General features: G+C 64.0%; 52 protein-coding genes (2 of these 52 running past the window's edge). 29 read left to right on the top strand and 23 right to left on the bottom strand.

Annotated elements, in window-relative coordinates; genetic code table 11:
- Together proC and ACIPW4_RS09620 are read right to left on the bottom strand one after the other, a co-directional pair.
- Nucleotides 1-488: the 5' portion of a pyrroline-5-carboxylate reductase gene (gene proC, locus ACIPW4_RS09625; RefSeq protein WP_400657051.1), read on the bottom strand. Its footprint begins 331 nt before the window's first position; 488 of the gene's 819 nt are visible here — the first part of the coding sequence; it begins with the start codon at nt 486-488; the stop codon falls past the left edge of the window.
- A 38-nt stretch (nt 489-526) separates the two neighbouring features.
- Nucleotides 527-1,213: a YggS family pyridoxal phosphate-dependent enzyme gene (locus ACIPW4_RS09620; protein WP_400657049.1), complete on the bottom strand. Its 687-nt coding sequence runs from the start codon at nt 1,211-1,213 to the stop codon at nt 527-529.
- A 66-nt stretch (nt 1,214-1,279) separates the two neighbouring features.
- On the opposite strand from ACIPW4_RS09620, the gene ACIPW4_RS09615 reads away from it, so the two are divergent.
- On the top strand, nt 1,280-2,278 hold the full coding sequence (locus ACIPW4_RS09615) for a type IV pilus twitching motility protein PilT (protein WP_400657048.1): 999 nt from the start codon (nt 1,280-1,282) through the stop codon (nt 2,276-2,278).
- A gap of 113 nt (nt 2,279-2,391) precedes the next feature.
- Here the strand turns inward: ACIPW4_RS09615 and ACIPW4_RS09610 are convergent, their stop codons facing one another.
- Nucleotides 2,392-3,021, bottom strand: a complete 630-nt coding sequence (locus ACIPW4_RS09610; RefSeq protein ID WP_400657046.1) for a C40 family peptidase — start codon at nt 3,019-3,021, stop codon at nt 2,392-2,394.
- 177 nt (nt 3,022-3,198) lie between these two features.
- Between ACIPW4_RS09610 and ACIPW4_RS09605 the strand changes: the two genes are divergently transcribed.
- Complete coding sequence (locus tag ACIPW4_RS09605) at nt 3,199-3,618, top strand: NINE protein (RefSeq protein WP_400657045.1); 420 nt, start codon at nt 3,199-3,201, stop codon at nt 3,616-3,618.
- Between the two features lie 56 nt (nt 3,619-3,674).
- Here the strand turns inward: ACIPW4_RS09605 and ACIPW4_RS09600 are convergent, their stop codons facing one another.
- From ACIPW4_RS09600 to ACIPW4_RS09590, 3 genes are all read right to left on the bottom strand, one after another.
- Complete coding sequence (locus ACIPW4_RS09600) at nt 3,675-4,376, bottom strand: SPOR domain-containing protein (RefSeq protein ID WP_400657043.1); 702 nt, start codon at nt 4,374-4,376, stop codon at nt 3,675-3,677.
- 1 nt (nt 4,377) lies between these two features.
- Entirely contained in the window at nt 4,378-6,114 is a 1,737-nt protein-coding gene (gene argS / locus ACIPW4_RS09595; protein ID WP_400657041.1) for an arginine--tRNA ligase, read from the bottom strand.
- 109 nt (nt 6,115-6,223) lie between these two features.
- Entirely contained in the window at nt 6,224-8,443 is a 2,220-nt protein-coding gene (locus ACIPW4_RS09590; RefSeq protein ID WP_400657039.1) for a primosomal protein N', read from the bottom strand.
- 167 nt (nt 8,444-8,610) lie between these two features.
- On the opposite strand from ACIPW4_RS09590, the gene rpmE reads away from it, so the two are divergent.
- The 3 genes from rpmE (at nt 8,611) to ACIPW4_RS09575 (ending at nt 11,098) form a co-directional block, all read left to right on the top strand.
- Complete coding sequence (gene rpmE / locus ACIPW4_RS09585; RefSeq protein WP_400657038.1) at nt 8,611-8,826, top strand: 50S ribosomal protein L31; 216 nt, start codon at nt 8,611-8,613, stop codon at nt 8,824-8,826.
- A 2-nt stretch (nt 8,827-8,828) separates the two neighbouring features.
- Nucleotides 8,829-9,650 carry a thermonuclease family protein gene (locus ACIPW4_RS09580; protein ID WP_400657036.1) on the top strand — a complete coding sequence of 274 codons (822 nt, stop codon included), beginning with the start codon at nt 8,829-8,831 and terminating at the stop codon, nt 9,648-9,650.
- A 179-nt stretch (nt 9,651-9,829) separates the two neighbouring features.
- Nucleotides 9,830-11,098, top strand: coding sequence for a malic enzyme-like NAD(P)-binding protein (locus ACIPW4_RS09575; protein ID WP_400657034.1), 1,269 nt, complete (start codon nt 9,830-9,832; stop codon nt 11,096-11,098).
- A gap of 221 nt (nt 11,099-11,319) precedes the next feature.
- On the opposite strand, the gene ACIPW4_RS09570 is transcribed toward ACIPW4_RS09575, so the two are convergent.
- Entirely contained in the window at nt 11,320-13,773 is a 2,454-nt protein-coding gene (locus ACIPW4_RS09570; protein ID WP_400657031.1) for a penicillin-binding protein 1A, read from the bottom strand.
- Between the two features lie 176 nt (nt 13,774-13,949).
- On the opposite strand from ACIPW4_RS09570, the gene pilM reads away from it, so the two are divergent.
- The 23 genes from pilM to ACIPW4_RS09455 all read left to right on the top strand — a co-directional run bounded on the left by pilM (nt 13,950) and on the right by ACIPW4_RS09455 (nt 40,052).
- Nucleotides 13,950-14,810, top strand: coding sequence for a type IV pilus biogenesis protein PilM (gene pilM / locus ACIPW4_RS09565; protein WP_400657028.1), 861 nt, complete (start codon nt 13,950-13,952; stop codon nt 14,808-14,810).
- Entirely contained in the window at nt 14,810-15,346 is a 537-nt protein-coding gene (locus ACIPW4_RS09560) for a PilN domain-containing protein (RefSeq protein WP_400657026.1), read from the top strand. The genes pilM and ACIPW4_RS09560 overlap by 1 nt, the downstream gene beginning before the upstream one ends.
- Nucleotides 15,343-16,359, top strand: coding sequence for a pilus assembly protein PilP (locus ACIPW4_RS09555; protein ID WP_400657023.1), 1,017 nt, complete (start codon nt 15,343-15,345; stop codon nt 16,357-16,359). The genes ACIPW4_RS09560 and ACIPW4_RS09555 overlap by 4 nt, the downstream gene beginning before the upstream one ends.
- Nucleotides 16,283-17,551 (top strand): type IV pilus secretin PilQ, encoded by a 1,269-nt coding sequence (locus ACIPW4_RS09550; protein WP_400657021.1) that lies wholly within the window; start codon nt 16,283-16,285, stop codon nt 17,549-17,551. Before ACIPW4_RS09555 ends, ACIPW4_RS09550 begins: the two co-directional genes overlap by 77 nt.
- Before the next feature lie 4 nt (nt 17,552-17,555).
- On the top strand, nt 17,556-18,074 hold the full coding sequence (gene aroK, locus ACIPW4_RS09545; protein ID WP_027920998.1) for a shikimate kinase AroK: 519 nt from the start codon (nt 17,556-17,558) through the stop codon (nt 18,072-18,074).
- Nucleotides 18,075-18,168: 94 nt separating this feature from the next.
- On the top strand, nt 18,169-19,266 hold the full coding sequence (gene aroB, locus ACIPW4_RS09540) for a 3-dehydroquinate synthase (RefSeq protein ID WP_400657019.1): 1,098 nt from the start codon (nt 18,169-18,171) through the stop codon (nt 19,264-19,266).
- 15 nt (nt 19,267-19,281) lie between these two features.
- Complete coding sequence (locus ACIPW4_RS09535) at nt 19,282-20,895, top strand: AAA family ATPase (RefSeq protein WP_400657017.1); 1,614 nt, start codon at nt 19,282-19,284, stop codon at nt 20,893-20,895.
- A 375-nt stretch (nt 20,896-21,270) separates the two neighbouring features.
- On the top strand, nt 21,271-25,716 hold the full coding sequence (gene gltB, locus ACIPW4_RS09530) for a glutamate synthase large subunit (protein WP_400657015.1): 4,446 nt from the start codon (nt 21,271-21,273) through the stop codon (nt 25,714-25,716).
- A gap of 123 nt (nt 25,717-25,839) precedes the next feature.
- The gene (locus ACIPW4_RS09525; RefSeq protein WP_400657013.1) at nt 25,840-27,258 is read left to right on the top strand and encodes an FAD-dependent oxidoreductase; all 1,419 of its coding nucleotides are present in this window, start codon (nt 25,840-25,842) and stop codon (nt 27,256-27,258) included.
- Between the two features lie 193 nt (nt 27,259-27,451).
- The gene (gene hemE, locus ACIPW4_RS09520) at nt 27,452-28,516 is read left to right on the top strand and encodes a uroporphyrinogen decarboxylase (RefSeq protein ID WP_400657010.1); all 1,065 of its coding nucleotides are present in this window, start codon (nt 27,452-27,454) and stop codon (nt 28,514-28,516) included.
- Nucleotides 28,517-28,718: 202 nt separating this feature from the next.
- A complete protein-coding gene (gene gbpA / locus ACIPW4_RS09515; protein WP_400657008.1) occupies nt 28,719-30,182 on the top strand; it encodes an N-acetylglucosamine-binding protein GbpA in 1,464 nt (487 codons plus the stop codon).
- 179 nt (nt 30,183-30,361) lie between these two features.
- Complete coding sequence (locus ACIPW4_RS09510) at nt 30,362-30,859, top strand: protein XcpP (RefSeq protein WP_400657006.1); 498 nt, start codon at nt 30,362-30,364, stop codon at nt 30,857-30,859.
- Nucleotides 30,856-32,697, top strand: coding sequence for a type II secretion system secretin GspD (gene gspD / locus ACIPW4_RS09505; protein ID WP_400657004.1), 1,842 nt, complete (start codon nt 30,856-30,858; stop codon nt 32,695-32,697). The genes ACIPW4_RS09510 and gspD overlap by 4 nt, the downstream gene beginning before the upstream one ends.
- The gene (gspE, locus tag ACIPW4_RS09500) at nt 32,694-34,157 is read left to right on the top strand and encodes a type II secretion system ATPase GspE (protein ID WP_400657002.1); all 1,464 of its coding nucleotides are present in this window, start codon (nt 32,694-32,696) and stop codon (nt 34,155-34,157) included. The genes gspD and gspE overlap by 4 nt, the downstream gene beginning before the upstream one ends.
- 1 nt (nt 34,158) lies before the next feature.
- Nucleotides 34,159-35,364 (top strand): type II secretion system inner membrane protein GspF, encoded by a 1,206-nt coding sequence (gene gspF / locus ACIPW4_RS09495; protein ID WP_400657001.1) that lies wholly within the window; start codon nt 34,159-34,161, stop codon nt 35,362-35,364.
- 1 nt (nt 35,365) lies between these two features.
- Nucleotides 35,366-35,812, top strand: a complete 447-nt coding sequence (gene gspG, locus ACIPW4_RS09490) for a type II secretion system major pseudopilin GspG (RefSeq protein WP_400656999.1) — start codon at nt 35,366-35,368, stop codon at nt 35,810-35,812.
- Complete coding sequence (gspH, locus tag ACIPW4_RS09485) at nt 35,809-36,273, top strand: type II secretion system minor pseudopilin GspH (protein WP_400656997.1); 465 nt, start codon at nt 35,809-35,811, stop codon at nt 36,271-36,273. Before gspG ends, gspH begins: the two co-directional genes overlap by 4 nt.
- Nucleotides 36,251-36,634 carry a type II secretion system minor pseudopilin GspI gene (gene gspI / locus ACIPW4_RS09480; RefSeq protein ID WP_400656995.1) on the top strand — a complete coding sequence of 128 codons (384 nt, stop codon included), beginning with the start codon at nt 36,251-36,253 and terminating at the stop codon, nt 36,632-36,634. The genes gspH and gspI overlap by 23 nt, the downstream gene beginning before the upstream one ends.
- Complete coding sequence (locus tag ACIPW4_RS09475; RefSeq protein WP_400656992.1) at nt 36,621-37,211, top strand: type II secretion system protein GspJ; 591 nt, start codon at nt 36,621-36,623, stop codon at nt 37,209-37,211. Before gspI ends, ACIPW4_RS09475 begins: the two co-directional genes overlap by 14 nt.
- Nucleotides 37,208-38,065 carry a general secretion pathway protein GspK gene (locus ACIPW4_RS09470; RefSeq protein WP_400656990.1) on the top strand — a complete coding sequence of 286 codons (858 nt, stop codon included), beginning with the start codon at nt 37,208-37,210 and terminating at the stop codon, nt 38,063-38,065. The genes ACIPW4_RS09475 and ACIPW4_RS09470 overlap by 4 nt, the downstream gene beginning before the upstream one ends.
- Entirely contained in the window at nt 38,058-39,167 is a 1,110-nt protein-coding gene (gene gspL / locus ACIPW4_RS09465; protein ID WP_400656988.1) for a type II secretion system protein GspL, read from the top strand. Before ACIPW4_RS09470 ends, gspL begins: the two co-directional genes overlap by 8 nt.
- Complete coding sequence (gene gspM / locus ACIPW4_RS09460) at nt 39,164-39,643, top strand: type II secretion system protein GspM (RefSeq protein ID WP_400656986.1); 480 nt, start codon at nt 39,164-39,166, stop codon at nt 39,641-39,643. Before gspL ends, gspM begins: the two co-directional genes overlap by 4 nt.
- A 61-nt stretch (nt 39,644-39,704) precedes the next feature.
- Nucleotides 39,705-40,052, top strand: coding sequence for a YgiW/YdeI family stress tolerance OB fold protein (locus ACIPW4_RS09455; protein ID WP_012274626.1), 348 nt, complete (start codon nt 39,705-39,707; stop codon nt 40,050-40,052).
- An 81-nt stretch (nt 40,053-40,133) separates the two neighbouring features.
- Here the strand turns inward: ACIPW4_RS09455 and ACIPW4_RS09450 are convergent, their stop codons facing one another.
- Nucleotides 40,134-41,321, bottom strand: coding sequence for an MFS transporter (locus ACIPW4_RS09450; RefSeq protein ID WP_400657251.1), 1,188 nt, complete (start codon nt 41,319-41,321; stop codon nt 40,134-40,136).
- Between the two features lie 164 nt (nt 41,322-41,485).
- Between ACIPW4_RS09450 and ACIPW4_RS09445 the strand changes: the two genes are divergently transcribed.
- Nucleotides 41,486-42,400 (top strand): LysR substrate-binding domain-containing protein, encoded by a 915-nt coding sequence (locus ACIPW4_RS09445; RefSeq protein WP_400656985.1) that lies wholly within the window; start codon nt 41,486-41,488, stop codon nt 42,398-42,400.
- Here ACIPW4_RS09445 and ACIPW4_RS09440 read toward each other — a convergent pair.
- From ACIPW4_RS09440 to ACIPW4_RS09370, 15 genes are all read right to left on the bottom strand, one after another.
- A complete protein-coding gene (locus ACIPW4_RS09440) occupies nt 42,372-42,818 on the bottom strand; it encodes an excinuclease (protein ID WP_400656982.1) in 447 nt (148 codons plus the stop codon). The genes ACIPW4_RS09445 and ACIPW4_RS09440 overlap by 29 nt on opposite strands.
- Before the next feature lie 32 nt (nt 42,819-42,850).
- Nucleotides 42,851-44,077, bottom strand: coding sequence for a beta-ketoacyl-ACP synthase (locus ACIPW4_RS09435; RefSeq protein WP_400656980.1), 1,227 nt, complete (start codon nt 44,075-44,077; stop codon nt 42,851-42,853).
- Nucleotides 44,077-44,805 (bottom strand): 3-oxoacyl-ACP reductase FabG, encoded by a 729-nt coding sequence (gene fabG, locus ACIPW4_RS09430; RefSeq protein WP_400656977.1) that lies wholly within the window; start codon nt 44,803-44,805, stop codon nt 44,077-44,079. The genes ACIPW4_RS09435 and fabG overlap by 1 nt, the downstream gene beginning before the upstream one ends.
- Entirely contained in the window at nt 44,798-45,268 is a 471-nt protein-coding gene (locus ACIPW4_RS09425; RefSeq protein ID WP_400656976.1) for a hotdog family protein, read from the bottom strand. The genes fabG and ACIPW4_RS09425 overlap by 8 nt, the downstream gene beginning before the upstream one ends.
- Nucleotides 45,265-46,458, bottom strand: a complete 1,194-nt coding sequence (locus ACIPW4_RS09420) for a beta-ketoacyl-[acyl-carrier-protein] synthase family protein (protein WP_400656973.1) — start codon at nt 46,456-46,458, stop codon at nt 45,265-45,267. The genes ACIPW4_RS09425 and ACIPW4_RS09420 overlap by 4 nt, the downstream gene beginning before the upstream one ends.
- The gene (locus ACIPW4_RS09415; protein ID WP_400656972.1) at nt 46,455-46,940 is read right to left on the bottom strand and encodes a hypothetical protein; all 486 of its coding nucleotides are present in this window, start codon (nt 46,938-46,940) and stop codon (nt 46,455-46,457) included. The genes ACIPW4_RS09420 and ACIPW4_RS09415 overlap by 4 nt, the downstream gene beginning before the upstream one ends.
- Nucleotides 46,937-47,668: a class I SAM-dependent methyltransferase gene (locus tag ACIPW4_RS09410; protein WP_400656970.1), complete on the bottom strand. Its 732-nt coding sequence runs from the start codon at nt 47,666-47,668 to the stop codon at nt 46,937-46,939. The genes ACIPW4_RS09415 and ACIPW4_RS09410 overlap by 4 nt, the downstream gene beginning before the upstream one ends.
- Nucleotides 47,665-48,912, bottom strand: coding sequence for an NAD(P)/FAD-dependent oxidoreductase (locus ACIPW4_RS09405; RefSeq protein WP_400656967.1), 1,248 nt, complete (start codon nt 48,910-48,912; stop codon nt 47,665-47,667). Before ACIPW4_RS09405 ends, ACIPW4_RS09410 begins: the two co-directional genes overlap by 4 nt.
- Before the next feature lie 102 nt (nt 48,913-49,014).
- Nucleotides 49,015-51,336, bottom strand: a complete 2,322-nt coding sequence (locus ACIPW4_RS09400; RefSeq protein WP_400657249.1) for an MMPL family transporter — start codon at nt 51,334-51,336, stop codon at nt 49,015-49,017.
- Nucleotides 51,326-51,919 carry an outer membrane lipoprotein carrier protein LolA gene (locus ACIPW4_RS09395; protein WP_400656965.1) on the bottom strand — a complete coding sequence of 198 codons (594 nt, stop codon included), beginning with the start codon at nt 51,917-51,919 and terminating at the stop codon, nt 51,326-51,328. The genes ACIPW4_RS09400 and ACIPW4_RS09395 overlap by 11 nt, the downstream gene beginning before the upstream one ends.
- The gene (locus tag ACIPW4_RS09390; protein WP_400656963.1) at nt 51,916-52,341 is read right to left on the bottom strand and encodes an acyl-CoA thioesterase; all 426 of its coding nucleotides are present in this window, start codon (nt 52,339-52,341) and stop codon (nt 51,916-51,918) included. Before ACIPW4_RS09390 ends, ACIPW4_RS09395 begins: the two co-directional genes overlap by 4 nt.
- Nucleotides 52,334-53,878 (bottom strand): histidine ammonia-lyase, encoded by a 1,545-nt coding sequence (hutH, locus tag ACIPW4_RS09385; RefSeq protein ID WP_400656961.1) that lies wholly within the window; start codon nt 53,876-53,878, stop codon nt 52,334-52,336. The genes ACIPW4_RS09390 and hutH overlap by 8 nt, the downstream gene beginning before the upstream one ends.
- Nucleotides 53,859-54,797 carry a glycosyl transferase gene (locus ACIPW4_RS09380; RefSeq protein ID WP_400656959.1) on the bottom strand — a complete coding sequence of 313 codons (939 nt, stop codon included), beginning with the start codon at nt 54,795-54,797 and terminating at the stop codon, nt 53,859-53,861. The genes hutH and ACIPW4_RS09380 overlap by 20 nt, the downstream gene beginning before the upstream one ends.
- Nucleotides 54,794-55,528, bottom strand: coding sequence for a glycosyltransferase family 2 protein (locus ACIPW4_RS09375; RefSeq protein WP_400656958.1), 735 nt, complete (start codon nt 55,526-55,528; stop codon nt 54,794-54,796). The genes ACIPW4_RS09380 and ACIPW4_RS09375 overlap by 4 nt, the downstream gene beginning before the upstream one ends.
- Nucleotides 55,521-56,478: the 3' portion of an AMP-binding protein gene (locus ACIPW4_RS09370; protein ID WP_400656956.1), read on the bottom strand. The gene runs 722 nt beyond the window's last position; 958 of the gene's 1,680 nt are visible here — the last part of the coding sequence; the start codon falls outside the window, past its right edge; it ends in the stop codon at nt 55,521-55,523. The genes ACIPW4_RS09375 and ACIPW4_RS09370 overlap by 8 nt, the downstream gene beginning before the upstream one ends.

The following is a 56,478-nucleotide window of genomic DNA, read 5'->3' as shown; positions in this document are numbered from 1 at the left end:
TGCTCCTGCTCCAGCCACAGTGCGGTGCCGACAGCCGACAGCAGTTGTTCGGCCTGTTGGCGTTGCTCGGCAGACACTTCGGCGGTGGCGTACAGGCCGCTGACGCCCTGGCGCAAAAGCGCCGGCGTGTTGGGCATGCAGCGCACCACCGGAATGGCGCCGAGCCAGGTCTGGAGGCTGGAGCAGGTGATGCCTGCGGCGATCGAGACGATCAGCTGGCCGGCTTTCAGGTTCGGCTTCAGCGCCTCGCACACGGCCTTCATGACCTGCGGTTTCACGGCCAGCACGACCACGTCGGCACCTGCAATGGCCTGGGCGTTGTCTTCGAATACCTCGATGCCGTGTTCAGCCTGGACGCGGGTACGGGTCTCGACACCGGGGTCGCTGGCACGGATCTGTGCCGCGTCCAGGCCCTGGGCACGCAGGCCGCCGATCAGGCTGGCGGCCATGTTGCCGGCGCCGATAAAGGCAATACGAGTCTTGCTCATGTCAGGTCCTTGAGGGAAAGAGTGAGTAAAGCATGGAATCAGAGGGGGCCATAATTGCGAGCGCCGAACAGGGCGGTACCGATACGTACCCAGGTCGCTCCCTGGGCGATGGCAGCTTCCAGGTCGTGGCTCATGCCCATCGACAGGGTGTCCAGGCCCAGGCCCAGGCTTTCCTGAAGCTGGCGCAGGCTGGCGAAGGCGGCCTCTTGCGCAGTGCGGTCTTCGGTCGGCTCGGGGATCGCCATCAGCCCGCGCAGGCGCAGGTTCGGAAGTGCCGCCACGGCCTTGGCCAGTGCCGGTAGGTCGGCTGGTGCGCAGCCGGACTTGCTGTCTTCGCCGCTGACGTTCACCTGCAGACAGATGTTCAGCGGCGCCAGGCTCGCAGGGCGCTGTTCGGACAGGCGTTGGGCGATCTTCAGGCGGTCCACGGAGTGTACCCAGTCGAAATGTTCGGCAATGGCTTTGGTCTTGTTCGACTGAATGGGGCCGATGAAGTGCCAGATCAAGGGCAAGTCGCGCAGTTCTTCCTGCTTGGCCAGGGCTTCCTGCAGGTAGTTTTCACCGACATCACACACCCCGGCGGCGTGGATTTCACGAATGGCGGCGGCCGGCTTGGTCTTGCTCACGGCCAGCAGCTGGACGCTGGCCGAGTCGCGCCCGGCAGCCTTGGCTGCATGGTGGATGCGGGCGACGAGGGCGGAAAGGTTGTCTGCTATGGTGGACATGGACTGATGCCGTCGGCTCTGGAGATCTTCGGCATTCTACCTGCTTGATGGCTATTGGGGAGTCTCATGGACGTGACCGACCTATTGGCCCTGGCCTTGGATGCAGGGGCAAGCGACCTGCATCTGGCTGCGGGCGAAGTACCAATGCTGCGTGTGGATGGCGAGTTGCGGCGCATGGAAATGCCGGGCATGACCACAGCAGTGTTGAGCGATGCACTGACTGCGCTGCTCGATGAAGGCCAGTGCCAGCAGTGGCTGCACGGCGATGAACTGGATCTGGCGCTGGAACTGCCAACGCTGGGGCGTTTTCGTCTGAACCTGTTTCGGCAGCTAAATGGCCTGGCAGCCGCGTTTCGTGTGATTCCTGAACGTATTGCCAGTGTCGATGATCTCGATCTTGAAGAAGTGTTTCAAGCCGTTGCCCAGCACGCGGATGGGCTGGTGCTGGTGGGTGGCCCGACAGGCAGCGGCAAGTCGTGCACCCTGGCAGCGCTGATCGACCGCCTCAATCTTGATCGGGCGCTGCATATCATCACTCTCGAAGATCCCATTGAAGTTATCCACAGTCGCCAATGCAGCCTGGTCAACCAGCGTGAGATCGGCAGGCATTGTCGAGACTTTGCCCAAGGGCTGCGCAGTGCCCTGCGTCAGGACCCGGATGTGATCATGATCGGCGAGTTGCGTGATCTGGAAACCATACGCCTGGCATTGCGTGCGGCAGAGACGGGGCATCTGGTGCTGGCCACGGTGCATACACGGTCAGCGGCCGGCAGCATTGATCGGCTGGTCGAGGTGTTTGCGGCGGAGGAAAAGCCGCTGGTGCGGGCGATGCTGGCGGAGTCGCTGCGTCTGGTGGTGGCGCAGGTGCTGGTCAAGCGCATGGGCGGTGGCCGGGTGGCAGCGCGCGAGGTGCTGGTGGCGACGCCGGCGGTGCGCAATCTCGTCCGCGAGGGGCGGATGGCGCAGTTGTGTTCGGTGATGCAGGCCGGTGGGGCAGAGGGGATGCGGACAATGGAGGGGGCGATGCAGCAGCTGAGGGAGAAGGGCTTGATCAGCGATCTCTAGCGCCTGTACTGGCCCTTTCGCGGGCACGCCCGCTCCCACAGGGGCAGCACAGGCTTCGAAAGCTGTGGCGTACCTGTGGGAGCGGGCGTGCCCGCGAAGAGGCCGAAACGGGTTTACCGTTTGGCCAGGCTCAGCTGTTGCTGCTCTTTCGGCAGCACCCGCTTGGCCACCACATAATGCTTTTGCCAGTACGGCTTGCTCAGGTTGTCGATGCTCACCCGCTTGCCGGTACGTGGCGCATGGATGAAGCGGTCGTTGCCCAGGTAGATTGCAACGTGGTTGACCCGACGGCTCTTGATATTGAAGAAGATCAGATCGCCAGGCTTGAGGTCGGTCTTGGCCACTTTCACACCGTGGCCCTGGGCCATGGCGTTGGACGTACGCGGCAGGTCGACGTCTGCCACGTCGTTGAACGCATACTTGACCAGCCCGCTGCAGTCGAACCCTTTTTTCGGGTTGCTGCCGCCCCAACGATAGGGGGTGCCGAGCACGTTGACCGCGCGGCTGAGCACATCGCTGCTCTGCTTGGGCGACATCGCCGCAACGGCAGGCAGATTATGGTCCTTGCTCGAATAGTTCGAGCGCGCGCGCACGGTCGTCTGCTTGACGGGCGCATGTTTCACCGCAGCGTTGCTGGTATAGCCGGTGAAACCATTGGGAAGACGTTGCTCACGATTGGTGGCGTGGGCGGCCAGGGGCAATAATAGACAGAGGGTCAGCCATGTCTTGAACAAAGGCGGCATAGATGAAGCTCTTATGAAGTTTTGATTTTGGTTTTGAGTGTTGGCGCGCAACTTTATAACAGCTTTTTGATCAATTTCTGATCCGTTGGTCGATTGTCATGTTGCCGTACGTCGGCCCGCACGACAAAAGTCACATTTTTTTTTAGAAAATTTTTGGATAACCCACAGGGGCTATGAATGAACAGTTATGAACAGGGAGCGCCGTACCACGACACCCACAGCAAGGTCATCGGTTACCTGCTATGGATCTTCGGCTTCACTGGCTCCCACCGTTTCTACTACGGCAAGCCGATTACCGGGACGATCTGGTTCTTTACCCTGGGCCTGCTTGGTATTGGCTGGCTGATCGACCTGTTCCTGATCCCAGCGATGGACCGTGAGGCGGACATGCGTTTTCAGTCCGGTCGTATCGACTACAACATTGCCTGGATCCTGCTGACCTTCCTGGGCATTTTCGGCGTGCACCGCCTGTATCAGGGCAAGTGGATCTCGGCGATCATCTATTTCTTCACCGGCGGCTTGTTCCTGGTCGGTGTGCTGTACGACTTCTGGACCTTGAACGGCCAGGTGTCCGAAGCCAACGCCCGCGGCCGATAGCGCGCCGGGCACCGACAAAAAAGGCCTTGTCGCGCTGTGCGGCAAGGCCTTTTTCGTTACTGGCGAGTCTGTCGCTGCTGCAGTAGCAGATTGCTGAACCCGGCTCCTGCCAGCTGTTTCTGCGCCACGGTCAGTTGCTCACGGTTGCTGAACGGTCCCACGAGTACGCGGTACCAGGTCTCTTCCTTGACGGTACCGGACTCTACCTTGACTACCTGCCCGAGCAGGATGATCTGCGCGCGGACCTTGTCGGCGTCGGCCTGCTTGCGGAACGAGCCGGCCTGCAGGAAGTACTGCGTGGTCGCCGCCGGCTTGATCACCGGTGGTGCTGGCGGCGGGGTCTGCCCCAGCAGAGCGGCCTGGGCGCGCGCGGTATCGATCTTCGCGGCTTCAGCCGGCGTCACCGGGGTCACTGGCTGCGCGGGTACTGGCGGCGTTTTCTCCGGCACGGCCTCAGGCGGCACGATCACCTCGGATTCCGGCAGCAGCGTGTAGAAGTCGTACTTCGGCTTCACCGGCTGCTGAGACGTTGCCGGCGCGCTCGACTTGCCGGCCTCGGCCACTTTCTCCGGCTTCTGCTGCTCGGGCTTGGTGCGTTTGATGTCACCGCCGCCGGGTTCGAGCTTCATCAGGAAGACGATGAACGCACCGACCGTCAGGCCGACCGCCAGCCATACCCAGCCAGGGATCGGCTGCTTGGCTGGGGCTGTCTGACGGCTGGCGCCGCGTTTGGGAGCGGGTTTTTTCTTGGCAGCCAACTTACATGCGCTCCAGGGTTTCCAGGCCGAGCAGCTCCAGACCTTGCTTGAGGGTACGACCGGTCAGGGCAGCCAGGCGCAGGCGGCTTTGCTGCTGTTCCGGGGTTTCGGCGGCGAGGATCGGGCAGTTCTCGTAGAAGCTCGAGAACAGGCCGGCGAGGTCGTACAGGTAGCTGCACAGTACGTGCGGGGTGCCCTTGTCGGCGACGCTGTTGAGGACCTCGCCGAACTGGGCCAGGCGCGCGGCCAGGTCCTGCTCGTGAGCGGCCTGCAGCACGATGTTGCCGTCGACTTCGTCGAAACCCTTGCCCAGCTTGCGGAATACGCCAGCCACGCGGGTGTAGGCGTACAGCAGGTACGGCGCGGTATTGCCTTCGAAGTTGAGCATCAGTTCGAAGTTGAAGCTGTAGTCGCTGGTGCGGTGCTTGGACAGGTCGGCATATTTCACCGCGCCGATGCCCACCACTTCACCGATGTGGCGCAGGTCCTCTTCGGCCAGGCTCGGGTTCTTGTCCTTGACCAGCGCGTAGGCGCGCTCCTTGGCTTCGGTGAGCAGGTCGATCAGCTTGACGGTGCCACCATCACGGGTCTTGAACGGGCGACCGTCAGCACCGTTCATGGTGCCGAAGCCCATGTGCTCCATCTGCATCGGGTGGCCGACGAAGCCGGCGCGGCGGGCCACTTCGAACACCTGGTTGAAGTGCAGGGCCTGGCGTTGGTCGACGAAATACAGAGCGCGGTCGGCCTTGAGCACGTTGCTGCGGTAGCGCACGGCGGCCAGGTCGGTGGTGGCGTACAGGTAGCCGCCGTCGGCCTTCTGCACGATCACCGGCAGTGGCTCGCCTTCGCTGTTCTTGAATTCTTCGAGGAACACGCACTGCGCGCCCTGGTCCTCGACCAGCAGGCCCTTGGCCTTGAGGTCGGCGACCACGTTGGCCAGGTCGGCGTTGTAGGCGCTTTCGCCCATTACGTCGGCCATGGTCAGCTTGACGTTGAGCAGTTCATAGGTCTTCTGGCAGTGCGACAGCGAGATGTCCTTGAAGCGCGTCCAGAGGGCCATGCATTCCGGGTCGCCGGCCTGCAACTTGACCACCAGGCCGCGGGCGCGCGTGGCGAATTCCTCGGACTCGTCAAAGCGCTTTTTGGCGGCGCGGTAGAAGTTTTCCAGGTCCGACAGCTCATCGCTGGTGATCGGGTTTTCTTCGAGGTATGCCAGCAGCATGCCGAACTGGGTGCCCCAGTCGCCCACGTGGTTCTGGCGAATCACGTCGTCACCGAGGAATTCCAGCACGCGGGCGACGCTGTCACCGATGATGGTCGAACGCAGGTGGCCGACGTGCATCTCCTTGGCCAGGTTCGGTGCCGACATGTCGATCACCACCTTCTGCGCAGGGCCCGCCTTGCGGGCGCCGAGGTGGGCATCGGCGAGGGCGGCGTCCAGGCGGCTGGCCAGGGCATCGGTGTTCTGGAAGAAGTTCAGGAAGCCTGGGCCGGCGATCTCGACCTTGCTGATGTCGGCGCTGGCCGGCAGGGCGTTGATCAGCTTTTCGGCCAGGTCGCGCGGTTTCATGCCGGCCGGCTTGGCCAGCATCATGGCGATGTTGCTGGCGAAGTCGCCGTGGGTCTTGTCCCGGGCGTTTTCCACCTGGATCGCCGGCGAGAGCCCGTCAGGCAACACACCGTCGGTGACGAGTTGGGTGAGGGCTTGCTGGATGAGCTGGCGAATGGTGTCTTTCATGGGAATCTCTTTTCGACCGCAAGCGCGGTGGAGCGCCTGGATGCGCAGGTGGAAAAACTGGGCATTATCCGTTGCCGGGGGCGGGTTGCCAACCTTTGGGGGCAGAAGCTCAATAAAGATCGACCGGGTCGACATCCAGCGACCAGCGTACCTGGCGCCCGCTCGGAAGTTGCTCCAACACTAGCAACCAGGCGCTGATCAGTCGATGCAAAGGGGCGCGGGTATTGGCCTGAATCAACAATTGCGCCCTGAACCGACCGGCGCGGCGTTCCATGGGGGCAGGCACCGGCCCCAGCAGTTCGATGCCGGGCAGGCGTTGTTCGGCGACCAGGCGTTCGGCGGCGGCGCAGGCTTCATCGAGAAAGCCCTCGGCCTGGCCGGGCTTGTGTGCTTCGGCGCGCAGCAGGGCAAGGTGGGAGAACGGTGGCAGCCCGGCATTGCGGCGCTCGTCCAGGGCTTGTTCGGCGAAGGCGAAGTAACCTTGTTCGGTCAGTTGCACCAGCAGCGGGTGGTCGGCCAGGTGAGTCTGGATGATCACTTTGCCGGGCTCCTCGGCGCGCCCGGCCCGGCCAGCGACCTGGACGATCAGCTGTGCCATGCGCTCGCTGGCGCGGAAGTCGCCGGAGAACAGCCCGCCATCGGCATCCAGGATGGCGACCAGGGTCACCCGCGGGAAGTGGTGCCCCTTGGCCAGCATCTGGGTGCCGACGAGGATGCTTGGCTGGCCACGCTGGATGGTGGTGAACAAATTGTGCATGGCGTCCTTGCGCGCCGTGCTGTCGCGGTCTACGCGCAGGATCGGGTAATCCGGGAACAGTACTTTCAGGCGCTCTTCGGCGCGCTCGGTGCCGGCGCCAACAGGCCGCAGATCGACGTGGTTGCATTGCGGGCACTGGTGCGGAAGACGCTCGTCATAGCCGCAGTGGTGGCAGCGCAGCACGCCAGAGCGCTGGTGCACGGTCATGCGTGCATCACAGCGTGGGCATTCGGACAGCCAGCCGCAGTCGTGGCACAGCAAGGTTGGGGCAAAACCACGGCGGTTGAGGAACACCAGCACTTGCTGGCCGGCCTCCAGGGTCTGGCGGATGGCCTGCTGCAACGGGCCGCTGATGCCGCTGTCCAGCGGCAGGCTCTTCACATCCAGGCGCAGCATGCGCGGTGGGCGGGCGCCGCCAGCACGTTGATTCATGCGCAGCAGGCGATAGCGACCGGCGAGCGCGTTGTGCAGGGTTTCCAGCGACGGCGTGGCAGAGCCGAGCAGGATCGGGATGTTTTCCTGGTGGGCGCGTACCAGCGCCAGGTCGCGGGCGTGGTAGCGCAGGCCTTCCTGCTGCTTGTAGGAGCCATCGTGCTCTTCGTCGATGATGATCAGGCCGGGGTTCTTCATCGGCGTGAACAGCGCCGAGCGTGTGCCGATGATGATGTCGGCCTCGCCGTCGCGGGCGGCCAGCCAGGCATCGAGGCGCTCGCGGTCGTTCACGGCCGAATGCACCAGGGCGATGCGGGCGTTGAAGCGCTGCTCGAAGCGCGCCAGGGTCTGCGGGCCGAGGTTGATCTCGGGGATCAGCACCAGCGCCTGTTTGCCGGCTTCCAGGGTTTCGCGGATCAGCTGCAGGTACACTTCGGTCTTGCCGCTACCGGTCACGCCGGCCAGCAGGAAGGCACCGAAGCCGCCAAAGCCCTCGCGCACGGCGTCGAAGGCCTCGCGCTGTTCTTCATTGAGCGGCAATTCCGGCTGTGCCAGCCAGTGTTCATGGCGATGCGCCGGCAGGTGGCGGCGTACTTCCAGCTGCACCAGCTCCTTGGCCAGTAACAGGTCGAGGCTGTCCTTGTTCAGGTTGAGCTTGCTCAGCAGGCTGTGCGCCACGCCGTGCGGGTGCTGGGCCAGGGTCTTGAGGGCGTCGCGCTGGCGTGGGGCGCGGGCGATGCGTGGGTCTTCCAGGCGTGCGCCGGGGGCCACGTGCCAGAAGCGCTCCTGGCGCATCTCGGCCGCTTCGCCCTGGCGCAGCAGCGTGGGCAGCGCCCAGCTCAGGGTGTCGCCGAGGCTGTGCTGGTAGTACTGGGCGGTCCACAGGCACAGCCTGAACAGTGAAGCCGGGATCGGTGAAACCGGGTCGAGCAAAGCGCTGGCGGGCTTGAGCTTGTCGGCTGGCACTTCGCTCTGCGCGCACACTTCCACCAGCACCCCGATCATTTCGCGGCGCCCGAACGGTACGCGGATGCGCATGCCTGGGGTCAGCGCCTGGCGCGCCATGCTCGCTGGCGCCTTGTAATCGAACAGGCGGCGCAACGGGGAGGGCAGGGCAAGGCGCAGGATGACATCGGACACGCGGCAGGTCTCGGAGGGCACTTCAAAGACTGGCGAGCCTAGCAGACGACGGTCGGTGCAAGCGACAACTTGCGTTAGCGTGGTGCTCTGGTATTATTCCCCGCCTAATTACGTGCGGTATTCAACAATTGGTGTTGGGTGGCGGCACGCAGCTCGAGGAAGTGACCATGAAAGAAGGTATCCACCCGAACTACGAAGTAGTTGCAGTCACCTGCAGCTGCGGTAACAAGTTCGAATCTCGTTCGACCCTGGGCAGCACCCTGGCGATCGACGTTTGCAACCTGTGCCACCCGTTCTACACCGGTAAGCAGAAAGTCCTGGACACCGGTGGTCGCGTACAGAAGTTCGCCGATCGCTTCGGTATGTTCGGTACCAAGAAGTAATCATGCGCATGGCGAATCCTTCGGGCTTCGCGTTGTTGCTGAAAAAGGCGCCCCTTGTGGGCGCCTTTTTTGTGGGCGCAATCTGGCAGATCCCGGCGCTGGCCTTCTGCCCGTTGCCCGAGAAGCTGCAGCCGGTGGCAGTGCGCCAGGTGGTGGATGGTGACACACTGCGCCTGACCGACGGTCGCAGCGTGCGCATGATCGGCATCAATGCCCCCGAGATCGGGCGCAAGGGGCGCGTCAGCGAGCCTTACGCCGAGGCTGCCAGGCGGCGCCTGCAGGCATTGGTCAAGGCCAGCGACGGGCGGGTAGGGTTGGTCCCGGGTGTCGAGGGCAAGGACCGGTACGGTCGGACCCTGGCAAACATCTATGGCCGTAATGGCGACAATCTCGAGGCACAGCTGCTCAGCGAAGGGCTGGGTTTTCGCGTGGCTTTCGTACCCAATGTGCGACTCTCAGGCTGCCAGCAAGCGGCTGAAAAGGTGGCTCGCGACGCGCGGACGGGGCTGTGGCGCAATTCGCCGGTAGTCAAGGCAGCCAACGTGAATCGATCAGGCTTCGCCGTCATCTCCGGCGCCGTCCGTGGCATCCAGCGCAATCGTGGCGGCACCTGGCTCGAACTGGACGACAGCGTGGTGCTGCAGATTCCCGCTCGTCTGCAACGCATCTTTCCCGACAGCTTCTTCGCTAACCTCAAGGGACGCCAGGTCGAGGCGCGCGGCTGGGTGCTGGATCGTTCCCGCAAGGGAGGGCTTAAGCCAGGGCAGCGCCGCTGGGTGTTGCCGCTGACCGACCCGAGCATGTTGGAGCGCACTGCAGGCTGAAAAGATGTAGACAGTTCGCTATTGGATTGTACACACTGTCAGTCGAATGCCCCCGTGCGTGATAGCTTAAAGTCGTAGGCCAAAGGCCTTGACACAAGTGACTGACCAGTCTTGTGGCTCCCCGGCTCTTTGCGTATCCTCGGCGGTCCGTCAGAACAGTAAATAGCGGAATGCCCACCATGTCAGACCTGAAAACCGCCGCTCTCGAATACCACGCTCAACCTCGTCCGGGGAAACTGAGCGTCGAGCTCTCCAAGCCCACCGCCACCGCCCGTGATCTCGCCCTGGCCTACAGCCCAGGCGTTGCAGAACCCGTGCGCGAAATCGGCCGTGATCCTGAGCTGGCCTACAAATACACCGGCAAGGGCAACCTGGTCGCGGTCATTTCCGATGGCACCGCCATCCTTGGTCTGGGTGACCTCGGCCCACTGGCCTCCAAGCCAGTGATGGAGGGCAAGGGCGTTCTGTTCAAGCGTTTCGCCGGTATCGACGTGTTCGACATCGAAGTCGACTCGGAAAGCCCACAGGCATTCATCGACACCGTCAAGCGCATCTCGATCACCTTCGGTGGTATCAACCTCGAAGACATCAAGGCCCCAGAGTGCTTCGAGATCGAACGCACCCTGATCGAGCAGTGCGACATTCCGGTATTCCACGATGACCAGCACGGCACCGCGATCGTCACCGCGGCCGGCATGATCAACGCCCTGGAAATCGCCGGCAAGAAGCTCGAAGACGCCAAGATCGTCTGCCTGGGTGCCGGCGCTGCCGCCATCTCCTGCATGAAGCTGCTGGTCAGCATGGGCGCCAAGGTCGAGAACATCTTCATGATCGACCGCAGCGGCGTCATCCACGCTGGCCGCGACGACCTGAACCAGTACAAGGCCCAGTTCGCCCACGCCACCGACAAGCGCAGCCTGGCTGATGCTCTGGACGGTGCCGACGTGTTCGTAGGCCTGTCCGGCCCGAACCTGCTGAGCCCGGAAGGCCTGAAGTCGATGGCTGCCAACCCGATCGTGTTCGCCTGCTCGAACCCGGACCCGGAAATTTCCCCAGAGCTGGCTCACGCCACTCGCAGCGACGTGATCATGGCGACCGGTCGTTCCGACTACCCGAACCAGGTCAACAACGTGCTGGGCTTCCCGTTCATCTTCCGTGGTGCCCTGGACGTTCGCGCCAAGCGCATCAACGAAGAAATGAAGATCGCTGCAGCCATCGCCCTGAAAGACCTGGCCAAGCTGCCGGTGCCGAAGGAAGTTTGCGACGCATACGGCGTGCAGGCTCTGGAATTCGGCCGTGAGTACATCATTCCGAAGCCGCTGGACGCTCGCCTGATCACCGTCGTTTCCGACGCAGTGGCCAAGGCAGCCATCGAATCCGGCGTGGCTACCCTGCCATATCCGAAGCACTACCCGCTGAACAGCGTGGATGAAGTGTTCAACGGCTGATTGCAGCCGCTGCGCCACTAAAAAGCCCCGGCTCGCGAGAGCCGGGGCTTTTTGTTTGCTGATTTTTCAGCTGACGCGATCCTCTGTAGGAGCGGCCTCGTGTCGCGAAAGGGGTGCGCAGCGCCCCCAGGATTGATGCTCAGAGCAGAGAATGCGGGGACCGCTCTGCGGCCCTTTCGCGACACGAGGCCGCTCCTGCAAAGAAGGCGTTAGCCTGCCGTTCAGAACAGATCCATCGGCGCTGCTTCATCCGCCGGCAGCGGGCTGCCAGGCGCCGCGCCATTGCCCAGCTCATCCACCGACGGCGGCGAATCCTCGGCCTTGAACAGCTCGAAGTAGGCATTCGGCGTGCTCGGCGAGGCCGCGCGGCCGCTGACCGGGTCAACCCGCAGGCTGAGGATGCCTTCCGGTTCGGCTGGTGCATGGCTCGGTTTGTCCTTCAGCGCCGCCCCCATGAACTTCATCCAGATCGGCAGCGCCGCAGTGCCGCCGTACTCACGACGGCCCAGGCTTTCAGGCTGGTCGAAACCGACCCAGACGGTGGTCACGTAATCGGCATTGTAGCCGGAGAACCAGGCGTCCTTGGACTCGTTGGTGGTACCGGTCTTGCCTGCCAGGTCGTCGCGGCCCAGGGCCAGCGCCCGGCGGCCGGTGCCCCGCTTGATCACGTCCTGCAGCATGCTGGTGAGGATGTAGGTGGTGCGGCCATCGATGATCTGCTCGGCAATGGCTGGCGTCTGCGGCGGCGGGGCGACCTGGCCCAGGGCCGACGGGGCCTCGCCCTGCAGAGCGGTGGTGCTGATCGGCTGCTCGGGGGCGGCCAGGCCGGCATGGTCTTCGCCGCCTTGCGGTACATGGGCCGGGTTGGCGGTGAACAGGGTCTCGCCGCTGCGGCTTTCGATGCGGTCGATCAGGTACGGACTGACCTTGTAACCGCCGTTGGCGAAGGTGCTCCAGCCAGTGGCGATTTCCATCGGCGTCAAGGTCGCGGTGCCCAGTGCCAGCGACAGGTTGCGCGGCAGGTCCTGCTTGTTGAAGCCGAATTTGGCGATGTAGTCGATGGTGCGATCCACGCCCATGGCCTGTAGCAGGCGGATGGACACCAGGTTGCGCGACTTGTACAGCGCTTCGCGCATACGGATCGGGCCGAGGAAGGTGTTGGTGTCGTTCTTGGGGCGCCATTCCTTGTCCAGGTACTGGTCGACGAACACGATCGGCGCATCGTTGACCAGGCTGGAGGCGGTGTAGCCGCTGTCCAGTGCCGCGCTATAGATGAATGGCTTGAAGCTCGAGCCCGGCTGGCGCTTGGCCTGCATGGCACGGTTGTAGTTGCTCTGCTCGAACGAGAAGCCGCCGACCAGGGCGCGAATGGCGCCGTTGTACGGGTCCAGGGTCACCAGCGCGCTCTGCGCACCGGGTACCTGGCTGAACTTGAGCTTGCCCTCGTCGAGGCGTTGCAGGCGGACCAGGTCGCCAACCTGGGCAACGTCGGCAGGCGACTGCGGCGAACGGCCCTGGGCATTGGTGTTGATGAAGGGGCGTGCCCATTTCATGGTGTCCCAGGCAACGCTTTCTTCCTTTCCGTCCCGGGTCAGTACCTTGATGTCGCCTTTATCGACCTGAGTGACGATGGCCGGCTCCAGCGCACCGAGGTTGCGCTGCTTGCTCAGCTCCTGCAGCCAGGCAGCGCGGGTCTTGCCCGGGAAGCGCGCTTCCGGGCCACGATAACCGTGACGCTCATCGTATTCGGTGAGGCCGTTGAGGATGGCCTTGTTGGCCATGTCCTGCATATCGCTCGGTACCGTGGTGGTGACGCGGAAACCTTCGGTGTAGGCGTCACTGCCATAGCGGCCGACCATTTCGGCGCGGGCCATTTCGGCAACGTACGGTGCACTCAGCTCGGGGTTGGGCACGTGGTAGCTGGCGTTGAGTGGCTCCGCCAGGGCGGACTGATAGCTCGCCTCGTCGATCTTGCCGAGCTTGTACATGCGACCGAGGATCCAGTCGCGGCGCTCCTTGGCCCGTACCGGGTTGGCCAGCGGGTTGAAGCGCGACGGTGCCTTGGGCAGCCCGGCGATCATCGCCATCTGCGCCAGGCTCACGTCGCGGATCGACTTGCCGTAGTAGACCTGCGCGGCAGCATCGATACCGTAGGCACGGTTGCCCAGGTAGATCTTGTTGACGTACAGCTCGAGGATCTCGTCCTTGGTCAGTTCGCGTTCGATCTGCAGGGCCAGCAGGATCTCGTTGATCTTGCGCGAGAAGCTGCGCTCGCTGGTGAGGAAGAAGTTTTTCGCCACCTGCATGGTGATGGTGCTGCCGCCGGTCTGGATATGACCCGTTTTGACCAGCTGGGTCGCGGCACGCATCAGGCTGCTTGGGTCGACCCCGTAGTGATTGAGGAAATTGTCGTCCTCGGCTGACAGAAGCGCCTGAATGAACTGTGGCGGAATTTCCGCGAAGCGGATCGGCGAGCGGCGCATTTCGCCGAACTCGGCAATCAGCTTGCCGTCGCTGCTGAACACCCTCAGGGGGATCTGCAACTGGATGCTTCTGAGCGAATCGACCGATGGCAGGTTGGGACTAAGATACAGAAACGCACCGCTCACACCGAGTACGAGCGCGCAGACAACTGCGACGAAAGACCACCAGAAGAACTTCAGCAGGCGTATCAAGGCTTTTCGGTGTCCAGATTGAGGGGTGAATTGCGCACGGGGCCGGCGGACGAAAAAACGCTGGGCATTATAAGCATTTTTCGCCTCGCCGGGTGACCGGCCAGGCGGCCCGCTGCACCGTCTGGCCGCCAGGGCCCGGCGCTGGGGCGGTTCATGGTTGTAACAAGGAAGTTGCCATGCTTGGACGTTTTGGCAAGGATGCCAGTTCACTGTTAGGGGTGGAAATCGCCTCCGACTCCATACGTATTGCACAGTTGCGCCGCCATAGGGGGCGCTATGAGCAGCTTGCCTGGGCGTTTCAGGCACTCGAGCCGTTTGCCCCAGGCAACGGCCGGCAAGACCCTGAGCGGCTCGTGGCTGCCTTGCGCAGCGCGTGGCGGCAGTCTTCCAGCCGTCAGCGCCGAGCAGCAGTGGCACTGCCAGCCTCGCAGGTGATCTGCAAGCTTTGCCGGCTGCCCGCCGGTCTGGCTGCGAGCCAGATGGAGGCACAACTGCTGGCGGATGCCGACCAGCTGTTTCCCTTTCCCCTTGAAGACCTGGTGCTGGATTTTCAGGTGCTGGGTGTCTCGCCAATCCAGCCGGGTAGCCTGGATGTCCTGGTGGCGGCCAGCCGTCAGAGCGCTTTGCAGCCTTTGCAGGCCGCATTTGAAGCGGCCGGACTTGAGCTGGAAGCCGTGGAGGTCGACAGCATCGCCCTGCACCGGTTGATGCCAGGCCAGGACAGAGGCCCGGCAGCGTTGCTGCGTGTCGAACAGGGCGGTTCGACACTGCATGGCTGGCTTGAAGGTACGTTGCCTTTTCAGCGTGAATGGCGCCCGGATGCAATGCCAGACCGGCCCGGTGATGTATTCGCTGATGGGAAGGGGCCGCAGGAGGTGCTGGTTGTCGGCGCCCCACTCAATGGGCAGGCCTTGCTCAGTCGACTGAGTGACAGCCTCGAGTTGCCATGCCGGCCACTGCCTGCGGTGGCTGGCATTGATTGCAGCGACGGCCGCATGGCGCTGGCTTTCGCCCTGGCAATGGGGAGTATGCGCTGATGTTGCGTCTGAACCTGATGCCTTGGCGAGAGCGGCAACGCCTGGCAGCGCTTCGGCGCTTGCGTTTGATGGTGGTCGGTGCAGCCATCGTGGCGCTATGTGCCGTGCTGCTGATGGATCAGCTGGCCCGAGCGCGCGTTCGTCAGCAAACCGCAGGCAACGATGTTCGGCAGGCTGCCATCAATACGCTTGAGGCGCGCAAGGCGGAGCTTGATCGCATCAGCCAGTCCCTTGAAGAGGTACGTGCGCAGGCCGTGACGCTGGCTGGTCTGCGTGCGGAGCAGGGGTTGCTGACAGCTGTGTTGGCCGATCTGGAGCGGGCGTTGCCTGACGGTGTTCAGATGCTCAGGTTCGAATTGCAAGGTTCCCGGCTGCGCATGGTCGGTGTGGCCGCCTCAGGCGCGGTCGTGGCGCAGCTCATGCGGGAGCTGCAGCGCTCGAGTGTGATGCGGGACCTGGAGCTCAAGCGACTCAAGAGTCAGTCGAATGGCGATGAGTTTCTGTTGTTGGCTCGCTTGTCGGCATTCTGGTCGTGAATCTGTTGCAACGGGGTGCGTGGCAAGCTCTCATCGAACGCTCGCGGTTTTTCCGCCTTGCGTTGCCATTGGCAACAGGCCTCATTGTGTTCGGGGTCGGTTGCCTGATCCGCCTGCCGCAATGGCTGCAGCTTCAGGAAGCAGCGCTCGCCAGGCAAGCCTGGTTGTCAGAAGATCATGAAATCAAGGCTGCCGAGGTACTGGCGTTGCCGCAGATGCGTGAGGCCTTCGAGGGCGCGCAGCAACAATTGCAGGATGCTCGCTGGCGACTCGCAGCCGGGGCCGATATGAGCGATCTGCTGGACCAGCTGGCGGCCTCGGGTCATGCGCATGGCCTGCATTTCGAGGCACTCGATGTGCTTGATGAACTGAAGCAGCCGAGCTATCGGCAAGTCCCGTTTGATGTGCAGGTGGTGGGGCATTATCCGGGCCTGCGGATGTGGTTGGACGACTGGCTTGGCCAGATTCGCCTGCTACGCATCGAGACCTTTTCGCTGAGGCTTGCCGATGACAAGCCGGGGTTATTGCGCCTCGGCATGCGGGCCCATGCCTACCAGGCCGACATGTCAGTGCCGCAACCCTCGTCGTTGGCTGACTCACCGGCTCGAGGCGCGGCCCTGCCGATGGCTGTCGACCCGTTTTCCGCCTGGGCAATGCGCAGCGCTCAGGCAGGGCTCGCCGGCGTCCCGCTGGCCCAGTTGGAAATGGTCGGCAGCCTGCAAAGGGGGCAGCAGCGCGAAGCATTGCTGTGGTCGGCAGGGCGCTTGTATCGCGTACGCCCTGGTGATCGGCTGGGCCGTGATGGCGGTAAAGTGCTACGGGTCGGCGAGCGGCAGCTGGAAGTGCAGGAAAGGTTGTTCGTCGGGGGCGCGTGGCATGAGCGCACGGTAATGTTGACGCTCAGGATGGGCGTGAAGAGGGAGGCCACGGCAGGCGATGAAATGGCTTTTGAAGTGTTTGATAGCGACGCTGGGAGCAAGCCAGTGGTGCATGGCGGCGCCCTATCGGGGTGAACCCATATCGCTGATTTTTCAGGATGTCGAGGTGCGCTCGGTGCTTCAGGTGCTGGCTGACTATGCCGAGATCAACCTGGTCGCCAGCGACTCGGTGCAAGGCAATGTCACCTTGCGGCTGCACGAGGTGCCTTGGGACCAGGCGCTGGAGATGGTGCTTCGTAGCAAGGGGCTGGCGCGGCGCGAGGAGGGAAATGTGTTGCTGGTGGCGCCCGCCGCCGAACTGGCCGAGCAATCCCGCGGCGCCCGTATCGGGCAGGAGCTGGATGCGCAGCTGCAGCCATTGCGACGTGAACTCCTGCCGATCCATCACGCCAAGGCGTCGGAACTTGCGGAGCTGCTGCTGGCAACACTGGCGGATGACGGCATTCTGACCGGCCGTGGCAGCTTGAGCGTCGATGCGCGCACCAACACCTTGGTGGCCCACCAGCCCGCAGAGCGCCTGGCCGAATTGCGGCAGTTGGTCGCTCAACTCGATGTACCGGTGCGTCAGGTGGAGATCGAGGCGCGCATCGTGGAGGCCAATGTCGACTACGAAAAAGGCCTGGGCGTGCGCTGGGGGCGGCAGTTTTACCGGGAAGCGCCGCAGCTGGGCAAGGACCTGTTCGTCGACCTGGGCCTGGAGCGGGGCGGTGCCGGTATCGGTGTAGGCCTTTTGCGTGGTGGCGTGCTGCTGGATCTGGAACTCAGTGCGATGGAAAAGACCGGCAACGGCGAAATCATCTCCCAGCCCAAGGTGGTCACGGCTGACAAGGAAACCGCCAGGATCCTTAAAGGCACCGAGGTGCCTTACCAGGAAACCAGCAAGAGTGGCGCCACCTCGGTGGCCTTCCGCGAGGCCTCGCTGTCGCTGGAGGTCACGCCGCAAATCACACCCGACGGCAAGGTCATCATGACGGTCAAGGTGACCAAGGACGAGCCTGACTTCGTCAATGCCCTGAACGACGTGCCGCCGATTCGCAAGAACGAGGTCAACGCCAAGGTCCGCGTGGCGGACGGAGAAACCATCGTCATCGGTGGCGTGTACTCGACCACGCAAAACAATGTGGTCGACAAGGTGCCATTTTTGGGCGATCTGCCGTATGTTGGGCGGCTCTTTCGACGCGATGCATTACAAGAGAAAAAATCCGAGCTGCTGGTCTTCCTGACTCCGCGTATCATGAATGACCAGGCGATTGCTGTGAGTCGTTGATTCTGTGCGAAATTTGATACTTGTAGGGCCCATGGGCGCTGGTAAAAGCACCATCGGGCGCCTGTTGGCCAAAGAGCTGCGCCTGCTGTTCAAGGATTCCGACAAGGAAATCGAACTGCGAACCGGCGCCAACATCCCGTGGATCTTCGACAAGGAAGGCGAGCCGGGCTTCCGTGACCGCGAGCAGGCGATGATCGCCGAGCTCTGCGCACTTGATGGCGTGGTCGTGGCGACCGGCGGCGGCGCGGTGATGCGCGCTGAAAATCGCCAGGCGCTGCACGAGGGCGGCCGGGTCATCTACCTGCACGCCTCGGTGGAGCAGCAGGTCGGGCGCACTGCGCGCGATCGCAACCGCCCGTTGCTGCGCACCGCCAACCCGGAAGCGACCCTGCGCGCCTTGCTGGAAGCACGCGACCCGCTCTATCGCGAGATCGCCGATGTGGTGGTGGAAACCGACGAACGGCCGCCGCGCATGGTGGTGCTCGATATTCTCGAGCGCCTGCAGCAGTTGCCGCCCCGCTAAGCCGGGACTATTCTCGGCCAGCGCCGAGGCGAGGTTCAACGTTACCGCGCGGGTCGCACAGCTGGCGCCGCGCCCAAGTACATTGTGGGGATACATGCAGACACTAAAGGTCGACCTCGGCGAGCGTAGCTACCCGATCTACATTGGCGAAGGCCTGCTGGACCAGGCTGAACTGCTGGCGCCGCATATCCGTGGGCGGCAGGTCGCCATCGTTTCCAACGAAACCGTCGCGCCTCTGTATCTCGAACGCCTGCGCAAGACCTTGGGCGCCTACTCGGTGCAGCCGGTGATCCTGCCGGACGGCGAAGCCCACAAGAACTGGGAAACCCTGCAGCTGATCTTCGACGGTCTGCTGACGGCGCGGCATGACCGCCGTACCACCGTGGTCGCCCTCGGCGGCGGCGTGATCGGTGACATGGCCGGCTTCGCAGCAGCTTGCTACCAACGCGGCGTCGACTTCATCCAGGTGCCGACCACCTTGCTGTCACAGGTCGACTCTTCGGTGGGCGGCAAGACCGGCATCAACCACCCGTTGGGCAAGAACATGGTCGGTGCCTTCTATCAGCCGAATGCGGTGCTGATCGATACCACCAGCCTCAAGACGTTGCCCGGGCGCGAGCTGTCGGCGGGCCTGGCCGAAGTGATCAAGTACGGGCTGATCTGCGACAAGCCATTCCTGGCCTGGCTCGAAGCGAATATGCAGGCCCTGCGAGCCCTCGAGCCGGCAGCGCTGACCGAAGCGATCCGTCGCTCCTGCGCGGCCAAGGCGGCCGTGGTGGGTGCCGACGAGCGCGAATCCGGTGTGCGCGCCACGCTGAACCTTGGGCATACCTTCGGCCATGCCATCGAAACGCACATGGGCTACGGCGTGTGGTTGCACGGTGAAGCCGTGGCCGCAGGCACGGTGATGGCCCTGGAAATGTCCATGCGCCTGGGCTGGATCGACCAGACCGAGCGTGATCGAGCAATCCGCCTGTTGCAGGACGCAGGTTTGCCGGTGGTGCCACCACAGGAAATGACCCCGGCGCATTTCATGGAGCATATGGCGGTCGACAAGAAGGTGCTTGATGGCCGCTTGCGGCTGGTGCTTCTGCGCCAGCTGGGCGAGGCCGTGATCACCGACGACTATCCGAAAGAGATTCTTCAGACCACGCTGTCGGCGGATTACCGCGCGATCGTGGCACAGCTTTGAGGTTGTGACAGCGTAATGACCAGTTTGCATGCCGATGAGGCGTTTCTCGAACATTACCAGTTGAGCCACGATCCGTTCGCGCCGCGTGTGCCCGGTTTCAAGTTCTTCCCTGCCCAGCGCAAGCCGGTGCTTGGCCAGCTGCATCACCTGGCCCGCTACAGCCAGCTGATGCTGGTGGTCACCGGCCCTGTCGGCAGCGGCAAGACGCTGCTGCGCCAGGCCCTGGTGGCCAGCACCAACAAGCAGTCTGTGCTGAGCGTGGTGGTATCTGCCCGCGGCGCCAGCGATGCCGCCAGCATGCTTGGCCAGGTGGCGCAAACGCTGGAAGTCGCCCAGCCTGAAGTGCAGGCGATCCTGAACAAGGTGGTGCAACTGGCGCTGACCGGGCAGGAAGTCTATTTGCTGGTCGACGATGCGGAACAACTCGACGAGTCGGCACTCCAAGCGTTGCTGGAACTGGCTGGTGGGCTACCGGAAGGGCGCCCGCACGTGTTCCTGTTCGGCGAGCCCTCGCTGATTGCCGGGTTGGACGAGATCGAGGTCGAGGAAGAGCGTTTCCATGTCATCGAACTCGCCCCCTACAGCGAGGAGGAAACCCGCGAGTACCTTGAGCAACGCCTGGAAGGCGCTGGCCGGGGCATCGAGGTGTTCACCCGTGAACAGCTGGTCGATATCCATGAAAACTCCGACGGATGGCCTGGCAACATCAACCAGGTCGCCCGCGACACTTTGATCGAAGCCATGATCGCCAGCCGTACCACGGTCAAGCGACCATCCATGGGGTTGAAAATGCCTAAGAAACACGTGCTCGCGTTGTCCGCTGTCGTCGTGGTCGCCGTAGGTGCTGCGGTGCTGATGCCCAAGAAAGGCGACAAGGCCCCTGCCGAGGCGCCTGTGGCCCAGGCCCAGCTGCCATTGGGCGAGGGCCAGCCGGGAGGCGCCCAATCGAACAACGGTAACCCGGCCATCGAATTCTCCGGCCAGTCGCAGCCGATGCCGCTGCCGCTGGTGGGTCAGTCCCAGCCGGTCATGCGCGAACCTCTGGCGCAAGCTGCGGGCATGGGTGATGGCGAAGAGGGCAGCCCTGCCGGCAATACTGCCCTGCAGCCTGGCACTCCGCCTACCGTGACTACTACCGCGCCACCCCAAGGCGTGCCTGCCGGCCCGGCGCCAAGCATGGCCCAGGCCACCGCGCCGGCGCAGCCGGTTGCCCAGGCACCCAAGCCTGTCGCCACCCAGCCTGCCAAGCCGGTTGCGCCTGCCAAGCCGGCACCGACTCAGGTCGCTACCGCCAAGCCAGCCGCCAAACCGGTGGAAAAGCCGGCATCCGGCGGTACCGGCAGCAGTGGCTGGTATTCGGGCCAAAAGCCAGGCAACTATGTGGTGCAGATCCTCGGCACCAGCTCCGAAGCGTCGGCCCAGGCCTTCGTCAAGGCGCAGGGTGGCGACTATCGCTACTTCAAGAAAAACCTGCAGGGCAAGCCCCTGTACGTGGTCACCTACGGCAACTTTGCCAACCGCGACGCAGCGGTTGCGGCAATCAAGAACTTGCCAGCGAAGGTCCAGGCTGGTAAACCTTGGCCACGTACCGTTGCCAGCGTCCAACAAGAGCTGGCAACGGCCCGCTGATACCTGCCGGGCGGCATCACCCCCGCCGCCCAGTTGCTGAGCGATTAACGATATTCGAATAGCCTGCTGCGCCTGAGCGCGGCAGGCTTTTCTGTCCCAGACTGCCGGCCACAAGCCTCTGTTGCAGTCATGGCTGAAACGCTTCAGACTCGAGTCAAGCCGCTATCACGGCGCAAGGCGTAAAAACATTCAAAATTGCGACATAAATTTTCAATGGTGAGACATGAAAATTTGTGGGTATGACTGTCGCTGTGCAACAATGGTTTTCCATGGCCACCGCAAAAAAGCTGGCATTTGATCGGCGTGGATGGTAAGTGGTTGTACATAAAAGAGATTTGCCTCCGGTTGAGAGGTGAACCTGGTGAGAAAGTGTCTATGAAAACAGGTCTGTACCATCCCGAAGAATTCAAGGACAACTGTGGTTTTGGCCTGATTGCCCATATGACGGGCGAACCGAGCCACCACCTTCTGCAAACCGCCATGCAAGCGCTGACTTGCATGACCCACCGCGGCGGCATCAACGCCGACGGCAAGACCGGCGACGGTTGCGGTCTGCTCATGCAGAAGCCCGATCAATTCCTGCGTGCCGTGGCCCAGGAACACTTCGCTGTCGAGCTGCCCAGGCAGTACGCCGTCGGCATGGTGTTCTTCAACCAGGACCCGGTCAAAGCCGAAGCTGCCCGCGCCAACATGGACCGCGAGATCGTCGCTGCCGGGCTGAAGCTGGTCGGCTGGCGCAAGGTCCCGATCGATACCAGCGTGCTCGGTCGCCTGGCCCTGGAGCGCCTGCCGCAGATCGAACAGGTGTTCATCGGCGCAGAAGGCCTGAGCGATCAGGAATTCGCCATCAAGCTGTTCAGTGCCCGTCGCCGTTCGTCCGTGGCCAACGCCCACGACGCCGACCACTACATCTGCAGCTTCTCGCACAAGACCATCATCTACAAAGGCTTGATGATGCCGCGCGATCTCGCGGCGTTCTATCCAGACCTGGGTGACGAGCGCCTGCAAACCGCGATCTGCGTGTTCCACCAGCGCTTCTCCACCAACACCCTGCCGAAATGGCCGCTGGCGCAGCCGTTCCGCTTCCTCGCCCACAACGGCGAGATCAACACCATCACCGGCAACCGCAACTGGGCCATGGCCCGTCGCACCAAGTTCGCCAACGACCAGATCCCCGACCTCGAAGAGCTCGGCCCGCTGGTCAACCGTGTCGGGTCCGACTCATCGAGCATGGACAACATGCTCGAGCTGATGGTCACAGGCGGCATAGACCTGTTCCGCGGTGTGCGCATGCTGGTACCGCCAGCCTGGCAGAACGTCGAAACCATGGATGCCGACCTGCGCGCCTTCTACGAATACAACTCCATGCACATGGAGCCGTGGGATGGCCCGGCCGGTATCGTCATGACCGAAGGCCGCCACGCGGTGTGCCTGCTCGACCGTAACGGCCTGCGCCCGGCGCGCTGGGTGACGACCACCAACGGCTACATCACCATCGCCTCGGAAATCGGCGTGTGGGGCTACCAGCCTGAGGAAGTCCTGGCCAAGGGCCGTGTCGGCCCGGGCCAGATCCTTGCCGTGGACACCGAAACTGGCCAGATTCTCGACACTGACGCCATCGACAACCGTCTGAAGTCGCGTCATCCGTACAAGCGCTGGTTGCGTCAGCACGCCACGCGTATCCAGGCGACGCTGACTGACGACCAGGGTGTGGCCAGCTACGACGCTGACCAGCTCAAGCAGTACATGAAGATGTTCCAGGTCACCTTCGAAGAACGTGACCAGGTGCTGCGCCCACTCGGCGAGCAGGGCCAGGAAGCGGTCGGCTCGATGGGTGACGACACGCCGATGGCCGTGCTCTCGCAGCGCGTGCGTTCGCCATACGACTTCTTCCGCCAGCAGTTCGCCCAGGTGACCAACCCGCCGATCGACCCACTGCGCGAAGCGATCGTCATGTCCTTGGAAATCTGCCTGGGCGCCGAGCGCAACATCTTCCAGGAATCCCCGGAGCACGCTTCCCGGGTGATCCTCAGCTCGCCGGTCATCTCGCCCGCCAAGTGGCGTTCGCTGATGAACCTGGAGCGTGAAGGCTTCGACCGCCAGCTGATCGACCTCAACTATGACGAGAGCGTCGGCCTGGAAGCGGCCATCCGCAACATCGCCGACCAGGCTGAAGAAGCCGTGCGCGGCGGCAAGACTCAGCTGGTGCTGAGCGACCGCTACATTGCCCCGGGCAAGCTGCCGGTGCACGCGTCGCTTGCCGTGGGTGCCGTGCACCACCGCCTGACCGAGCAGGGCTTGCGTTGCGACAGCAACATCCTGGTGGAAACCGCCACTGCCCGTGACCCGCACCACTTCGCCGTGCTGCTGGGCTTCGGTGCCTCGGCCGTGTACCCGTACCTGGCTTACGAAGTGCTGGCCGACCTGATCCGTACCGGCGAAGTGCTGGGCGACCTGGACGAAGTCTTCAAGTACTACCGCAAAGGCATTTCCAAGGGCCTGCTGAAGATCCTGTCGAAGATGGGTATCTCCACCATCACCTCGTACCGTGGCGCCCAGCTGTTCGAAGCCATCGGCCTGTCCGAGGAAGTGGTCGGCCTGAGCTTCAAGGGCGTGTCCAGCCGCATCAAGGGTGCGCGTTTCGTCGACCTCGAAGGTGACCAGAAGCTGCTGGCAGCCGAAGCCTGGAGCGCGCGCAAGCCGATCCAGCAAGGTGGCCTGCTGAAGTTCGTCCACGGTGGCGAATATCACGCGTACAACCCGGACGTGGTCAACACCCTGCAGGCTGCCGTGCAGCAGGGCGACTACGCCAAGTTCAAGGAATACACCACCCTGGTCGACCAGCGCCCGGTGTCGATGATCCGCGACCTGCTGAAAGTGAAGGTGGCCGACGAGGCCCTGCCGCTGGATCAGATCGAGCCGCTGGAGGCCATCCTCAAACGCTTCGACTCCGCCGGTATCTCCCTGGGCGCCCTGTCGCCAGAGGCCCACGAGGCCCTGGCCGAGGCGATGAACCGCCTGGGTGCACGCTCCAACTCCGGTGAGGGCGGTGAAGACCCGTCGCGCTACGGCACCATCCGCAGCTCGAAGATCAAGCAGGTCGCCACCGGCCGCTTTGGTGTGACCCCGGAATACCTGGTCAACGCCGAAGTGCTGCAGATCAAGGTTGCCCAGGGCGCCAAGCCCGGTGAAGGCGGCCAGCTGCCAGGCGGCAAGGTCAACGGCCTGATCGCCAAGCTGCGCTATGCGGTACCGGGCGTGACCCTGATCTCGCCGCCGCCGCACCACGACATCTATTCGATCGAAGACCTGGCCCAGCTGATCTACGACCTCAAGCAGGTCAACCCGCAGGCCCTGGTTTCGGTCAAGTTGGTGGCTGAAGCGGGCGTTGGCACCATCGCCGCCGGCGTGGCCAAGGCCTATGCCGACCTGATCACCATCTCCGGTTACGACGGTGGTACCGGTGCGTCGCCGCTGACCTCGATCAAGTACGCCGGTGCCCCGTGGGAACTGGGCCTGGCCGAGACCCACCAGACCCTGCGCGGCAACGACTTGCGCGGCAAGGTGCGGGTACAGACCGACGGCGGCCTGAAGACCGGCCTTGACGTGATCAAGGCGGCCATCCTCGGCGCCGAAAGCTTCGGCTTCGGCACCGCGCCAATGATTGCCCTGGGTTGCAAGTACCTGCGCATCTGCCACCTGAACAACTGCGCCACCGGCGTGGCCACCCAGAACGACAAACTGCGCAAGGACCACTACATCGGCACTGTCGACATGGTGATCAACTTCTTCACCTTCGTCGCTGAAGAAACCCGTGAGTGGCTGGCCAAGCTGGGCGTGCGCAGCCTCGGCGAGCTGATCGGCCGTACCGACCTGCTCGACGTGCTGCCAGGCGACACCGAGCGCCAGCAGTACCTGGACCTGACCCCGCTGCTGGGCAGCTCGCACATCCCGGCCGACAAGCCGCAGTTCTGCGAAGTCGACAAGAACCCGCCGTTCGACAAGGGCGAGCTGGCCGAGAAGATGGTCGAGATGGCCCTGCCAGCGATCCGCGACCAGGCCGGTGGCGAGTTCAGCCTCGACATCTGCAACTGCGACCGTTCCATCGGTGCCCGTATCTCTGGCGAAATCGCCAAGCTGTACGGCAACCAGGGCATGGCCGACAAGCCGGTCACCTTCCGCTTCAAGGGTACTGCCGGGCAGAGCTTCGGCGTATGGAACGCCGGTGGTCTGAACCTTCACCTGGAAGGCGACGCCAACGACTACGTCGGTAAAGGCATGACCGGTGGCAAGGTCACCATCGTGCCGCCAGCCGGCAGCCCGTTCGCAACCCAGCACAGCGCCATCGTCGGCAACACCTGCCTTTACGGCGCCACCGGCGGCAAGCTGTTCGCTGCTGGCACCGCGGGCGAGCGCTTCGCTGTGCGTAACTCCGGCGCCCACGCTGTTGTCGAGGGTACTGGCGATCACTGCTGTGAATACATGACCGGCGGCTTTGTCTGCGTCTTGGGCAAGACCGGTTACAACTTCGGTTCTGGCATGACTGGCGGCTTCGCCTACGTGCTCGACATGGACAACAGCTTCGTCGACAAACTCAACCACGAGCTGGTGGAAATCCAGCGCATCAGTGGTGAGGCGATGGAAGCCTACCGTAGCCACCTGGCGCGGGTCCTTGGCGAATACGTGGAAGAGACCGGTAGCGAGTGGGGGCGTGAGCTCTTCGAGAACCTGGACGACTATGTGCGGCGCTTCTGGCTGGTCAAGCCGAAGGCGGCCAACCTCAAGCAACTGCTGTCCAGCACCCGTGCCAACCCGCAGTAACAACAGCTGCAAGTGGCAAGCCTCAAGCTGCAAGAAAAAGCAGCACGAGGTTTGCCCGGCTTAAGTGATCGTCTTGCGGCTTGCAGCTTGTAGCTTGCAGCTGCTGTAAAGAGGTTTTGAAAAATGGCTGAACGTCTGAACAACGACTTCCAGTTCATCGAAGTGGGCCGCAAGGACCCGAAGAAAAAGCTGCTGCGCCAGCGCAAGAAGGAGTTCGTGGAGATCTACGAACCCTTCAAGCCTGCCCAGTCCGTAGAACAGGCGCACCGCTGCCTGGGCTGCGGTAACCCGTATTGCGAATGGAAGTGCCCGGTCCACAACTTCATCCCCAACTGGCTGAAGTTGGTCTCCGAAGGCAACATCCTGGCCGCGGCCGAGTTGTCGCACCAGACCAACACCCTGCCGGAAGTGTGCGGCCGCGTGTGTCCGCAAGACCGTCTGTGCGAAGGTGCCTGCACCCTGAACGACGGTTTCGGCGCCGTGACCATCGGCTCGGTCGAGAAGTACATCACCGACACCGCCTTCGCCATGGGCTGGCGCCCGGACATGTCCAAGGTGAAGCCAACCGGCAAGCGCGTCGCCATCATCGGCGCCGGCCCGGCTGGCCTGGGCTGCGCCGACGTGCTCGTGCGTGGCGGCGTGACCCCGGTAGTGTTCGACAAGAATCCGGAAATCGGCGGCCTGCTGACCTTCGGCATTCCCGAGTTCAAGCTGGAAAAGACCGTGCTGAGCAATCGTCGCGAAGTCTTCACCGGCATGGGCATCGAGTTCCGCCTGAACACCGAGGTGGGCAAGGACATCACCATGGAGCAGCTGCTCGCCGAGTACGATGCAGTGTTCATGGGCATGGGCACCTACACCTACATGAAGGGCGGCTTCCCGGGCGAGGACCTGCCAGGCGTGCACGACGCGCTGGACTTCCTGATCGCCAACGTCAACCGCAACCTGGGCTTCGAGAAGTCGCCGGAAGACTTCGTCGACATGCAGGGCAAGAAGGTCGTGGTACTGGGCGGTGGCGACACTGCAATGGACTGCAACCGCACCTCGATTCGCCAAGGCGCCAAGTCGGTGACCTGTGCTTATCGTCGTGACGAAGCCAACATGCCAGGCTCGCGCAAAGAGGTGAAGAACGCCAAGGAAGAAGGCGTGAAGTTCCTCTACAACCGCCAGCCCATCGCCATCGTCGGCGAAGACAAGGTCGAAGGCGTGAAAGTGGTCGAGACCCGTCTCGGCGAGCCGGATGCCCGTGGCCGTCGCAGCCCTGAGCCGATCCCGGGCTCTGAAGAAATCCTGCCGGCCGACGCCGTGGTGATCGCCTTCGGTTTCCGCCCGAGCCCGGCACCGTGGTTCGACCAGCATGGCATCCAGCTGGACAGCCAAGGCCGCGTGGTGGCGCCAGAGAAGGCCAGGTTCAAGCACCAGACCAGCAACCCGAAAGTGTTCGCCGGTGGTGACATGGTGCGCGGTTCGGACCTGGTGGTGACGGCGATCTTCGAAGGCCGTAATGCCGCTGAAGGCATCCTGGACTATCTCGAAGTCTGATCCGACCTCTTCGCGGGCAAGCCCGCTCCCACAGGTACTGCACTGGCCCTTGTGGGAGCGGGCAGCCCGCGAAGCTTTTTTGTATACAAAATCGTTTGATCTGTGGCACCCGATAGACAAAACGCATGGTCTTGACCGTGCCTTTTGCGCTGGCGTCTGAGAAAATGCCCGCACTATTTTTCCGGATGCCGACATGACTGCCCTGAAGAACGATCGTTTCCTGCGTGCACTGCTCAAGCAACCCGTGGACGTTACCCCAGTCTGGATGATGCGCCAGGCCGGCCGCTACCTGCCGGAGTACCGCGCCAGCCGCGCCAAGGCGGGTGATTTCATGAGCTTGTGCATGAACCCGCAGTTCGCCTGCGAGGTCACCTTGCAGCCGCTGGACCGCTACCCGCTGGACGCGGCGATCCTGTTCTCGGACATCCTCACCATTCCCGATGCCATGGGCCTGGGCCTGTACTTCGAAACCGGCGAAGGCCCGCGTTTCAAGAAGACCATCAGCACCCCGGCCGATATCGAAGCGCTGCCGATCCCTGACCCGCAGAAAGACCTCGGCTACGTGATGGACGCGGTCAGCACCATCCGTCGCGAACTCAATGGGCGCGTGCCGCTGATCGGTTTCTCCGGCAGCCCATGGACGCTGGCCACCTACATGGTCGAAGGCGGCTCGTCGAAGGACTTCCGCAAGACCAAGGCCATGGCCTACGACAACCCCCAAGCCCTGCACCTGTTGCTGGACAAGCTGGCCCAGTCGGTCACCAGCTACCTTAACGGCCAGATTTTGGCCGGTGCCCAAGCCGTGCAGATCTTCGACACCTGGGGCGGAAACCTGTCGGCGGCGGCCTATCAGGAGTTTTCCCTTGCCTATATGCGCAAGATCGTCAGCGGCCTGATCCGCGAGCACGACGGGCGCAAGGTGCCAGTGATTCTGTTCACCAAGAATGGTGGCCTGTGGCTGGAAAGCATCGCCGAAGCCGGTGCCGACGCATTGGGCCTGGACTGGACCTGTGAAATCGGCGACGCCCGCCGCCGTGTCGGTGACAAGGTTGCGCTGCAAGGCAACATGGACCCGACCGTGCTGTACGCCAAGCCTGAGGCCATCCGCAAGGAAGTGGCGCGCATTCTGGCGAGCTATGGCAATGGCACTGGCCACGTTTTCAACCTGGGCCACGGGATTACCCCGGAAGTCGACCCGGAACATGCTGGTGTGTTCATCAATGCCGTCCATGAGCTTTCAGCGCAGTACCACGCCTGATTCGAGGTTCCCCGACCGCACCCTTTGCGGATCGGGGAATCATCGGCTGTAGGACTGAAAATGCCGCGACTGTCCAAGGCTAATCCTACATATTGCTGAAGCTGTCATCGTTAGAGTTCGAACTCCTCTTGCGCAGAAAGCGCATTAGCGTCGAGTTAATGCGCTTACGCGCATTCAACCATCAATGCGTTTGGAGTTCGTGATGATTACAGCAATGACTCTGCGGAAAAGCGCTGTCGCCGCAGGGGTTTGGATGGCGGTCGCAGGTGCAGGCTTGCAGGCTCAAATTGCCAATGCCCATGGCTACCTGGCTGATCCACCTTCCCGTGCGGGGCTCTGCCATGCGACCCTTAAAAATCTTAACACCAACTGCGGTCAGGCTGAGTGGGAGCCGTGGTCGGTCGGTGAGGCGGTAGGGCGTTTCCCTGGTGCAGGTCCAGTCGATGGAAAAATTGCGAGCGGTGGTGTCCGGGCCGATTTTGTCGCCCTCGATGAGCAATCGGCCAACCGCTGGCATCTGACCCCGATCACGGACCGTAATCTCCAGTTCGACTGGCATTATGAAGCGCCGCATCTGGCGACCTCGTGGGAATACTTCATCACCAAGGCGGATTGGAACCCCAACACGGCATTGACCCGTGCCTCATTCGACGATACCCCGTTCTGCGCGGTAGATGGCAACAACCAGATGCCTGCCAAAGGTACAGGCACCAACCCCAAGCACAGTTGCACATTGCCAGCTGATCGCTCCGGCCAGCACGTGATCCTCGGCGTCTGGAAGGTTGGCGATACCGACAAGGCGTTCCACAGTGTCGCTGACGTTGATATTCAGCTCGATGGCGGCCCAAACCCTGAGTGGCCTCGCCTGGCTGAAATCAGTGCCAGTCGTGACCTCGAGGTCGGGGATAAAGTGACTGCCCGTGCATTCGATGCCAACGGGGAGCGTACTTCGTACCATGTGCAGATCACAGTCGATAGCGACGAAGAGGGCTTCGCTGCCAACTGGGCTTACAAACTCGCCAAGCAGATCAACGAAACACAGACGTTGGTGCGTGCGGGCAAAATGGATGCAGACGGCAATATCGAGCCGGTGCAGGGCTCCAACAGCATCTTCGCCAAATCCGAAAGTGGCCTCACCAACTACATCCTGGACTTCGACGCTGCCGGCGGTGAACCGACCACGATGCACCTGCACGATGTCAAACCCGAGTACACGATCGTGGACGGCAAAGGGGTCGTGGATTTCGCCGTCATGACAAACAAGGCCCTGACCGTGACTGCGCGACTGTTCGACGGCAACAACAAGCAGGTGGCTTACTCGCGCCAGAACGTCAACGGCACCGGGCCGTTCGCGTTGAATGTGGAGAGTGTCCAGGGCGAGCACACCCTCAAGGTCGTGGGCGTGGACAAGCGCGAGCGCGTGCTGCTGCAGGACGAGAAGACGGTACAGCTCAAGCCGGCGGGCGATGCCTCCTATGACTTTGTATTCCCAGAGTCGCTCTCGAACTACAAGGCGGGCACCAAAGTGCTGCAGCCCAAGAATGGCAAGGTCTATGAGTGCCAGCCGTTCCCCAACTCGGGTTACTGCGTGCAGTACTCCGCAGATGCCGCCCAGTTCGAACCAGGCACTGGCTCGAACTGGAACATGGCCTGGACCGAGAAGTAATGCATCAAGCCTGGCCCCCTGAGGGGTCAGGTTCTTTGGGTACTATCAATGCAAGTACAAAGAAATTGCTGGCAGCACACTCTTCTGCTAGCCCTGGGTGTGGCTATGCACATCGGCGCCGTCGTGTTGCATGAGTTGTCTGCGCGACGGGTACTACGGCAGATGCTGCCCTGATTCGGATGAAGCGCGCATCTCATTTGATCTGGATGGCGTTCGTGCTGGTAACGCTTGCCTGGCTGGCGTGGCGTGAAAACGTCTATCCAGTAGCCGCCCATCCGTTGGTCCAGCCGTCAGAGGTGGCTAAAGCGGCCATACCGGAAAAACCGTTGCCGGCGGCCACCCTGGCCCTGGCGTTCGGCTTTCAGGCAGCGGGCCCGCGGCAGCCCAGCCAAGCGGATATCGCCCTCAAGGCCAGCTTTGTTTCCAGTCAGGGCGAGGCCCGTGCGTTGGTCAAAAGCCAAAGCGGCGAGGCCATTTACCGCGTTGGTGACCGGATACCAGACCGTGGCGTGCTGCGGCGTATTGATGTGCGTTCCATTGTGTTGTGGATCGATGGCCGCGAAGAAGTCGTGTCGTTGTCCGCTCCCACCCCCTCCGTTTTTCTGCCCACGGGTGCGGCCACTCGTCCGCACCACGTCCCCGACCCCTCATCCCGCCTGTTGCGGGAGGTGCAATGACTCTCAAGCGATTTCTGCTGGCTGCTTCGTTCGGCGCCAGTCTTACCCTGACCTGTTCCCTGGCGCTGGCTGATGCGCCCACCTGGCAACTGGCAATGAGCGATGCCGACGTGCGTGAGGTCGTGCGCGAAGTGGGCGCGATCCTCGACCAGACGATCATCCTTGACCCGCGCGTGCAGGGACGCATCACGGTGCTTTCCAACGAGGCGCTCGACCGTGAAGGGGTACGCCGGCTGTTCTACTCGGTGCTCAATACCCAAGGCTTTGCCGCCGTGAACGATGGCGACCGCCTGCTGGTGCTGCCGGCGAGCGAAGCCAAGGCCTGGGCCAATCAGCAGGTGGAGGCGATTCCGGCAGCGCTCACGACACGGGTCTTCAACCTGTCAGGCAGTGTTGCAGCCGATCTGGCCGGTTTGTTACGGCCTTTGGTTTCCAGCAATGGCTACATTGGGCCGTCCAGCTCGGCCAATGCCTTGGTGGTGACCGATTCCGGCGCCAACCTTGCGCGTCTGGAGAACCTGGTCCTGCAGCTCGACAGCGGGCAGCGGCACGACTATGAGCTGGTGACCTTGCGAAAAGCCCAGGCCGATCTTGTGTTTCCAGTGGTCGAAGCTGCGGCCGGAGGCCCGGACAGCGGCGTTCGAGTGCTGGCCGATGCGAGCGGTAATCGCCTGCTGATTCTGGGCCCGGCCAAGTCCAGGCAGCGCCTGGCGCAACTGACTCGCTCGCTGGATGTACCCGCACCGACCACCTCGCAGAATTGGCGAGTGGTGCGCCTGCAACACAGCAATGCCGAGCAGCTTGCCGAAGTGCTGGGTGAGGTGGGCAAGCGCCTGGATGGTACGCCGGGCGCAACCACGCTGGGCGCTGACCTTGCCGGAGAGGCCATGGTCAAAGCTGATGCCAGTCAGAACGCCTTGGTATTGCTAGGCGAGCCGCAGACGCTGGGCAGCGTGGAACAGATCATCCAGCAACTGGATCAGCCGCGTGCGCAAGTGCTTATCCATGCGGCAATCGTGGAGGTCAGCGGCAGCATCGATGAAGCATTGGGCGTGCAGTGGGGCATGGACACAGGTGGCCTGAAGGGTGGCGTTACCTTCAGCGAAAGCGGTGCAACGCTGGCCGACCTTGTGGGCAAAGAGGCCAAGCTGCCAGGGGGCGCCGCACTGGCTATCGGCTCTGACCGTTTTGCTGCGTTGGTCTCGGCCTTGGCCAGCAACAGCCGCAGCAACCTGTTGTCCACCCCAAGCCTGCTGACCTTGGACAATCAGGAGGCGCAGATTCTGGTTGGCCAGAATGTGCCGTTCAAGACCGGCTCCTACGTTACGCCCGGCAGCGGTTCGGAAAACCCCTTCACCACGGTCGAGCGCAAGGACATCGGCATCAGCCTCAAGGTGCGTCCGCACATCAACGAAGGGAACAGCTTGCGCCTGGAAGTCGAGCAAGAGAGTTCGGAGATTGCACCCAGCACGGCAGAGAACGACCTGATTACCAACAAGCGTACGCTCAAGAGCACCATCCTGGCCGCCGATGGCGAGATCATCGTTATTGGCGGCCTCATCAAGGACAGCGTGCGCAAGGTAGAGCGCGGTGTGCCGCTGCTCAGCCGTATTCCGTGGGTGGGCGGTTTGTTCCGTTGGCGCAGCGACACCCAGGAAAAGACCAACCTCATGGTATTCCTGCGCCCGACTATCCTGCGCAGTCAGGTCGAGCTGGTCGAAGCGGGAAGACGTGCCTACGAAGGGGTGCGCACCGCCGATGATTCGGCGCTGCCGGAAGATGGCCAACTGATGTTCGATGCGCGCCCTCTGCCAGGCGGGACAGGGCCACGCCCATGAGCTTCGAACTGCCGTTCAGCTTCGCCCGACGTCAGGGCATCCTGCTTGATCACCAAGCGGCCGAACCCGCCTTGCTGATGCGTGAGGGGGCGTCGCTGGCCGCCATGGCCGAGGCCTGTCGGCTGGTGGGCAGTATCTGGCCCCTGCGCCGTGTAAGCGATGCCCAGTTCACTGAACGCCTGGCCAGTTGTTACGGCCCAGGTCAGGACGTCGCACAAGCGGTGGTTCAGGGCCTGCATCAGGAAATCGACCTGACGCGGCTGGCCGAAGCTTTGCCGCAAACGTGCGATCTGCTCGAGCAACAAGACGACGCGCCGATCATCCGCTTGCTGAATGCCTTGTTCAGCGAGGCTGTGGGGGCCCGGGCCTCGGATATCCATCTGGAAACTTTCGAGCATCAATTGCGCGTGCGCATGCGCATCGACGGTGTCATGCGTGAAGTGCTGACGCCACCGCGGGAGCTGGCTGCTCTGCTGGTTTCCCGCATAAAGGTAATGGCGCGCCTGGACATCGCCGAAAAGCGCGTGCCTCAGGATGGCCGGATCAGCCTACTCCTTGCCGGCCACGACGTGGACGTGCGGGTGTCGACCTTGCCCGCCGCCCATGGCGAGCGGGTGGTGCTGCGTTTGCTGGACAAACAGGCAGTGCGCCTGGACATCGACCACATGCAGATGCACGGCACTGTGCGTGCCGGTTTCATGCGCATGCTGGAGAAACCACACGGTATCTTCCTGGTCACTGGGCCAACCGGTTCCGGCAAGACCACGACGTTGTACACCGCGCTTTCGTACCTCAACCAGATATCGCGGAATATCCTCACCGTCGAAGACCCGATCGAGTACCACCTTCCCGGCATCGGCCAGACCCAGGTCAACACCAAGGTGGACATGACTTTCGCCCGTGGCCTGAGAGCTATCCTGCGCCAGGACCCGGACGTGGTGATGGTGGGCGAGATCCGCGACCGGGAGACCGCTGATATTGCGGTACAGGCCTCGCTGACGGGCCACCTGGTATTGTCCACCCTGCATACCAACAGCGCCCTGGGAGCAATCACTCGCCTTGCCGACATGGGCATCGATAGCTGCCTGCTGGCGTCTTCGTTGGCTGGAGTCATGGCCCAGCGCCTGGTGCGACGGCTTTGCCCCCACTGCAAGGTTGCATGTGAACTGGACGAGGCCACGGCCCGTGCCTTGGGTAACCCGGCCGAGCTGCCATCACAGCAGTACAAGGCGGTGGGCTGCAGCGAATGCCAGCAGGGTTACAGCGGGCGTCTTGCTTTGCACGAGATGGTGGTGGTGAGCCCCGCGTTGGCCCAGGCGATTCATGCTCGGGCGTCACAGGCCGATATGCTCGACTTGATCCGCCGGGACACACCGAGCCTTTTCCAGCATGGCGTCCAGCGTGTGTGTCAGGGGCAGACCAGCGTGGCAGAACTGCTGCGTGTGGCGGGGCAGGACTGACATGGCCCTGTTCCGTTACCAGACCCAGGATGCCAAGGGCCGGCGCCAGAGAGGCACGCTGGAGGCATCGGGCGCGCGCCAGGCCCGGCAAATATTGCGCGAGCAAGGAATGCTGGTACTGAAACTGGACGCTATACGCGAGTCACCTCTGGTCAGGTGGCTTTCACGCAATAGCCTGAGCCTGGCCCGGCGCTCGCTGCTGACACGCCAGCTGGCAACTTTGCTGCAAGCCGGATTACCGTTGACCGAGGCCTTGCAGGCAGTGGCCGATCAAAGTACCCAGCGCCAGGTTCGTCTGGTGCTGCTCGGTGTGGTTGAACGGGTTGCAGAAGGCCATGCCCTGGCTGAGTCCATGGCGCACTACCCACAGGCGTTCCCCGTGGTTTACCGAGCCACGGTGGCCGCCGCCGAACGCTCCGGCCACTTGGGGAGTGTGCTCGAGCGCTTGGCCGAGCATGGCGAGAACCAGCAGGCCTTGCGCCAGAAAGTACAGCTGGCGATGGTCTACCCGTTGATCCTGCTGGTTGTCTCGCTGCTGGTGGTGGGGTTTCTGCTGGGCTATGTGGTACCGGACGTGGTGCAGGCCTTTTCGCGCGACCAGGCGCAACTGCCGTTTGCAACGCAAGTGCTGATCGCCCTGAGCGATGCCACCCAGCATTACGGTCTGGTAGCGCTGGCGCTGCTGGCGATAACCATTGCGCTAATTGCCTGGGCACTTCGTCAACGGGCACTACGCAGGCAATGGCATGGCTTTTCACTGAGCCTGCCAGGTTATGGCGATTTCGTTCGGGCCAGTGAAGCGGCGCGTTTCATCAGTACCCTGGCAATCCTGGGGCGCAGCGGCGTAGCCCTGGTCGAGGCGATGAACATTGGCGCGGCGGTCATTGGCAACCTGGTCCTGCGCGAGCATCTGCTGCAGGCCGCTCGTGAACTGGGCGAGGGCGCCACGCTGGGCCATTGCCTGGCACGCAGCCAAACCCTGCCGCCACTGATGCTGCACATGATCGCCAGCGGCGAACGCGCCGGTGAACTGGACACCATGCTGGAACGTGCCGCAGACCTTCAAACCAAGCAATTGGCGGGGCGCATCTCATTGCTCGTGAGTCTCTGCGAACCCCTGATGCTGCTGGTCATGGGGAGCATCGTACTGTTCATCGTGCTTGCCATCCTGCTGCCCATCCTCAACCTAAACCAACTGGTCAATTGATATGCCTGTACGTTCAGCGCGCCGCGCCCAACGCGGTTTCACCCTCATCGAAATCATGGTGGTAGTCATAATCCTGGGCGTTCTGGGTGCGCTGGTGCTGCCCAACGTAATGAGTCGCCCCGACCATGCCAAGCTGACCGCAGCCCGCACCGATATTCAGTCGATTTCCACCGCGCTGGAAATCTACCGTCTGGATAACGGTCGCTATCCGACCACCTCGCAAGGCCTGGACGCCTTGGTGAAGCGCCCGACCGTGGCGCCGCTACCGCGTCAATGGAGTGCCCAGGGCTATCTCAAGAACACACCCACCGACCCTTGGGGCTCGAATTACCAATACGCAAGCCCGGGTACTCGTTCGACCCATGGGTATGACCTTTACTCCCTGGGGGGCGATGGTCAGCCGGGCGGCGAGGAGATGGATGCCGATATTGGTAATTGGTCTGAATGAAACCGGGGCGATCTCGAGGCTTTACCCTGCTGGAACTGCTCCTGGTCATGCTGGTGCTGGGCATGGCAATGGGCATGGCGGGGCTCATGTTCGGGCGTGACCCGCTGCGTATGGCCAGCCAGGAGGCCAACCTGTTCCTCCAGTTGGTGCAGCACGCGCGGCAACAGGCCGTGCTGGATGGGGCCACGCTGGGTATCCGAATCGATGTTCAGGGTTACCAACTGGTCAAGGCCAACGGGGACCGCTGGGAGGCCGCTGGCAAGCGTCGCGCTACAGACCTGGACTTGCGCCTGGAAATCGACGGGCTGGCGATACCTCCCCCCGCGACTGGCAGGGCACCGCAGCTGGTGATGTACGGCAATGACGAGCACACGCCGTTTTTCCTGCATTTCGAGGCAGAGCGTGTGCGCCTGGTCTCTGTGTCGAGTGATGGCCTCAATGACCCCAAGTTCCTGCGCTGAGCGTGGCTTTACCTTGTTGGAAGTGTTGGTGGCGCTGGCAATCTTCGCGGTACTGGCCGTGGCAGTTACCACGGCCAGCCAGCATGTGCTGGCGCAATCCCAGGGGCTTGAGCAACGCTTGCTTGCCAGCTGGGTGGCGGACAATCACCTGACGGAGCTTCGCCTGCAACCAGCTTCGGCTCCCGGCCAGCGCACCCTGGATGTCAGTTTGGGCCAGCATCGCTGGACCTTGGCCGAAACTCGCCGCCGCCTGGGCGAGACCGCTCTGCTTGAAGTGCATGTGCGGGTGAGCCTGGCTGCCGACCGCCAGGTGCTGCATCAGGCCACGGGCTGGCAGGGGATGGCCGATGCGTCACGCTAGGTCAGTCAATGGGACCCGTCAGCGGGGCTTCACCTTGATCGAGCTGCTGTTGGCGATTGCCATCTTCGCCTTGTTGGCGAGCGGCAGCGCGCGCGTGCTCGATGTGTTCATGCGTGCCGAAAGTGCGCGTCAGTTTCAGGCCGATGAACTGCGTGCGCTGAGCAGGGCCATGAGCGTTATCCAGCGCGATGCCTTGCTGGGATATCTGCCCGCAAGCCTGGGCGAGGGCGGTTACGGCATCCTGTTGAACGGTACCCGGACCCATTGGCTGGCCAGGGAACAAGACGACCAGACGTTCCAGCGCAGTGAGTTGAGGGTTGTCGAGTACTGGTTCGAAGAGGGTGTGCTGTGGCGTCAACGGCGCACGCTGGAGCAAGCCACGCCACGCCCGCAGCGATTGCTCGAAGGGGTACGCGAGGTGCATTGGCGAGTGTATGTGCCCGGTGGCGGCTGGCAGGAGCGCTGGCCAATGGCCCAGCGCCGACCGGTGCCACCGCAAGCGCTGGAAGTGACACTCTCGACCAGGCGGTTCGAGCAGATCCGGCGGGTATTGCCGCTGGGGGGGGCCAGCCAATGAAGCCGCAACGGCAAAAGGGGCTCGCATTGGTCACCGTGTTGCTGGTCATGGCGCTGCTCACGATGCTCGTGGCCGGCATGCTGCATAGCCATCGATTGCTGCTTGGTGGTGTTTCCCACCACATCGAAGCGTCGCGCCTGCTGCGCCTGGCCAATGCCGGCGAGCAGCATGCTTTGGCGAGCCTGCGCCAGGAGGTGGGCGAGGTATTGCAGGTCACCCATGGTCGGCAATCCTGGGCCCACCCTCGTGCGCTCACCCTTGGCGAAGGACAGATACGCCTTCAGCTTGAGGACCTTTCGGGGCGCTTGAACCTCGGCGCGCTGATGGCCGGAAAGGCACCTGACCCATTGCTGCTCGAGCGCTGGGAGCGCTTGTGCCATTCGTTGCAGCTGGAGCCGCCGGCATTGGAGGCGCTTGCAGGCCAACCAATGCTCGACCCAACCCAGTTGCGCGCATTGCCGGGTGTCACTGCTGAGGTGATGGCGCGTTTGCAGCCTTGGCTGGTGGTTTTGCCCAAGGAGGCGCGGCTCAACATCAATACGGCTCCGGCGCGCCAGCTGGCGACGTTGGCCGAGCTGCCGCCGACGGTGGCAGCAGAACTGATACGGCAGCAGCCCGAGGCGGGCTACCCCACCGTGGAGCGCTTTCTGGCCCAGCCCCAACTCGAGGGCCAGGGTCTGGACAGGCGTGGCCTGGCTGTGACCAGCCGCTGGTTTCGCCTGGAAGTACAGGCGCAATTGGCAGGCAAGCGCAGATACCTGTACAGCGACCTGGAGATTGATTTGAACACGCATCAGGTTCGTGTGATGCGGCGTGTATTTTCTGCGATGCGGGAGCGAAGAGCAGATGAGTGAGAACTGGCTGTACCTCTTGCCCGAAGGGGTGGCGGCGGCCGATGCGCAGTGGCCGGTGTGGCTGCGTGCAGCAGACGGCAGCGTGAGCAAGGCGCGCCTGGATGAGCTGGCACCCACTCTGAGTGGTCCTGTGATCGTGGTGGTACCCATGGAAATGCTGGGCTGCTGTGAGATCGGCCCTGTGCCGGGCAATCGGCCCAGGTCCGAAACATTGGCCTATGCCGCCGAAGACCAGTTGGCGACGCCGCTGGAAACAGTGCACCTGGTGTTTGGTTTACCGGATGCGCAAGGGCATCGCCATGCCCTGGTGATAGAGCACCAGGCGATGGCCAACCTGATTACCTTGTTGCAGGCCCAGGGTATCGACCCGCTGAGGATCCACGCCGATACCAACCTGTTGGGTACCGGGCAACCCTGTGCACTGTGGCTTGAGGGGCGCTGGTTGCTGGGCGGTCACAGTGGACCCTGGTTGGTCGCCCGTCCTCAGGTGGCCGAAGTCCTGGCGCAGCAGTTGCCGCCGATGGCATGGCAGGCCGAGGCTGCTCATGCAGGGCAGGCGCTGTGCAACCAGTCTGTCGACAGTGCCTTGCACGTTCTTGTACAGGGGCGAGCCACGGCTCTGGACCTGCGCCAGGGACCCTACCGGCGACGTGGCTCGGCGTTGCCCTGGCCCTCCCTTGCGGGAGGGGTGCTGCTGGCTCTGGCAATGGTATGTGCAGCGGATTACCTGCGTGTGGAATGGTTGTCGCAACGCACGGCCCAGCTGCATGCCGAGAACGTTCAGGCATTCCTGCGGTGGGCGCCCGGGCAGCCCGTCAGCAGTGATCTGGCAACGCAGATCAGGGCGCTGGAGTTCCGCCCCCGGGCAAGGACTACGGTCGAGGCGCTGGCATCGTTTACCGAGCAGTTGGTGGAGACCGGCAATATCAGGGTCGAACAGGCCACGTCCAGTCCTCTCGAAGGGTGGCGCATGGAAGTGATCGCTCAAGGGTTCGACGACCTCGAGCGGCTGCGCCAGCGTGTCCCCGGAGTGTTGATGGACCAGGCCCGCCAGGCCGATCAAGGTGTTCGGGCGACCCTGACCTGGAGGGAGACACGATGATGCGGTGGTTCAAGCAGGCCTGGGCGCATCAATGGCGATTGATACCCGGCGCTCGGCGGGGAGTGATCATGGTCGTACTCTGGAGCCTGGCCCTGGTCGTGCTCTGGCAACTTGCCTGGGCCCCCGGCAAACAGCGCTTGCAGCAAGCCGAGCGTGCCCATGCGCAGGAGCTGGGGCTGGTTGGGTATCTGAAGAGCGTGTCGACAGGGCCGAGCAACGCCCAGCAAGCAGTGAGTGTGCTGACGCCCGCCGTGCTGAACGCGCGCGCGCTGGCAGCCGGATTGCGAATCAGCGGCTTGCAGACCCGCGCCCGCCAGGTGGACGTCAGCCTTGAAGGAGAACCCGCAAAACTGCTGGATTGGCTGCATGCGCTGGAGCGTGACGGTGCGCAGCTGCGCAGTTTGCAGTTGCAAGTGGCCGGTGAGCAATTGCAGGCGCAGCTGGGGCTGGAGCTGGACGAGGACCGAGCCGATTAAGATTCGCTTCAGCCAGCTTCGGTAGGCTGTTCCCATCGAAAACGAAACAGGACCTGCCACCATGAAAACCCGTTACCTCGCCCTGATCCTTGCCCCGCTGTTCAGCACCGCTGCCCTGGCTGCCGGTTACACCGGACCGGGCGCCCAGTCGGTGACCACGGTCGCTGCTGCCAATGACGCCGCCGATGACACACCGGTGGTGCTGCAAGGCTTTGTGACCAAGAAGATCAATAACGACGACAAGTACGAGTTCAAGGACAACACGGGCACCATTACCGTCGAAATCGACGATGAAGACTTGCCGCCTACGCCGTTCAACGACAAGACCAAGGTCAAGCTGACCGGAGAGGTGGAGAAACACCTGATGAGTCGCGAAGTGGATGTGGATATCGTCGAGATCATCAACTGATCAAGGGCCTGTTCGCGGGCACGCCCGCTCCCACAGAGTATTGCGCCGAACCCTGTGGGAGCGGGCGTGCCCGCGAATGCTTCACACCGATTTGGGCGCTAACTTGCTCAGGTGCAGCGCCACCAGCAGTGCCACCGCCAGCAGGCTGCCGATGAACAGCCCGATCCCGTTCCAGCCCCACTGATGCCAGAACACCCCGCCCGCCGTACCGGCCACACTGGAGCCTGCGTAATAGCAGAACAGGTACAGCGATGAAGCCTGCCCCTTGGCCTTGAGCGCCCGGCGACCGATCCAGCTGCTGGCCACCGAGTGCGCACCGAAGAAACCGAAGGTGAACACCAGCATGCCAACGATCACCAGCGCCAGCGGGCTGGCCAGGGTCATCAGCAAGCCACCGGCCATGACCACGATACTGGCCCAGAACACCTTGCGCCGGCCCAGCTTGTCAGCCAGAGCGCCCACCTGCGCCGAGCTGTAGATCCCCGACAGGTACACCACCGACAGCAGGCCGACCAGCGCCTGGTTCATGTGATAGGGCTCGGCCAGCAGGCGATAGCCGATGTAGTTGAACAGCGTGACGAAGGCGCCCATCAGCAGGAAGGCTTCGAGGAACAGCCAGGGCAGCCCGGCATCCTTGAAGTGCATGACGAAACCCTCCAGCAAGCTGCGCGGATTCATCGACTGTGGGCGGAAATTGCGCGATTCAGGCAATACCTTCCAGAACACCAGCGCCGCCACCAGGGCCAGGCCACCGATGGTCAGCATTGCCGTGTGCCAGCTGACGAAGTCGATCAGCACCCCGGTGATCAGCCGCCCGCTCATGCCGCCGATGGCGTTGCCGCCGATGTACAGGCCCATGGCCAGGCCGATGTGCTGCGGGTGGATTTCTTCGCTCAGGTAAGTCATCGCCACCGCTGCCAGGCCGCTCAGCGACAGGCCCACCAGGGCGCGGGTGGCCAGTACCAGCTCCCAGCTCGGCATCACCGCGCTGGCCAGTGTCGACAGGGCGGCGCAGACCAAGGCAAAGACCATCACCGGCTTGCGGCCAATGCGGTCGGAAATGGGCCCGGTGATCAGCAGGCCGAACGCCAGCATTGCCGTCGACACCGACAGCACCAGGCTGCTCTGTGCCGCGTTGATGGAAAACTCCTTCGACAGCAGCGGCATCATCGGCTGCACGCAGTACAGCAGCGCGAACGTGGCAAAGCCGCCGCTGAACAGTGCCAGCACGGTCTTCATGAAGGCGGGGGTGCCTTTCTCGATCCACATTTCGTTCAGGGGGGCAGGTTCTGGGCCGACGGAAAGGGGGGCTACAGCAGTTTTCACGGTAGGTACCTCGGGTGCAATGAAAAAAGCATATAGCTGGCTAATGATTAGATCCAATATATTGTTCGACCTATTTAAGACGTTCTGCGACCTGTTAGGAGCCGACCATGGAACTGCGCCACTTGCGTTACTTCATCGCCGTTGCCGAAGAGCTGCACTTCGGCCGCGCAGCCCAGCAACTGGGCATCTCCCAGCCGCCTTTGAGCCAGCAGATCCAGGCGCTGGAGCAGGAGCTCGGCGCCCGGCTGTTCGACCGGACCAATCGTCGGGTCGAGCTGAGTGAGGCCGGCCGGCTGTTTCTGGAAGAAGCACGGCAGGTGCTGGCGCAGGTGGAGAAAGCGGCCGATGTAGCGCGCCGTGCGCAGTTGGGCGAACTGGGCGAAATGAAGATCGGCTTCACCTCGTCGGCGCCGTTCACTTCGAAGATTCCCAAGGCCATCCACGCCTTTCGTCAGCGCTTCCCGGCCGTACACCTGAACCTCAAGGAAATGAGCAGCCGGGATGTCGCTGAAGGGGTGTTCGACGAATCCATCGAGGTCGGGCTGATGCGACCGATGCCACTGCCCGAGGGCCTGGTGGCCACCGAGCTGTTCCACGAGCCGCTGGTGGCGGTGATCAACGCCTCACATCCGTTGGCGCAAGGCACGGAGCATGGCGTGCACATGGCCGCGCTGGCCCATGAACCGTTCGTGTTCTTTCCGCGCAGCTATGGCAGCGGGTTGCATGCGCAGTTGCTGAGCCTGGCCCGCCAGGCCGGGTTCAGCCCGCACTTCGCCCAGGAAGCGGGGGAGGCGATGACCATCATCGGCCTGGTGTCGGCGGGGCTTGGGGTATCGGTGCTGCCGGCGTCGTTCAAGCGCATGCAGATCGAAGGCGTGGTGTACCGCACGCTGCTGGATGAGGGGGCGATGTCGGCGGTGTGGCTGGTGCAGCGCGAACGCGGCGGCTCGGCGATGGCTAAAGCATTCGCCGAGCTGGTAACCGAGCAGGCGATCAGTCGACCCGCGCCAGGTCGCCCTTGAGCGCAACGCCGGCGATGACCGCGCCAGCATGGCACTCGTAGGTCGCAGGGTCCTTGCGCTCGTTCTTCTTGTAGTAGCTGGCGATGTTGGTCACCGCGTTGGCACTTGTCTTCTTCGCAGCGTCCTGCAGGGTCAGCAAGGCCGATTGCAGGGCCCATTCACAGGCTGCCTGGTCACTCTTGTTGAAGGCGTTGGTCTTCTTGTTGGTGACTGCGCCAGGGCTGAGCACCTTGACTTTGCCATGTGGCTGCACGCCCGCCAGGTAGAACTTCACCGAGCCGTCGAGCTTCTTCTCGGCCAGCATTTGCTGAACGACCTTTTCAAACGGCAAGTAAAGCGCGGTGTCGCGGGCCTGGCTGACACCTGGCAGGGCGCACAGCAGCAGGGCGGTTGCGGCGGTAAAAGTCTTGAGGCGCATCGGTCTTCCTTGGTTGAGATTGAGGTTGCCAGTCAGCGCCAGCGGCGGAAGATCAACGAAGTGTTGACCCCGCCGAAGGCGAAGTTGTTGTTCATCACGTATTGATTGCTCATGGCGCGAAACTCGCCGCGCAGGTAATCCAGCTCGCCACAGCGCGGGTCGACCTGGTCGAGGTTGAGCGTGTGCACGTAGCGGTCGCTGTTCATCATCTCGATGCTGAACCACGACTCCAGCGCCCCGCAGGCGCCGAGGGTGTGGCCCAGGAAGCTCTTCTGCGAGCTGATCGGCATACGGGCACCGAACAGGTTGCTGGTGGCCAGGGTCTCGGCGATGTCGCCCTGCTCGGTGGCGGTGCCGTGGCCATTGACGTAGCCGATTGCCTCCGGAACAAGGCCTGCATCTTCCAGGGCCAGCTCCATGGCCCGGCGCATGGTCAGCTGCTCGGGGCGGGTGGTGTGCTGGCCGTCGGCGTTGCTGCCGAAACCAACGATCTCGGCGTGGATCTTCGCGCCCCGGGCCAGGGCGTGCTCAAGTTCCTCGAGCACCAGCATGCCGCCGCCCTCGCCGATCACCAAGCCGTCGCGACCGCTGTCATAGGGGCGCGGGCTCAAATGTGGCGTGTCGTTCTTCAGGCTTGTGGCATACAGGGCGTCGAACACCATCGCCTCGGTCGGGCACAACTCTTCGGCGCCGCCGGCGAGCATCATCGGCAGGCGGCCGAACTTGATCGCCTCGTAGGCATAGCCAATGCCCTGGCTGCCACTGGTGCAGGCGCTGGAGGTGGGGATCAGGCGCCCGGTGAGGCCGAAGAAGATGCTGATGTTGGCGGCGGTGGTGTGCGGCATCATGCGCACGTAGGAGTTGGCGTTGAGGCCATCGGCCACCGAGTTCAGCAGCATGTTGCCGAACGCCTTGATCTCGTCGGTGCTTCCGGTGGACGAGCCGCAGGCTACGCCCATGCGCCCGTCGCGGATGCTCGGGTCGTCGAGCACGCCAGCGTCGGCCAGGGCGCGCTCGGCGGCGGCCACGGCCAGGCGCGAGACCCGCCCCATGCTGCGCAGCTGCTTGCGTGTCCAGTGTGCGGGCACCTTGAAATCATCGATGGGGCCGGCCAGGCGCGTATTCAGCTCCTCGAAACGGTCCCACTCGTCCATGCGGCGGATGCCGCTGCGCTGGCTGGCGAAATGCCCGGCGATGGTCGCCCAGTCATTGCCCAGGGCGGTGATGCCGGCCATGCCGGTGACGACGACGCGGCGCATCAGCACAGCCCTCCGTTCACTGCCAGCACCTGGCGGGTGATGTACGCCGCCTCCGGCGACATCAGGAAGTTCACTGCCCCGGCTACCTCTTCAGGGGTGCCCATGCGCCCGGCCGGGATCATCTTCATCAGGTCCTCCACCGGCACGTGTTCGTCGAGCATGGCCGTGTCGATCAGCCCGGGTGCCACGCAATTGACGGTGATGCGGCGTTTGCCCAGTTCGATGGCCAAGGCCTTGGCGGCACCGATCAGCCCGGCCTTGGAGGCGCTGTAGTTCACCTGGCCACGGTTGCCGATGAGCCCCGAGACCGAGGTGATGCAGACGATGCGCCCCGGCGCGCGGCGGCGGATCATCGGCATGGTCAGCGGCTGCAGGACATTGTAGAAACCGTCCAGGTTGGTGCGCAGCACCTGGTCCCAGTCCTCGTCGGTGAGCGCCGGGAAGGCGCCGTCGCGGGTCAGCCCGGCGTTGCACACCACCCCGTAGTAGGCGCCAAAGTGCTCCACGTCGCTTTCGAGGATGGCCCGGCAGGCGGCGCGGTCGCCGATGTCGAACTGCAGCACCCGTGCCTGCTGGCCCAGCGCCCGGACTTCGTCAGCCACCGCATCGGCCTCGGCGCGGCCGCTGCGGCAGTGCAGCACCAGGTCGAAGCCGGCACGGGCCAGGCGCAGGGCGATGGCGCGGCCGATACCCCGGCTGGAACCGGTGACCAGGATGGTATCAGTCATGGGAGGACTCCTCTGGGCCGGCTTCGGCCAGGTAGCTGGCCGCTTGCGGCGGGCGGTAAACATTCAGACGGGCGCTGGCATGGATGCCGGGGCCGCGCAGGTGGCATTCGAACACGCCCATGCCGTTCTCGTCTTCCAGCGAACGCAGGGCGTGGATGAGCAGCTCGGCGCCGGCCGGAAAGTGCTCGACATCGCACTCGAACTTGCGCGTGCCAAGCAAGAAGCCCAGCTCGACCGCCTGACCCTTTGTCCGCGCGCGGCAGCCGGCATAGGCCGCAACGCTCTGGGCCATCAGCTCGACACCGAGCCAGGCCGGCAGGCTGCCGTCGGCGCGGTTGAACAGGCCGCCGGGGCGCACAGTGGTGCGGGTATGGATCTGCTCGTCGTCACAGCTGTCGATCTGGTCGATCAGGATCATGTCGCCGGCGTGGGGCAGCAGCTCGGCCAGTGGCCAGGGGATCATGGGGTGTCTCCGAGAATCAGGCTGACATTGTTGCCGCCGAAAGCGAACGAGTTGCTCATCAATCGGCGTGGGCGCTGCGCGGGCAGGCGCTGGCTACCGTCGACCAGGGCCAGGGCCGGCAGCGCCGGGTCCTGCTGGTGGTCCCATACATGCGGCGGCAGCAGCCCTTGCGGGTTGTGCCCGCTCAGGCTCAGCCAGCAGAACGCCGCTTCCAGCGCACCGGCAGCGCCGAGCGTGTGGCCGGTCATCGGCTTGCTCGACGAGCAGGGCAGTGTGGCGCCGAACAGTGTATGCACGGCGAGGCTTTCCATGGCGTCGTTGTGCGCCGTCGCGGTGCCGTGCAGGTTCAGGTAATCGATCTGCGCTGGCGCGAGGCCGGCATTGTCCAGTGCTTTGCCCATGCACTGCAAGGCGCCGGCACCGGTCGGGTCGGGCGCGGAGATGTGGTGAGCGTCGGAGCTGGCGCCGGCCCCCAGCAGTGCGATGCTGGCGCCTTCGGCGTCAGCATCGCGGGCCATCAGGAACAAGGCCGCGGCCTCGCCGATGTTGATGCCGTTGCGGTTGACCGAGAATGGGTTGCAGCGCTGATCGCTGACCGCTTCCAGGGCGCTGAAGCCATTGAGGGTCAGGCCGCACAGGCTGTCGACGCCGCCGCACAGCACTGCGTCGCACAAACCCAGGTCGAGCAGGCGCCGGGCACTGAGCAGGGCGCGGGCACTGGACGTGCAGGCGGTGGAGATCACGTAGGCCGGGCCGCTCAGTTGCAGCCAGTCGGCGAGGAAGCTGGCCGGCGCGCTCAGCTCCTGCTCTGCGTAGCGGTATTCGGCCGGGAACTGCCCGCTCTGCAGGTACCGGGTGATGCCTGCGCTGGCCTCGGCAATGCCGGAGGTGCTGGTGCCGAGGATTACCGCGATACGGTGCGCGCCATGTTTGGCAATGGCCTGGCGGATCTCTGGTTCGATCTGCAGGGCCGCGGCGTACAGCAATTGGTTGTTGCGGCTGTGCTGCTCGGCCAGCGGCACGTCGGGCAGAGCACCGCTGACGGCGCCGACCGGCGGTTGGCGTTCGGGGATCCAGCCCGGCGCCGGCTGCATGCCCGAACAGTCGCCGGCGAACAGGCGTGCAGCCACTTCGGCCTGGCTTTGGCCAAGTGAGCAGACCAGGCCCAGGGCATTGAGGTAGGCGGTCATGGGGAATTCTCGTGGGGCAGAGGGTCGACGATGTAACGCAGGCCCTGGTCGAGGTTCAAGTCGAAGGCGTCGGTGGCGCGATAGGTGACCTGCCAGCGCTGACCCAGCCAACGCCGCTCGTTTTGCTGGCGCGCCTGTGGATAAAGTTTCGACAGTTGCTCGGTCGGCGTCAGCGCGAACAGCACGGCGGCGAAAAGCTCGCGCGCCGCCGGGTTCGGTGGCAGCAGCCCGTCGGCCTGCCACTGCTGGCCATCGAGCAGCTGGCGGGCCTGGGGAATACCCAGCAGGTCGAGCAGCGACCAGCGCAGGTGGCCGTGCTCGCCTTGGATCACCAACAGCCAGTCCTGGCGCTGGCCGGCCTGTTCACGTTCGACATGCAGTTGCTGTGGCAGTTGCAGTGTCGGCAGTTGCGCAGGTAGCGGCGGGCGCGTGGCACAGGCGCCGAGCAGCAGGGCCAGGGTGATCGCCAGCAGGTGTTTCATGGTTGCTCCAGGGGTTTGCGCGCCACCACGTTGACCAGTGTCTCTTCGCGCTGGCCGATCGCAGGTGCCTTGCGCAGGCCCAGGCGTTCGAACAGGCCGAAGTCTTTGGCACGGCTCCACCACAGGTACGGGTACGAAACGTTGCGCGGGCCGAACTCGAAGCCTTGCTCGCGCAGCATCTGCAAGTATCCCTCGGCGCTCTTCTGCACGTGCATGGGGTGACGGAAGAACCAGCGGATCACCCAGGTGTCGATGTAGGCCTCGGTGGACTCGGCGAACAACAGGTAACCCCCGGGCTTGAGCACCCGGTAGAACTCGGCCAGGGCCTTTTCCTGCTCCACCAGGTGGTGGAAGGTCTGGTGGCAGAACAGGATGTCGATGCTGGCGTCCAGGTACTGCAAGTGGGCGCAGTCGCTGCCGCGCAGCTCCACGTCGAGGCCAAGGCGGCGGGCCTCGGCGGCGCTCAGTTCGAGGCTGTGCGGGTCGGCATCGGTGCCCAGCAGCCTGGCGGGGGCGAACACCTGCTGCAGGTGCTTGAACGACTTGCCTTGGCCGCAGCCGGCATCAAGCAGTACCGGCGCTTGCGGCAGCTCGCCGTCGAACAGCTGGTGCAGGTCGTTGATCGCCACGCGCAGCACATGGTGCTGCCAGACATGGCTGGCGAGGAAGCGGAAGCCGATGCGGGTTTCTTCGACGTAGGTGTCGCTGAGAAACGGGCGCGGGTTCATGTCGGCTCCCTCGCGCACAACTCGGCCAGGGTGCGCAGGCGCCGCTTGGGTTCGGCAACGAACGGGTTGCGCGTGTCCCAGGCATAACCGGCGAGGATCGAACTGATCATGGCGCGGATTTCCGGCGAGCTGCCGGGGTGGTAGATGACATCCTGGAAGCTGCCGTCGTACCAGCCTTCCACGTACACCCGGAAGGTGTCGACGCCACGCTTGAGCGGTTCGGCGAACTCGCCCTGCCAGTCCACCGCCTCACCTTGCAGCTGGCGGTGCAGCAGGCCGGCGGCCATGCTCGCTGAGCGCATGGCGATGGTCACGCCCGAGGAAAACACCGGGTCGAGGAATTCGGCGGCGTTGCCGAGCAGGGCGTAGCCCTTGCCATGCAGCGCCTTGACGTTGGCCGAGTAGCCGCCGATGGTGCGCGCCGGGGTGTCCCACACAGCGTTGGCCAGGACCTTGGCCAGGCTCGGGGTCTGCCCCACGAAATGCTTGAGGCAGGCATCCAGGTCCTTGGGCGCAACAGCGAAGCGCTCGGCGGCTGCGACCACACCCAGCGAGGTGCGGCCATCGCTGAAGGGAATGGTCCAGAACCAGATGTCGCGGTGCTCGGGGTGAGTGGTAATGAGGATCTTGTCGCGATCGAAACCGGGGTGGTCGATGCGATCCTCGATGTGGGTGAACACCGCCTGGCGCACCGGGAAGTTCGACGGTGCCTCGAGGTCGAGCAGGCGCGGCAGCACGCGGCCGTAGCCACTGGCGTCGAGCACGAAGTGCGCCTGGACATCGTATTCGCTGCCATCCGGGCGGCGCACGCGCACGCGAGGTTGGTCACCGCCCATGTCGGCGCTGACGATCTCGTGCTCGTAGCGGATCTCGACACCCTGGGCCTCGGCCTGGTCTGCCAGCAGCTTGTCGAAACGCCCGCGCTGCACCTGGAAGGTGCTCGGCTTGCCTTGGGTGAAGGTCTCGCCGAAATCGAAATGGGTGTACGCCTCGCCCCAGGCGAACGCGGCGCCGTTCTTGTACTGGAAACCGGCCGCCTGCAAGGCGTCGAGCATGCCCGCCTCCTCGACGAAGTCCAGGCAATGGCACAGCAGGCTTTCGCCAATGGAGAAGCGCGGGAAGCGCTGGCGCTCGATCACCAGCACGTCACGGCCTTGGCGCTTGAGCAACGCAGCGGCGATGGCGCCGGACGGGCCGGCTCCGATGACCAGGACCTGGCGTTGTTGCAGTTCAATGTTCGGCATGCGGGCTCCTTGCCATGGAAACAGAATTCAGAGGGATACGGCGCAGGGCGGCCAGCGCTGCGCCATCGAGTTGTGGAATGAGGGCCCGGAACGACAGCGGGGTCATGGGTGCGCTTGCGCTCCTTCGCGGGAGGCGGCCCAAGGGGCCAGAAGAAAACTGAAGACCAGGCCCAGGCTCACGGCCAGGCCGAAATTGCTGACTGCCGGGGTGCTCGACAGCGCCAGCAGGCCGAACGACAGCCAGGTCGTGAGCGCCGCCAGCAAGGTCCCGAGCAGGCTCACGGCGGCGCCACCGATACGTTCGTGCATGAGGATCGCGTAGTCGACGCTGATGGCGGTCACCAGCAACAGGCCGAACAGGCTGAACAGGGTAAGCGGCTGGCCCAGCCAGCCGAGGCTGGCCAGGCTGCACAATGCGGCCAGCAGCGGCAGGGCGACGATGCGCAGCGAACCGCGCAAGCCGAACGGCAGCACCAGCAGCACCAGGATCAGCGCGCAGGACAGCAGCTTGAGTTCTGCTGCGCTGACCTGGGTGGCGGCGAACAGCTGGTTCAGCTCGCCCAGGCGGTCGACCAGTTGCACGCCTTCGAGCTCGTCGGTCTGCAGGCGCAGCAGCGCAGTGTCGCTCAGGCCTTGGAGGCTGACGATGGCCGCCACACCGGTGCCATCCTGGCCCAGCCACAAGGGCCGCCAGGCTTCACCCAGTGGGCCGGCCAGGTATTGCTCGATGGTCTGGTCGGGCAGTTGGCGCAACTGTTCGACTTCCGCGGTTAGCGAGGCTTCGGGAACGCCCAGCGCCAGCAGTGGCTGCCAGTATCCGGGCAGCGCAGCCAGCGCCTGGCGCACCAGGCCTTGTTCGGCAGGGCTGGCGACCCCCTGGCTCAGGCTCATGAACCCCTTGAGTTTGCCCATCTCGACCAGTTCCTGAAGCTTGCCGCAAAGGGCATCCAGGCGTGCCAGCAGTTGTTGCTGGTCGGCTCCGCGCACCAGGTAGAACTGGCTGGTCGGCTGGTAGCCGGTGATCTGCGCCACGGCCTGGGCTTCCTCCATCAGCTGCGGCGGGGTGCCGACCCACTGACGGATATCGTTGCGCGTCTGCAGGTGCCACAGGCCGGCGGCGCAGAACAACAGCGCCAAGGCCAGCAGGGCACCGTTGGGGATCCTGGCCAGCAGCCGCTCACGCCAGCGGGTAAGGATCTCGGCGAGGCACAGTGGCCACTGTGCCGGTTGCAGTTCGACCTTGGCCAGCAGTGCCGGCAGCAGGCACACCGCGCTCAGGTAGGCGCCCACCAGTCCTGCGGCCGAGAATGCGGCGATCTGCGTCAGCGCCGGGAACGGCGTGAAGGCCAGGGCCAGGTAGCCGATGCAGCTGGTGGCCAGGCTCAGGCTCATGCCCGGCAGCGTCAGGCGCACTGCCGTCCAGCTGCGCCATGGCTTGAGGCTCCAGGCCTTGGACAGGTAATGCAGCGGGTAGTCGACCGCCACGCCGATCAGGCTGGAGCCGAGCACCAGGGTCATCACATGCATCTGGCCGAACAGCGCCACGCAGACCACCGAGCCGAACAGTATGCCCACCAGCACCGGGACGAACGCCAGCAGTGCCCGCCAGCGGCGGAAGGCCAACAGCAACAGCAGCAGGATGCCTAGCGTGGCGCCACCCCCGACCCAGGTGATTTCCCGGCTCGCCTGCTGTTGGCCGGCGGCAGCGTGCAGCAGGCCGCTGGCCGCCAGCAGGTGGGCGCCGGCCTGATCGGCCTGGGCACGGCCCTGCTGGAGCAGCTCGGCCACCTGCAGCGGCAGGTGCATGTCGAAGGCGTTGCCCTGCGTGCGTGCGCGCAGCAATACCCAGAACTGTCCGTTGGCCTGGGCGACCAGCGCGCCGCTGGCGGTGTCCAGTTCCACGTTGGCCGGTTTCGGCTGGCTGTTCTGGATGCGCCCGGTCAGGCCCAGCCAGTCGTCCTGGCTGGGCACCAGGCTGAAGCCGGCGAAGGGGTCGAACAGGCTCTGCACGCGCTGCTCGATGAAGATGTCGGGTTGCTCGACCAGCAGCTTCCGGTCCTTGGCAGCGAGCATCGCCAAGCGGCCTTGCAGCAATTGTTCGCGCAGCGCTTGCAGGTCGGTCTGCAGGCTCCACTGGACCTTTTCGAACAGGCCGCTGGCCTGCCATTGTCCGGCCAGTGCTTCGGCCAGGGCCAGCGCCTGCTGGCGATCTGCATGGCCGACCAGCACCAGCAGTTCGCGGTTGAGCGGCTCCTGCATACGCTGTTCGGCGCGTTCGACCAGCGGGTCCTGGGTGGCCCCGGGCACCAGGGTCATCAGGTCGGCGGACAGCGGCGGGCCGCGGTGCCACTGCCAGGCGGCAACCGCCAACATGGCCAGCAGCAGGCAGACGAACAGGCGCGGCAACAGGCGTTCAGTCGGCAAAATCACTGCGCTCCGCGTCGCTCAGTGCGGCGGCGCCGCTGCTTTCGGGCATGCGCAGCACAGTGCTGTCCCCCTGCGTCTCGCTCAGCTCGATGCGCTCGACATAGCGCCCGCCGTTGATATCGATGCGGTTGAAGACTTGCTTGAGCAGCAACGAGCGGGGTACCAGGCGCAGCTGCCAGTGCTCGGCCTCGCCGCTCAGGCTCAGCTCGAAGTCGCGTTGCAGGCCGCTGCTGTCGCCTTGCAGCACGGCGAAGAACAGGCGGTTCTGCTGTGCCCCGGCGCTTTGGCTGGGCAGGGGCTGCCAGCCGTTCGCATCGCGCCGGGCAATGCCCTGGGTGTCGATGCGGTAGTCCTGGCGCAGCGGTGCCTGCAGCAGCCACAGCAGACCGTGGTCGCGGGCCAGCACGAAGTGGCCCTTGCTCAGCAAGGGCTGGGGCAGGGCGCGCAGGTGCTTTTCCTGGATGAACGGGCCTTTGACCACTGCGGGCTCGCTCAACTGCTTCTGCAGGTCGTCGAGGCCAAAAGCCAAGGTCAATGGGGTGTTGACCAGCAGGGCGAGGGCTAGCAGCACACGCTTCATGCCAGCACCTGATGTACGGCATCAAGCATCACCTGCGGCGAAGCCAGCTGCATCTCGCCGCTTGCGATGTGCACGGCCACCTGCACGGTACTGGCGCGGGTCATGCGTTCGCCGGTTTCGGCGTCGCTGATCAGGTAGTGGATCTTCAGGCGGTTTTCCCACTCCACCAGGCTGGCGCGCACGGTCAGGCGCTGGCCGAAGGTAGCGCCGCGGATGTAGCGCAGCTGCAGGTCGATCACCGGCCAGGCGTAGCCGCTGGCCTGCATCTGCAGGTAATTGTGCGCCAGGCGGTCAAGCAGGGCGCAGCGGGCAACCTCCAGGTATTTCACGTAATGGCCGTGCCAGACGATGTGCATGCTGTCGACATCGAAGAAGGGCACGACGATCTCGCTGTCGACATGGAACACCCCGGGGTTACGCATGCAGCCTCCAGTGGCGCTGGGCGATGTGCTGCAGGCAGTGGCGCAGGTCGTTCTCCAGGGCGCGGTCTTCGATCACCGGGGCGAAGTCCTCCAGCAACGCTTCGTGCATGCTCGCCAGTGCTGGTGGCAGCGGCCTTGCGTCAGCCTGGCGGTTACGCAGCCAGACGCCCTGGTTGGCGGCCAGCAGCGAGGCGGCGGCGACCTGCTCGGTCAGCTCCAGTACGCGCAGGGCATCGCGCGCGGCGATGGTGCCCATGCTCACCTTGTCCTGGTTGTGGCACTCGGTGGAACGCGAGAACACGCTGGCCGGCATGGTCTGCTTGAGGGCTTCGGCAGTCCACGCGCTGGCGCCGATCTGCACGGCCTTGAAACCGTGGTTGATCATCGCCCGGTCGGCTTCGGCGCCGGACAAGTTGCTCGGCAGGCCGTGGTTGTAGCGCACATCCACCAGCAGCGCGAGCTGGCGGTCGAGCAGGTCGGCGACGTTGGCCACCAGGGTTTTCAGGCTGTCCATGGCGAAGGCGATGTGCCCGCCGTAGAAATGCCCGCCGTGCAGCACGCGCTCGGCGTCACCGTCGATGATCGGGTTGTCGTTGGCACTGTTCAGCTCGGTCTCGATGAAACCGCGCAGCCAGCCCAGGCTGTCGGCCAGCACGCCCAGTACATGCGGCGCGCAGCGCAGCGAGTAACGGTCCTGCAGGCGGTGCAGTGGCGGCAGCGGAGCATCGATCGCCAGGTCCTGGCGCAGCCAGGCGGCAACCTGAGTCTGGCCGGGGTGCGGCTTGGCGGCGAACAGGCGCTCGTCGAAGTGCTCCGGGTTGCCCTGCAGGCCGATCACATTGAGCGCGGTGATGCGCGTGGCCAGCTGCAGCAGGTAGTCGGCGCGAGCAAAAGCCAGGCAGGCCAGGCCGGTCATTACTGCAGTGCCGTTCATCAAGGCCAGGGCTTCCTTGGGGCGCAGCACCAGCGGTTGCCAACCCAGCTCGCGGTGCACGTCGGCACTGCTGCGGCGCTGGCCCTGGTACATCACTTCGCGCTCGCCGGACAGGGTCGCGGCCACGTACGACAGTGGCGTCAAGTCGCCACTGGCACCTACCGAGCCTTCCTCGGGGATCAGCGGCAGGATGTCGTGGGCGAGGAAGTCGCGCAGGCGCTCCAGCAGCGCCAGGCGCACGCCGGACACCCCGTGGCTCAGCGAGCGCAGGCGCGCGGCCAGCACGGCGCGTGTGGCGCAGGCGTCGAGCAGCTTGCCCAGGCCGCAGCCGTGGAAGGTGTACAAGTGCTGCGGCAGGGCTTCGACGTGCTCCAGTGGCACTGCCACCACGCAAGAATCACCGTAGCCGGTAGTGACGCCATAGATCACCCCTTCCTTGTCGAGCAGGGTGTCCAGAAAACGTGCGCCACGGGCGATGCGTTCGCGGTAGGTGGGGTCGTCCTGCAACTGCACCGGGGCACGCCGCTCGGCCAGGGCCAGGACATCTTCGATTGCCAGCGGCGATTCGCCGAAGGTGACAGGCTCATGCGGATGCATCGTCATCGGTCTTCCAGAAAGGGTAGAAATTGAACCACTGCAATGGTGCCTGGGTGCAGTAGTACCCCAGGCGTTCGGCGTAGCGCGTGGCCCACTCGGCGATCACCTGGTCGCGCTGGCCGCGCCGCCATTGCAGGCGGTCGGCAAAGGGTTCGAGGACGACGCGGTAGCGCCCCTGATGTTTAAGGCAGAACAGCAGGTTGAGTGGGCACTCGAGCATGCCGGCCAGCAGCCACGGGCCTTGCGGGAAGGCTGCCAGGTGGCCGAGGAAATCCACCTCGACGGTGCGCGCCCCGTGCAATGGCACGCGGTCGCCGGCGATCGCCAGCCACTCGCCGCGTTCCAGTCGCTCGGACAGTTGCAGCATCACCGCCGGGTCCAGCTCGCTGACCTGGATCAGCCGCAAGTTGGTGGCGCCGGCCTCGCCGAGCAGGCGGTTGAAGCGCTCGGCGTGGCGCGTGTGCACCAGCACGTTCATCGTCACCTGTTCGCCAAGCTCGGCCAGGGCGCGGCACACTTCGAGGTTGCCCAGGTGAGCGCCGACCAGCATCTGCCCGCGTTCGCCACGCAGTTGCTGGCGCAGGTTGGCGGGGTCATGAATTTCGATGTCTTCGATGCGCAGCTTGCCGTTCCACACGTCGAGCTTGTCCAGCAGCGCGTCGGCGAAGGCCATGAACTGACGGAATACCTGCCATTGGCTGGGCGTGGCCGTTTGCCCGGCGTTCCATTGGCGCAGTCGCTGCTGGTACTGCCAGGCACTGCGCCGGGCGCGGCGGCCGAACAGGAAGAAGTAGGCGACGATGGCGTGGATCAGCGGGCTGAGCACGCGGCGCCCGAGCAGGCGCACCAAGGTTGCGGTCAGCTTCATCAGCCAGAAACTGCCCCGCTCCCGGTGCTCGGCCCAGTGTTGTGGCTGCTCGCTCATGCTCGCCACCGACGCCAGAGAATCAGCGGTGCGCGAAGCAGCATGCCGAAGAACAGCTTGGCGTGCATTTTCGAAATCAGCGCGTTGTCGTGGAACAGCCGAAAGTGCGAAAGGCCGTCCTGCGGGTAGTGCACGCGGGTCGGCAGCCAGCGCATCGGCTGATTGCGCCAGGCCAAACGCACGAGGATTTCCGGGTCGAAGTCCATGCGTTTGCCGAGCTGCACGCTGTTGATCATTGCCAGGGTCGCCGGCAGCGGATAGACCCGGAAGCCGCACATGGAATCGGGGATCTGCAGCGAAAGGCTGTTGATCCATACCCAGATGTGGGTCAGGTAACGGGCGTACAGGCGCCCTTTGGGCACGCTGGCGTCGTACTGTGGATAACCACACACCAGCGCCTGTGGATAAGCCTGCGACTGCGCGAGGAAGCAACTGACATCGGCAAGGTCGTGCTGGCCGTCGGCATCCACCTGCAGGGCATGGCTGAAGCCTAGCCGTGCTGCCTCGCGCAGGCCGGCCATGACCGCGCCACCCTTGCCCTGGTTGACCGCCAGGGTCACCAGGTGCACATCAGGCTGTTCGGCCAACTGCGTCAGTACCCGGGCGCAGGGGGCATGGCTGGCGTCGTCGACCAGCACGCAGGGCAGGCCGGCACCTAGCAGGTCGGCGACCACGGTCGGCACCGCCTTCTCGTGGTTGTACACCGGGATCACCGCACAGGGCTTATGCACAGGCGGCCTCCAGCAGGATGCGGCCACTGGAGCAAGGTAGCCCGGCGCAGGTGAAGGCGAAGTACAGCTTGCCGCGTTCAACGTCCAGGCGCAGGGTCAATGCCAGTTCGTCACCGGGACGCACCAGTTGCTGGAACTTGAGCACTTCCATGCCGCCGAAGCGGCGCTCGCTGTCCAGCAGTTCGCCGGCCAGGGCGATGGCCCAGTCGATCTGCACCACGCCAGGCAGTACCGGAGTTTGCGGGAAGTGCCCGGGGAAGCAGGCCAGGTCCAGTGGTACCGCCACGCGCAGGTGCAGTTCAGCACCCTCACGGCGTTGCTCCAGTACCTCGGGAGCCAGGCTGCGTTGGGCCAGCAGCAGCGCCTGCAAGGTGGCCTGGGGTAGCTTGCCCTGGCTGTTCAGCGGCAACTGGCGCAGCAGCCGCCAACGCCGCGGCAGCGCCAGTGCCTCGCAGTGCCCGGCCAGGTGCGCGCGCAGGGTGGCCACCAGTGCCCGGCGGCCCTGATTACGCAGCGCGTGCAGGCCTGCCGGGGTCGGTACCAGCAGGGCGCCGAGGTAGGCGCGGCCTTCCTCGATCATGCCCAGGCGCGCTTCAGCGACCCACGGGTGGCTGCACAGGGCTTGCTCCAGCATGGGCAGAGAGATGCGCTTTTCTTCCAGCTTGACGATACGGTCCAGACGCCCGAGCAGGCGGAAGCGCCCATCCTCGGTGAACTCGACGGCATCGGCACTTTGCTCGACATGCGTGGCCGGCAGGTAGGAGGAGGCGATGCGCAGGGCGCCGTGCTCATCCTGGCCCAGTTGCACATCGGCGAATGGCTGCCACAGGGCGCCGCCCTGGCGCCAGGCGATGCCGCCTGTTTCCGAGCTGCCGAGAATTTCCGTTGGCCACTGGCCCAGGCGTTGGTGCAGGCGTTCGGCTGCCTCGGCCGGCAGCTCGCCGCCCGAG

Origin of the sequence: Pseudomonas sp. NPDC089996, from assembly GCF_044748405.1 — a bacterium.
Lineage (GTDB): Bacteria > Pseudomonadota > Gammaproteobacteria > Pseudomonadales > Pseudomonadaceae > Aquipseudomonas.
The sequence above is the reverse complement of the archived record's forward strand: the minus strand, read 5'-3'. Positions and strand labels throughout refer to the sequence as shown.

Coding starts and splice junctions, on each gene's coding strand:
- ACIPW4_RS09560 (WP_400657026.1), top strand. CDS start 14,810: ATGTTGCGTCTGAACCTGATGCCTTGGCGAGAGCGGCAACGCCTGGCA.
- hemE (WP_400657010.1), top strand. CDS start 27,452: ATGACTGCCCTGAAGAACGATCGTTTCCTGCGTGCACTGCTCAAGCAA.
- argS (WP_400657041.1), bottom strand. CDS start 6,114: ATGAAAGACACCATTCGCCAGCTCATCCAGCAAGCCCTCACCCAACTC.
- ACIPW4_RS09580 (WP_400657036.1), top strand. CDS start 8,829: ATGCGCATGGCGAATCCTTCGGGCTTCGCGTTGTTGCTGAAAAAGGCG.
- ACIPW4_RS09450 (WP_400657251.1), bottom strand. CDS start 41,321: ATGTGGATCGAGAAAGGCACCCCCGCCTTCATGAAGACCGTGCTGGCA.
- gspG (WP_400656999.1), top strand. CDS start 35,366: ATGCCTGTACGTTCAGCGCGCCGCGCCCAACGCGGTTTCACCCTCATC.
- ACIPW4_RS09455 (WP_012274626.1), top strand. CDS start 39,705: ATGAAAACCCGTTACCTCGCCCTGATCCTTGCCCCGCTGTTCAGCACC.
- ACIPW4_RS09620 (WP_400657049.1), bottom strand. CDS start 1,213: ATGTCCACCATAGCAGACAACCTTTCCGCCCTCGTCGCCCGCATCCAC.
- gspI (WP_400656995.1), top strand. CDS start 36,251: ATGACCCCAAGTTCCTGCGCTGAGCGTGGCTTTACCTTGTTGGAAGTG.
- gspM (WP_400656986.1), top strand. CDS start 39,164: ATGATGCGGTGGTTCAAGCAGGCCTGGGCGCATCAATGGCGATTGATA.
- ACIPW4_RS09445 (WP_400656985.1), top strand. CDS start 41,486: ATGGAACTGCGCCACTTGCGTTACTTCATCGCCGTTGCCGAAGAGCTG.
- ACIPW4_RS09420 (WP_400656973.1), bottom strand. CDS start 46,458: ATGACCGCCTACCTCAATGCCCTGGGCCTGGTCTGCTCACTTGGCCAA.
- gltB (WP_400657015.1), top strand. CDS start 21,271: ATGAAAACAGGTCTGTACCATCCCGAAGAATTCAAGGACAACTGTGGT.
- ACIPW4_RS09410 (WP_400656970.1), bottom strand. CDS start 47,668: ATGAACCCGCGCCCGTTTCTCAGCGACACCTACGTCGAAGAAACCCGC.
- gspE (WP_400657002.1), top strand. CDS start 32,694: ATGAGCTTCGAACTGCCGTTCAGCTTCGCCCGACGTCAGGGCATCCTG.
- ACIPW4_RS09395 (WP_400656965.1), bottom strand. CDS start 51,919: ATGAAGCGTGTGCTGCTAGCCCTCGCCCTGCTGGTCAACACCCCATTG.
- gspD (WP_400657004.1), top strand. CDS start 30,856: ATGACTCTCAAGCGATTTCTGCTGGCTGCTTCGTTCGGCGCCAGTCTT.
- aroB (WP_400657019.1), top strand. CDS start 18,169: ATGCAGACACTAAAGGTCGACCTCGGCGAGCGTAGCTACCCGATCTAC.
- ACIPW4_RS09380 (WP_400656959.1), bottom strand. CDS start 54,797: ATGAGCGAGCAGCCACAACACTGGGCCGAGCACCGGGAGCGGGGCAGT.
- ACIPW4_RS09415 (WP_400656972.1), bottom strand. CDS start 46,940: ATGAAACACCTGCTGGCGATCACCCTGGCCCTGCTGCTCGGCGCCTGT.
- gspF (WP_400657001.1), top strand. CDS start 34,159: ATGGCCCTGTTCCGTTACCAGACCCAGGATGCCAAGGGCCGGCGCCAG.
- gbpA (WP_400657008.1), top strand. CDS start 28,719: ATGATTACAGCAATGACTCTGCGGAAAAGCGCTGTCGCCGCAGGGGTT.
- gspH (WP_400656997.1), top strand. CDS start 35,809: ATGAAACCGGGGCGATCTCGAGGCTTTACCCTGCTGGAACTGCTCCTG.
- ACIPW4_RS09615 (WP_400657048.1), top strand. CDS start 1,280: ATGGACGTGACCGACCTATTGGCCCTGGCCTTGGATGCAGGGGCAAGC.
- ACIPW4_RS09510 (WP_400657006.1), top strand. CDS start 30,362: ATGAAGCGCGCATCTCATTTGATCTGGATGGCGTTCGTGCTGGTAACG.
- ACIPW4_RS09470 (WP_400656990.1), top strand. CDS start 37,208: ATGAAGCCGCAACGGCAAAAGGGGCTCGCATTGGTCACCGTGTTGCTG.
- ACIPW4_RS09525 (WP_400657013.1), top strand. CDS start 25,840: ATGGCTGAACGTCTGAACAACGACTTCCAGTTCATCGAAGTGGGCCGC.
- hutH (WP_400656961.1), bottom strand. CDS start 53,878: ATGACGATGCATCCGCATGAGCCTGTCACCTTCGGCGAATCGCCGCTG.
- fabG (WP_400656977.1), bottom strand. CDS start 44,805: ATGACTGATACCATCCTGGTCACCGGTTCCAGCCGGGGTATCGGCCGC.
- gspL (WP_400656988.1), top strand. CDS start 38,058: ATGAGTGAGAACTGGCTGTACCTCTTGCCCGAAGGGGTGGCGGCGGCC.
- ACIPW4_RS09390 (WP_400656963.1), bottom strand. CDS start 52,341: ATGCGTAACCCCGGGGTGTTCCATGTCGACAGCGAGATCGTCGTGCCC.
- ACIPW4_RS09535 (WP_400657017.1), top strand. CDS start 19,282: ATGACCAGTTTGCATGCCGATGAGGCGTTTCTCGAACATTACCAGTTG.
- rpmE (WP_400657038.1), top strand. CDS start 8,611: ATGAAAGAAGGTATCCACCCGAACTACGAAGTAGTTGCAGTCACCTGC.
- ACIPW4_RS09605 (WP_400657045.1), top strand. CDS start 3,199: ATGAACAGTTATGAACAGGGAGCGCCGTACCACGACACCCACAGCAAG.
- ACIPW4_RS09550 (WP_400657021.1), top strand. CDS start 16,283: ATGAAATGGCTTTTGAAGTGTTTGATAGCGACGCTGGGAGCAAGCCAG.
- ACIPW4_RS09405 (WP_400656967.1), bottom strand. CDS start 48,912: ATGCCGAACATTGAACTGCAACAACGCCAGGTCCTGGTCATCGGAGCC.
- ACIPW4_RS09575 (WP_400657034.1), top strand. CDS start 9,830: ATGTCAGACCTGAAAACCGCCGCTCTCGAATACCACGCTCAACCTCGT.
- ACIPW4_RS09475 (WP_400656992.1), top strand. CDS start 36,621: ATGCGTCACGCTAGGTCAGTCAATGGGACCCGTCAGCGGGGCTTCACC.
- ACIPW4_RS09440 (WP_400656982.1), bottom strand. CDS start 42,818: ATGCGCCTCAAGACTTTTACCGCCGCAACCGCCCTGCTGCTGTGCGCC.
- ACIPW4_RS09435 (WP_400656980.1), bottom strand. CDS start 44,077: ATGCGCCGCGTCGTCGTCACCGGCATGGCCGGCATCACCGCCCTGGGC.
- pilM (WP_400657028.1), top strand. CDS start 13,950: ATGCTTGGACGTTTTGGCAAGGATGCCAGTTCACTGTTAGGGGTGGAA.
- ACIPW4_RS09425 (WP_400656976.1), bottom strand. CDS start 45,268: ATGATCCCCTGGCCACTGGCCGAGCTGCTGCCCCACGCCGGCGACATG.
- ACIPW4_RS09610 (WP_400657046.1), bottom strand. CDS start 3,021: ATGCCGCCTTTGTTCAAGACATGGCTGACCCTCTGTCTATTATTGCCC.